The organism is Embleya sp. NPDC050154, assembly GCF_044460165.1.
GTDB lineage: Bacteria > Actinomycetota > Actinomycetes > Streptomycetales > Streptomycetaceae > Embleya.
Map to the genome: position 1 here is coordinate 340,256 of NZ_JBITJP010000001.1, position 56,129 is coordinate 396,384.

At 73.2% G+C, this 56,129-nt stretch carries 51 protein-coding genes and 3 pseudogenes (2 of these 54 running past the window's edge); 29 read left to right on the forward strand and 25 right to left on the reverse strand.

The features are described from left to right. The 8 genes from ACIBSV_RS01550 to ACIBSV_RS01585 all read right to left on the reverse strand — a co-directional run. Positions 1 to 3,230, reverse strand: partial view of a molybdopterin-dependent oxidoreductase gene (locus tag ACIBSV_RS01550; RefSeq protein WP_395858868.1) — the 5' portion only. Its footprint begins 1,009 nt before the window's first position; only the first 3,230 of its 4,239 coding nucleotides appear in the window; the start codon lies at positions 3,228 to 3,230; its stop codon lies off the left edge, out of view. Positions 3,231 to 4,189: 959 nt separating this feature from the next. After that, on the reverse strand, positions 4,190 to 4,933 hold the full coding sequence (locus ACIBSV_RS01555) for a Clp protease N-terminal domain-containing protein (protein ID WP_395858869.1): 744 nt from the start codon (positions 4,931 to 4,933) through the stop codon (positions 4,190 to 4,192). 67 nt (positions 4,934 to 5,000) lie between these two features. Further along, the gene (locus tag ACIBSV_RS01560; RefSeq protein WP_395858870.1) at positions 5,001 to 7,076 is read right to left on the reverse strand and encodes an FUSC family protein; all 2,076 of its coding nucleotides are present in this window, start codon (positions 7,074 to 7,076) and stop codon (positions 5,001 to 5,003) included. Between the two features lie 146 nt (positions 7,077 to 7,222). After that, on the reverse strand, positions 7,223 to 7,894 hold the full coding sequence (locus tag ACIBSV_RS01565; protein WP_395858871.1) for a class I SAM-dependent DNA methyltransferase: 672 nt from the start codon (positions 7,892 to 7,894) through the stop codon (positions 7,223 to 7,225). Between the two features lie 136 nt (positions 7,895 to 8,030). Next, positions 8,031 to 8,540 carry a DUF664 domain-containing protein gene (locus ACIBSV_RS01570; protein WP_395858872.1) on the reverse strand — a complete coding sequence of 170 codons (510 nt, stop codon included), beginning with the start codon at positions 8,538 to 8,540 and terminating at the stop codon, positions 8,031 to 8,033. Positions 8,541 to 8,661: 121 nt separating this feature from the next. Further along, positions 8,662 to 8,997, reverse strand: a complete 336-nt coding sequence (locus ACIBSV_RS01575) for a winged helix-turn-helix transcriptional regulator (protein ID WP_395859313.1) — start codon at positions 8,995 to 8,997, stop codon at positions 8,662 to 8,664. A gap of 128 nt (positions 8,998 to 9,125) precedes the next feature. Next, positions 9,126 to 10,103, reverse strand: coding sequence for a GlxA family transcriptional regulator (locus ACIBSV_RS01580; RefSeq protein WP_395858873.1), 978 nt, complete (start codon positions 10,101 to 10,103; stop codon positions 9,126 to 9,128). A 173-nt stretch (positions 10,104 to 10,276) separates the two neighbouring features. Beyond that, positions 10,277 to 11,116, reverse strand: a complete 840-nt coding sequence (locus ACIBSV_RS01585; protein WP_395858874.1) for a S1 family peptidase — start codon at positions 11,114 to 11,116, stop codon at positions 10,277 to 10,279. A 141-nt stretch (positions 11,117 to 11,257) separates the two neighbouring features. On the opposite strand from ACIBSV_RS01585, the gene ACIBSV_RS01590 reads away from it, so the two are divergent. Beyond that, positions 11,258 to 12,256: a GlxA family transcriptional regulator gene (locus ACIBSV_RS01590; protein WP_395858875.1), complete on the forward strand. Its 999-nt coding sequence runs from the start codon at positions 11,258 to 11,260 to the stop codon at positions 12,254 to 12,256. On the opposite strand, the gene ACIBSV_RS01595 is transcribed toward ACIBSV_RS01590, so the two are convergent. From ACIBSV_RS01595 to ACIBSV_RS01605, 3 genes and pseudogenes are all read right to left on the reverse strand, one after another. Continuing rightward, entirely contained in the window at positions 12,257 to 13,144 is an 888-nt protein-coding gene (locus tag ACIBSV_RS01595) for a TIGR03620 family F420-dependent LLM class oxidoreductase (RefSeq protein WP_395858877.1), read from the reverse strand. Between the two features lie 336 nt (positions 13,145 to 13,480). Next, positions 13,481 to 13,702: pseudogene (locus ACIBSV_RS01600) on the reverse strand (chorismate-binding protein); the annotation flags it as partial. A 24-nt stretch (positions 13,703 to 13,726) separates the two neighbouring features. Beyond that, entirely contained in the window at positions 13,727 to 15,421 is a 1,695-nt protein-coding gene (locus ACIBSV_RS01605) for a bifunctional 3'-5' exonuclease/DNA polymerase (RefSeq protein ID WP_395858878.1), read from the reverse strand. Positions 15,422 to 15,848: 427 nt separating this feature from the next. On the opposite strand from ACIBSV_RS01605, the gene ACIBSV_RS01610 reads away from it, so the two are divergent. Next, positions 15,849 to 16,151 carry a hypothetical protein gene (locus ACIBSV_RS01610; protein ID WP_395858879.1) on the forward strand — a complete coding sequence of 101 codons (303 nt, stop codon included), beginning with the start codon at positions 15,849 to 15,851 and terminating at the stop codon, positions 16,149 to 16,151. A 111-nt stretch (positions 16,152 to 16,262) separates the two neighbouring features. Here the strand turns inward: ACIBSV_RS01610 and ACIBSV_RS01615 are convergent, their stop codons facing one another. Together ACIBSV_RS01615 and ACIBSV_RS01620 are read right to left on the reverse strand one after the other, a co-directional pair. Next, positions 16,263 to 16,856, reverse strand: coding sequence for a sigma-70 family RNA polymerase sigma factor (locus ACIBSV_RS01615; protein ID WP_395858880.1), 594 nt, complete (start codon positions 16,854 to 16,856; stop codon positions 16,263 to 16,265). A 675-nt stretch (positions 16,857 to 17,531) separates the two neighbouring features. Then, the gene (locus ACIBSV_RS01620) at positions 17,532 to 18,329 is read right to left on the reverse strand and encodes a hypothetical protein (protein WP_395858881.1); all 798 of its coding nucleotides are present in this window, start codon (positions 18,327 to 18,329) and stop codon (positions 17,532 to 17,534) included. 356 nt (positions 18,330 to 18,685) lie between these two features. On the opposite strand from ACIBSV_RS01620, the gene ACIBSV_RS01625 reads away from it, so the two are divergent. The 6 genes from ACIBSV_RS01625 to ACIBSV_RS01650 all read left to right on the forward strand — a co-directional run bounded on the left by ACIBSV_RS01625 (position 18,686) and on the right by ACIBSV_RS01650 (position 26,200). After that, positions 18,686 to 19,030: a hypothetical protein gene (locus ACIBSV_RS01625; RefSeq protein WP_395858882.1), complete on the forward strand. Its 345-nt coding sequence runs from the start codon at positions 18,686 to 18,688 to the stop codon at positions 19,028 to 19,030. Between the two features lie 44 nt (positions 19,031 to 19,074). Then, positions 19,075 to 21,312, forward strand: coding sequence for a heavy metal translocating P-type ATPase (locus tag ACIBSV_RS01630; RefSeq protein WP_395859314.1), 2,238 nt, complete (start codon positions 19,075 to 19,077; stop codon positions 21,310 to 21,312). Then, positions 21,309 to 21,800 carry a copper chaperone PCu(A)C gene (locus ACIBSV_RS01635; RefSeq protein WP_395858883.1) on the forward strand — a complete coding sequence of 164 codons (492 nt, stop codon included), beginning with the start codon at positions 21,309 to 21,311 and terminating at the stop codon, positions 21,798 to 21,800. The genes ACIBSV_RS01630 and ACIBSV_RS01635 overlap by 4 nt, the downstream gene beginning before the upstream one ends. Before the next feature lie 211 nt (positions 21,801 to 22,011). After that, positions 22,012 to 22,737 carry a LysR substrate-binding domain-containing protein gene (locus ACIBSV_RS01640; RefSeq protein WP_395858884.1) on the forward strand — a complete coding sequence of 242 codons (726 nt, stop codon included), beginning with the start codon at positions 22,012 to 22,014 and terminating at the stop codon, positions 22,735 to 22,737. Between the two features lie 196 nt (positions 22,738 to 22,933). Next, positions 22,934 to 25,162: a UvrD-helicase domain-containing protein gene (locus tag ACIBSV_RS01645; protein ID WP_395858885.1), complete on the forward strand. Its 2,229-nt coding sequence runs from the start codon at positions 22,934 to 22,936 to the stop codon at positions 25,160 to 25,162. 174 nt (positions 25,163 to 25,336) lie between these two features. After that, on the forward strand, positions 25,337 to 26,200 hold the full coding sequence (locus ACIBSV_RS01650; RefSeq protein ID WP_395858886.1) for a pentapeptide repeat-containing protein: 864 nt from the start codon (positions 25,337 to 25,339) through the stop codon (positions 26,198 to 26,200). A gap of 157 nt (positions 26,201 to 26,357) precedes the next feature. On the opposite strand, the gene ACIBSV_RS01655 is transcribed toward ACIBSV_RS01650, so the two are convergent. Both ACIBSV_RS01655 and ACIBSV_RS01660 read right to left on the reverse strand, forming a co-directional pair. Continuing rightward, a complete protein-coding gene (locus ACIBSV_RS01655) occupies positions 26,358 to 27,155 on the reverse strand; it encodes a hypothetical protein (protein WP_395858887.1) in 798 nt (265 codons plus the stop codon). Positions 27,156 to 28,184: 1,029 nt separating this feature from the next. Then, complete coding sequence (locus ACIBSV_RS01660; RefSeq protein WP_395858888.1) at positions 28,185 to 29,597, reverse strand: oxygenase MpaB family protein; 1,413 nt, start codon at positions 29,595 to 29,597, stop codon at positions 28,185 to 28,187. A gap of 280 nt (positions 29,598 to 29,877) precedes the next feature. On the opposite strand from ACIBSV_RS01660, the gene ACIBSV_RS01665 reads away from it, so the two are divergent. After that, positions 29,878 to 30,480 (forward strand): dihydrofolate reductase family protein, encoded by a 603-nt coding sequence (locus ACIBSV_RS01665; RefSeq protein ID WP_395858889.1) that lies wholly within the window; start codon positions 29,878 to 29,880, stop codon positions 30,478 to 30,480. A gap of 49 nt (positions 30,481 to 30,529) precedes the next feature. Here the strand turns inward: ACIBSV_RS01665 and ACIBSV_RS01670 are convergent, their stop codons facing one another. Then, a complete protein-coding gene (locus tag ACIBSV_RS01670) occupies positions 30,530 to 31,948 on the reverse strand; it encodes a PLP-dependent aminotransferase family protein (protein WP_395858890.1) in 1,419 nt (472 codons plus the stop codon). Between the two features lie 102 nt (positions 31,949 to 32,050). Here ACIBSV_RS01670 and ACIBSV_RS01675 point away from each other — a divergent pair, with 102 nt between their 5' ends. The 4 genes from ACIBSV_RS01675 (at position 32,051) to ACIBSV_RS01690 (ending at position 35,359) form a co-directional block, all read left to right on the forward strand. Next, positions 32,051 to 32,806 (forward strand): metallophosphoesterase, encoded by a 756-nt coding sequence (locus ACIBSV_RS01675; protein ID WP_395858891.1) that lies wholly within the window; start codon positions 32,051 to 32,053, stop codon positions 32,804 to 32,806. Between the two features lie 51 nt (positions 32,807 to 32,857). Further along, on the forward strand, positions 32,858 to 33,727 hold the full coding sequence (locus ACIBSV_RS01680; protein ID WP_395858892.1) for a PP2C family protein-serine/threonine phosphatase: 870 nt from the start codon (positions 32,858 to 32,860) through the stop codon (positions 33,725 to 33,727). Between the two features lie 169 nt (positions 33,728 to 33,896). After that, the gene (locus ACIBSV_RS01685) at positions 33,897 to 34,517 is read left to right on the forward strand and encodes a cyclodeaminase/cyclohydrolase family protein (RefSeq protein WP_395858894.1); all 621 of its coding nucleotides are present in this window, start codon (positions 33,897 to 33,899) and stop codon (positions 34,515 to 34,517) included. Next, entirely contained in the window at positions 34,514 to 35,359 is an 846-nt protein-coding gene (locus tag ACIBSV_RS01690; protein WP_395858895.1) for a bifunctional 5,10-methylenetetrahydrofolate dehydrogenase/5,10-methenyltetrahydrofolate cyclohydrolase, read from the forward strand. The genes ACIBSV_RS01685 and ACIBSV_RS01690 overlap by 4 nt, the downstream gene beginning before the upstream one ends. A 123-nt stretch (positions 35,360 to 35,482) precedes the next feature. Here the strand turns inward: ACIBSV_RS01690 and ACIBSV_RS01695 are convergent, their stop codons facing one another. Beyond that, entirely contained in the window at positions 35,483 to 35,857 is a 375-nt protein-coding gene (locus ACIBSV_RS01695; protein ID WP_395858896.1) for a hypothetical protein, read from the reverse strand. Positions 35,858 to 36,036: 179 nt separating this feature from the next. Between ACIBSV_RS01695 and ACIBSV_RS01700 the strand changes: the two are divergent. From ACIBSV_RS01700 to ACIBSV_RS01715, 4 genes and pseudogenes are all read left to right on the forward strand, one after another. After that, positions 36,037 to 36,294: pseudogene (locus ACIBSV_RS01700) on the forward strand (DUF3099 domain-containing protein); the annotation flags it as partial. Positions 36,295 to 36,471: 177 nt separating this feature from the next. Continuing rightward, a complete protein-coding gene (locus ACIBSV_RS01705; protein WP_395858897.1) occupies positions 36,472 to 36,744 on the forward strand; it encodes a hypothetical protein in 273 nt (90 codons plus the stop codon). A 151-nt stretch (positions 36,745 to 36,895) separates the two neighbouring features. Further along, positions 36,896 to 37,765: an NAD(P)H-binding protein gene (locus ACIBSV_RS01710; protein ID WP_395858898.1), complete on the forward strand. Its 870-nt coding sequence runs from the start codon at positions 36,896 to 36,898 to the stop codon at positions 37,763 to 37,765. Positions 37,766 to 38,042: 277 nt separating this feature from the next. Beyond that, positions 38,043 to 38,240 (forward strand): hypothetical protein, encoded by a 198-nt coding sequence (locus ACIBSV_RS01715; protein WP_395858899.1) that lies wholly within the window; start codon positions 38,043 to 38,045, stop codon positions 38,238 to 38,240. Positions 38,241 to 38,335: 95 nt separating this feature from the next. Here ACIBSV_RS01715 and ACIBSV_RS01720 read toward each other — a convergent pair whose 3' ends face one another. Beyond that, on the reverse strand, positions 38,336 to 38,521 hold the full coding sequence (locus ACIBSV_RS01720) for a hypothetical protein (RefSeq protein ID WP_395858900.1): 186 nt from the start codon (positions 38,519 to 38,521) through the stop codon (positions 38,336 to 38,338). A 131-nt stretch (positions 38,522 to 38,652) separates the two neighbouring features. On the opposite strand from ACIBSV_RS01720, the gene ACIBSV_RS01725 reads away from it, so the two are divergent. After that, on the forward strand, positions 38,653 to 39,498 hold the full coding sequence (locus ACIBSV_RS01725; protein WP_395858901.1) for a hypothetical protein: 846 nt from the start codon (positions 38,653 to 38,655) through the stop codon (positions 39,496 to 39,498). A 214-nt stretch (positions 39,499 to 39,712) separates the two neighbouring features. Beyond that, positions 39,713 to 39,838, forward strand: coding sequence for a hypothetical protein (locus tag ACIBSV_RS01730; RefSeq protein ID WP_395858902.1), 126 nt, complete (start codon positions 39,713 to 39,715; stop codon positions 39,836 to 39,838). A 55-nt stretch (positions 39,839 to 39,893) separates the two neighbouring features. Here ACIBSV_RS01730 and ACIBSV_RS01735 read toward each other — a convergent pair whose 3' ends face one another. The 3 genes from ACIBSV_RS01735 to ACIBSV_RS01745 all read right to left on the reverse strand — a co-directional run bounded on the left by ACIBSV_RS01735 (position 39,894) and on the right by ACIBSV_RS01745 (position 43,824). Further along, complete coding sequence (locus ACIBSV_RS01735; protein WP_395858903.1) at positions 39,894 to 41,747, reverse strand: SpoIIE family protein phosphatase; 1,854 nt, start codon at positions 41,745 to 41,747, stop codon at positions 39,894 to 39,896. Positions 41,748 to 41,803: 56 nt separating this feature from the next. After that, positions 41,804 to 43,159, reverse strand: a complete 1,356-nt coding sequence (locus ACIBSV_RS01740) for a pyridoxal phosphate-dependent decarboxylase family protein (RefSeq protein ID WP_395858904.1) — start codon at positions 43,157 to 43,159, stop codon at positions 41,804 to 41,806. Positions 43,160 to 43,356: 197 nt separating this feature from the next. Then, complete coding sequence (locus ACIBSV_RS01745) at positions 43,357 to 43,824, reverse strand: Lrp/AsnC family transcriptional regulator (protein WP_331770984.1); 468 nt, start codon at positions 43,822 to 43,824, stop codon at positions 43,357 to 43,359. Positions 43,825 to 44,454: 630 nt separating this feature from the next. Here ACIBSV_RS01745 and ACIBSV_RS01750 point away from each other — a divergent pair. The 4 genes from ACIBSV_RS01750 (at position 44,455) to ACIBSV_RS01765 (ending at position 48,007) form a co-directional block, all read left to right on the forward strand. Further along, a complete protein-coding gene (locus ACIBSV_RS01750; protein ID WP_395858905.1) occupies positions 44,455 to 45,105 on the forward strand; it encodes a hypothetical protein in 651 nt (216 codons plus the stop codon). A gap of 137 nt (positions 45,106 to 45,242) precedes the next feature. Beyond that, positions 45,243 to 46,082, forward strand: a complete 840-nt coding sequence (locus ACIBSV_RS01755; protein ID WP_395859315.1) for a phosphotransferase family protein — start codon at positions 45,243 to 45,245, stop codon at positions 46,080 to 46,082. 278 nt (positions 46,083 to 46,360) lie between these two features. Beyond that, complete coding sequence (locus ACIBSV_RS01760) at positions 46,361 to 47,446, forward strand: polyprenyl synthetase family protein (protein WP_395858906.1); 1,086 nt, start codon at positions 46,361 to 46,363, stop codon at positions 47,444 to 47,446. 207 nt (positions 47,447 to 47,653) lie between these two features. After that, positions 47,654 to 48,007, forward strand: coding sequence for a helix-turn-helix transcriptional regulator (locus tag ACIBSV_RS01765; RefSeq protein WP_395858907.1), 354 nt, complete (start codon positions 47,654 to 47,656; stop codon positions 48,005 to 48,007). A 68-nt stretch (positions 48,008 to 48,075) separates the two neighbouring features. On the opposite strand, the gene ACIBSV_RS01770 is transcribed toward ACIBSV_RS01765, so the two are convergent. After that, positions 48,076 to 48,579, reverse strand: coding sequence for a methylglyoxal synthase (locus ACIBSV_RS01770; protein ID WP_395858908.1), 504 nt, complete (start codon positions 48,577 to 48,579; stop codon positions 48,076 to 48,078). A gap of 192 nt (positions 48,580 to 48,771) precedes the next feature. On the opposite strand from ACIBSV_RS01770, the gene ACIBSV_RS01775 reads away from it, so the two are divergent. Beyond that, positions 48,772 to 49,278: a GNAT family N-acetyltransferase gene (locus ACIBSV_RS01775; protein WP_395858909.1), complete on the forward strand. Its 507-nt coding sequence runs from the start codon at positions 48,772 to 48,774 to the stop codon at positions 49,276 to 49,278. Between the two features lie 151 nt (positions 49,279 to 49,429). On the opposite strand, the gene ACIBSV_RS01780 is transcribed toward ACIBSV_RS01775, so the two are convergent. Beyond that, positions 49,430 to 50,359, reverse strand: coding sequence for a hypothetical protein (locus ACIBSV_RS01780; protein WP_395858911.1), 930 nt, complete (start codon positions 50,357 to 50,359; stop codon positions 49,430 to 49,432). A gap of 565 nt (positions 50,360 to 50,924) precedes the next feature. On the opposite strand from ACIBSV_RS01780, the gene ACIBSV_RS01785 reads away from it, so the two are divergent. The 4 genes from ACIBSV_RS01785 (at position 50,925) to ACIBSV_RS01800 (ending at position 54,257) form a co-directional block, all read left to right on the forward strand. Next, positions 50,925 to 51,470: a hypothetical protein gene (locus ACIBSV_RS01785; protein WP_395858912.1), complete on the forward strand. Its 546-nt coding sequence runs from the start codon at positions 50,925 to 50,927 to the stop codon at positions 51,468 to 51,470. Positions 51,471 to 51,573: 103 nt separating this feature from the next. Next, on the forward strand, positions 51,574 to 52,410 hold the full coding sequence (locus ACIBSV_RS01790) for a DUF4097 family beta strand repeat-containing protein (RefSeq protein ID WP_395858913.1): 837 nt from the start codon (positions 51,574 to 51,576) through the stop codon (positions 52,408 to 52,410). 57 nt (positions 52,411 to 52,467) lie between these two features. Further along, positions 52,468 to 53,526 (forward strand): ATP-binding cassette domain-containing protein, encoded by a 1,059-nt coding sequence (locus tag ACIBSV_RS01795; RefSeq protein ID WP_395858914.1) that lies wholly within the window; start codon positions 52,468 to 52,470, stop codon positions 53,524 to 53,526. Between the two features lie 242 nt (positions 53,527 to 53,768). After that, the gene (locus ACIBSV_RS01800) at positions 53,769 to 54,257 is read left to right on the forward strand and encodes a hypothetical protein (RefSeq protein ID WP_395858915.1); all 489 of its coding nucleotides are present in this window, start codon (positions 53,769 to 53,771) and stop codon (positions 54,255 to 54,257) included. A gap of 25 nt (positions 54,258 to 54,282) precedes the next feature. Here ACIBSV_RS01800 and ACIBSV_RS01805 read toward each other — a convergent pair whose 3' ends face one another. Both ACIBSV_RS01805 and ACIBSV_RS01810 read right to left on the reverse strand, forming a co-directional pair. Beyond that, positions 54,283 to 54,723: an NUDIX domain-containing protein gene (locus ACIBSV_RS01805; RefSeq protein ID WP_395858916.1), complete on the reverse strand. Its 441-nt coding sequence runs from the start codon at positions 54,721 to 54,723 to the stop codon at positions 54,283 to 54,285. Between the two features lie 261 nt (positions 54,724 to 54,984). Then, positions 54,985 to 55,560, reverse strand: coding sequence for a TetR/AcrR family transcriptional regulator (locus tag ACIBSV_RS01810; RefSeq protein ID WP_395858917.1), 576 nt, complete (start codon positions 55,558 to 55,560; stop codon positions 54,985 to 54,987). A gap of 70 nt (positions 55,561 to 55,630) precedes the next feature. Here ACIBSV_RS01810 and ACIBSV_RS01815 point away from each other — a divergent pair. Then, positions 55,631 to 56,129: pseudogene (locus ACIBSV_RS01815) on the forward strand (dihydrofolate reductase family protein) (it continues 90 nt past the right edge of the window).

Genomic DNA, 56,129 nt, shown 5'->3' on the forward strand with positions numbered 1-56,129 from the left:
AGGGCGGCCTGCTCGCCGCCTCCGCGCGCGTCGAAGACGAACTCCCGCACCTCCTTGGCGGATCCGGGCAGCCCGAGCAGCCGATCGCCGATCAGTGGAGCGGGAAAGGGCGTCGCCTTCGAGTAGCCGAGGCCGGCGGGCGGCGCGGTGGGAGGTGCACTCGCGGGCGCGGGCGGCACGGCGGTGGTCGAGAGTGGGCCGGCCGCGTCCGCGGCCGGCGAGCCCGGTGCGCCATCGCCGGTCAGGGCCGCGACCACTCGCTCCAGCCACTGCGCGGCGGTCCGCTCGTAGTCGGGTTCGCAATCGGCGCGCGGGGTGATCCGGGTGCCGCCGAGTTCGGCGAACCGCTCGTCGAGCCGCCGCCCGTGCGCACAGAAGTCGCTGTAGCCGGAGTCGCCGAGGGCGAGCACGCCGTAGCGCAACCCGTCCAGCCGGGGCCGCCCGTCCACGGCGAGCGCGGCCCAGAACCCGGCCCCGCCGTCCGGTGCCTCACCGTCGCCGAAGGTGCTGGTGATCATCAGTACGGGCACGCCGATCGGCAGCGAATCGGGGGTGCGGTCGGCCATCTCCACCACGCTCGGCCGCAGGCCCGCCTCGGTCAGCCGGCGCGCGGTCGCGCCGGCGACGTCCTCGGCGTTGCCGGTCTGCGAGGCCCACAACACCAGCACGTCGTGGTCGTCATCCGCCGCCGCCGGTGCCGCCGGCCCGGGTTCGGTCGCCGGCTCCGGTCGGTGGGCGGGCTCGGGTCGGAGCGCCGGCTCGGCGTCCGCGCCGGAGAACATCCCGGCCAGATACCCGTTGACCCAGGTCACCCGCTCCGGCGCGATCGGGGAGCGCGCCGGCAGCACCGGGACGCGGGCGGCTCCGACCGTCGCCAGGGAGCGCGTCGCGCCGGCCATGAACCCGGCCAGGTAACGTCGTTCCTCGTCGGTGAACACGGGCGGCGCGAGGTCCACGAAATCGCCGAACCCGGCCGGTTCGCCGCCGCCCGGCGACGCCGCGGGCTGTTGCTCCGGTACCGGGTGCGCCTTTCCGGACTCGGTTCGGGACGGCCCGGCCACCTTGGTCAACGCCACCGCGCAGGCCTTGAATTCGGGCTGGAAGGAGATCGGGTCGACCGCGTCGTTGGTGACCGCGTTGATGCCGAGGTACTCGCCGAACCGGTCGTTCCAGTGGAACGGCGCGAAACAATCGCCGGGCCGGACGCGGTCGCTCACCTGAGCGGGCAGTACCGCGCGCCCGCGCCGGGAGGCCACCTCGACCCGATCGCCCGCCGCGACGCCCAGCGCGCGTGCGTCCTCCGGGTGGATCTCGACGAACGGACCGGGGTTGAGCCGATTGAGGGTGGCGATCGTGCCGGTCTTGGTCATGGTGTGCCACTGGTGCGGTAGTCGTCCGGTATTGAGCACCATCGGGTAGTCGTCGTCCGGCAGTTCGGCCGGCGGCAGGTGCGGCCGGGCGAAGAACGCCGCCCGACCGCCGGGCCTCGGAAAGCGCAACCGCGGCCGGCCGACCGCCGTCGGTGTGTCGTCTTGGACCAGGTAGCGGATCGGGTTCCGGTCCGGGCCGTCGGGAGCCGAACTCGGCCACTGCACGGGCGTATCGCGCAGTCGCCGGTAACCGACCCCGCGCAGGTCGTAGCCGGTGGTCGGGTTCCACGCCCGCTTCAGCTCCTCGAACACCTCCTCGGCGCTGTCGTAGTCGAAGGCGTCGGCGAACCCCATCTCGCTCGCCACCCGGGCGATGATCCGCCAGTCCGGCAGCGCCTCGCCGACCGGATCGGCGGCCTGCCGGGAAAGGGTGAGGTTGCGCTCGGAGTTGACCATGACACCCTCGGTCTCCGCCCACATCGCGGCCGGCAACACCACGTCGGCGTAGGCGTTGGTCTCGGTGTCCGCGAACACGTCCTGGACGACCACGAATTCGGCCGCCTCCAGACCCGCGATCACGGTCGCGCGGTTCGCCACCGAGGCGACCGGGTTGGTGCAGATGATCCAGCACGCCTTGATCTCGCCGGCGGCCATCCGGGTGAACATGTCCACCGTGCCCAGACCCGGTTCCGGCCGCAGCGTGCCCGGCGGCACACCCCACAGGTCCTCGACGAACTCCCGCTCCTCGGCCACCATGACCGAGCGCTGGCCGGGCAGTCCCGGCCCCATGTAGCCCATCTCCCGCCCGCCCATCGCGTTCGGCTGACCGGTCAGCGAGAGCGGGCCGCTGCCCGGTCGGCAGATCGCGCCGGTGGCGAGGTGCAGGTTGCACAGCGCGTTGGTGTTCCAGGTGCCGTGCGTGCTCTGGTTGAGCCCCATCGTCCAACAGCTCGTCCACTCCCCCGCCGCGCCGATCCAGCGCGCGGCCTGCCGGATGTCCGCCTCCGGGATGCCGGTGATCTCGGCGACCCGGGCGGGCGGATAGTCCCGCAGGAAGTCGGGCATCACCTCCCAGCCCTCGGTGAACTCGGCGATGAACGCGGGATCGGTGTCGCCGTTTTCCACCAGCAGGTGCAACAGACCGTTCAACAGCGCGAGGTCGGTGCCGGGCTTGATCCGCAGGAACAGATCGGCCTTGTCGGCGGTGGCGGTGCGGCGCGGGTCCACCACGATCAGCTTGGCGCCGGCCCGGACCCGATCCATCATCCGCAGGAACAGGATCGGGTGGCAGTCGGCCATGTTCGCGCCGATCACGAAGAACACGTCGGCGTGCTCGAAGTCCTGGTACGAGCCGGGCGGTCCGTCGGCGCCGAGGGAGAGCTTGTAGCCGCTGCCCGCGCTGGCCATGCACAGCCGGGAGTTCGACTCGATCAGGTTGGTCCCGACGAAGCCCTTGGCCAGCTTGTTGGCCAAGTATTGGGCCTCCAGGGTGAGTTGGCCGGAGACGTAGAAGGACAGCGCGTCCGGCCCGTGTGCGTCCAGGATCTCCCGCAGTCGCCGTGCGGTCGCGCCGATCGCGGCGTCCACGCCGGTCGGCACGGGCGGCGCGCCGCGGTCGTCCCGGACCAGGGCAGTGCCCAGTCGGCCCGGCGCGGCGAGCAGATCGGCGCTGGTGGCACCCTTCGTACACAACCGACCGCGGTTGGTCGGATGCTTGCTGTCACCACGGGCCTTGACCACGGTGCGGCGTCCGGTCGCGGTGTCGATGGTGACGTCGAGCAGCATGCCGCAGCCCACGCCGCAGTAGGAGCAGACGGTCCGCACGGTGGTGTCGGCTGCCTGGGGAACCGTTGCCGACACGGGCGTTCCTCCTCGTCGTTCGGGTTGTTCGGGTTGTTCGGGCCGTTCGGGCCGTTCGGGTTGTTCGGGTCGTTCGGGCCGTTCGGGCCGTTCGGGCCGTTCGGGCCGTTCGGGCCGTTCGGGCCTCAGAGGCTCGATATGCCGTTACGCGGAGCGCGCACGTGGTCTCGGCCCATGGCGGGGTGAAGCCCACGTTCCGGACGCTAGAGAGCGGTGGTTTCGGCGGCGTGACACACCTCGGCGTCGGGGGTTACGTCGATCGCACGGGCGCGATGGCCGGACGGTGAGGCGCGCCACGTACCCGGTGTGGCGATCCGCCGCGCGGGGGCGCTCCGTAACGCGTCGAGGACTCTCGGTCGATTCACGAGTTGTCGTGACGATACGGCGCATCGCCCGCGCCGGGAGCATGGCGCCGCAAACGCCGGCCCGGTTCGGTCGGCGGTGGGGACGGTGGGATGGGCTCGAAGGACGGGGCGCGGGATCCGGATCCGTCCGCGGCGGGCGCCGTACGGATCGGCCGCGGACGATACCGCTTCCCGTCCTCCGCCGCGATTGCCCGCGCGAGACGCCGGCGGATCGGACGAGGAATCGGCCCACGAGGACCCGCCGGACGGCGAGTACGCCGGCGCGCCGCGCCCTCCTCGCCGGCGGGTCGGCACGGTGTCCTCGACGCGGCGCCGGCGTTCGTCGACGGGTGCGACCGCGAGCGCGCCGGCCCGGCAGCCCCGCCACGTCCGGGCGCACGAGCACCTTCGCGAACCGCGATTCGTGGGTGATCGGCCACGGCGCCGGCCATTGCCGATCCGTCTCGGCCGCGTACGCACCGGCGAACTCGGCCCTTGTTCGCGCGTGTTCGATCCGGATGGACGCCCCGCTCCCCGGGCCGCGCCGGGGAGTTGGGGGCGATGCCTCGGCGGATCAACTCCGCGCGGGTCGAGACGCCGAGCTTGCGGCGAGCGTCAGGACTCCTGCCCCTGCTGCCCGGCGAGCAGCGCGGCGAGCGCCGCGACGATGTGCGCGTCGGTGGTGGCCTTGTCCACGCCCAGGCCGGCGAGCACGCCCGTGCCGTCCTCGAACTCCAGCAGGGCGAGCAGGAGGTGCTCGGTGCCGACGTAGTTGTGCCCGAGCCGCAGCGCCTCGCGGAAGGTCAACTCCAGTACCTTGCGCGCCGACGCGTCGTACGGAATCAGGTCCGGTACCCGCTCGGCGGTCGGCGGCAGCACGGCGACGACCGCCTCCCGAAGGGCCTCCGGGGTCACGCCCTGGGCGACCAGGGCCCGCCCGGCCAGGCCCGCCGGCTCGGCGAGCAGTCCCAGCACCAGGTGTGCCGGACCGATCTCGGAGTTGCCCGCCGCCCGGGCCTCGTTCTGCGCCGCCACCACCACGTTGCGGGCCCGGTCGGTGAACCGGCCGAAGCCCTGGCTCGGATCGAGGTCGGCCTCGCCGGACGCCTTCGCGACGAAGCGCTTCTGTGCCGCCTGCTTGGTGACGCCCATGCTCGTACCGATGTCCTTCCAGGACGCGCCCGATCGACGCGCCTGGTCCACGAAGTGCCCGATCAGATGGTCGGCCAACTCCCCGAGGTGGTCCGAGACGAGTACCGCGTCGGACAACTGCCGGAGGGCGTCGGGATGGGTCTGCTTGATGCTCTCGATGAGGTCGTCGAGCCGCACCGGATTCGTCATGCGCACAGGATTCTCCATGCGTCAACCATAGGTTGACGATCATGGTTCGTCAACCAACAGTTGACGCCTGATCCCATCCGCTCTCCTACCCGCTCTCCTCCCCCGATTCCGCCGCGCCCTTCCGCTCGCCCGCGCCCGTCCCGCCTCCCGCGTCCTTCCCGTCCCCCGCGCCTGCCGGCCCGTCCAGCATCGAGCGTGCCGAGCGGACCTCCCGGCGCACGTCGGTGAGCGCGTCGCGCGGGTCCTCGGCGGCGGCCGGCCGCGCCGCCCGATCGGGCGCGTCACCGCTGCGCATCGAGGCGGCCAGCGCGCGCAGTTCGGCGGCCATGTGCGCGGCCGCCTCGGGCGAGGGCGGCGGCGCGCCGTGCGCGGTGTGTACCGCCGCCGCCGTGCCGGTGTCGATCACCCGCTCGACCGCGACGATCAGCGGCCACCACGCCGCGGCCCGCGCGCCGGCCGGCGGCGGCTCGCCCAGCGCACGCTGGAACTCGGTACGCACGTCGGACAGATCGCGGTAGATCCGCCGCCGGGTCCGCGCCCGCGCGGCCTGATCGGTCTTCTCGTCGAACGCGCACTCGATGTACTGCGCGGTATCCTCGACCGCCGTGGCCAGTCGGGCGCCGACCCGGGTGTGCCAGCTCTCCGGCCACAACGCGTAGCCCGCCACCAACACGATCGCGCAGCCGATCAGACTGTCCACCAGGCGCGGCGCGAGCAGCCCGACGCCCTGATGCCCGAGCAGGTCGGACAGGATCAGGATCAGCGGGGTGATCACCGCGGTCTGATAGCCGTAGCCGCGTCGGGAGAGGATCGGCAACGCCGCCGCGAGCACGACCACGACCGGCACCTCCCACCAGCCACGCGGCACGAACTCCAGGATCACGCCCGCCACCACCAGCCCCGCCGCCGTGCCCAGCGCGCGCAGCAGGGCGCGGGAGAAGACCGAACCGAAATCCGGCTTGAGCACGAAGGTGACGGTCAGCGGCACCCAGTACGAGCGCGGTACGTCCACCACGGACACCAGCACCTGGGCCACCCCGATGCACAGGGTCAGCCGCAGGCCGTAGCGCCAGGACTCCGCCGACACCAGCAGGTTCCGCGCGCCGGCGGCCACCCGTTCGGGCAGCGTTCCGGGCCGGCCGACCCGGTCGGGGGTGCGGTACGCGCCGGACAACGTCTCGTGCGCGTGCTCGATGGCGGCGGCGACCGCACGGTCCGCGGGGTCGGTCGCGGCGCTGCGCGGAGCCGCGCCGGTGGGCACCGTGCCGCCGCAGACCGCCGCCGCGATCTCCCGTACCGTGTCCACGTCCGCCTCGCCCACCCGCCGGTCGTCGGCGTGTACCGCAGTGGCCGCCTCGACCAGCAGGCCGACCGAGTTCAGCAGCGCGACCAGGCGCGACATGCCGCGGCTGCGGCCGGGCGCCACCGCGCGGCGGCCGAGCAGCAGGTCGTACGCGTGGTTGAGGGTCGCCGTCACCTCGGCCCGGGCCGTCTCCCACTCGGCGGTACCCGCCGCGGCGAGCAGATTCGCGGTCGCGTCGTACGCGTCGGCGACGGCGGCCCGTTCGGGAACGCGCGAGCGCGCGGGCCAGGCGAGCAGCGCCATCACCAGGACCAGCCCGGCCCCGACCAGCGTCAACATCGGCGCCCGCCACCACGGCGAGGGCATCGGCAGGCCCGCCCCGATCACCGCCATCAACAGCAGGTTCAGCCCGGACGCGGAGGCCACCGCGCCGATCGTGCTGATCATCCCGGCGACCAGGGCGAGCACGGTCAGCATCGCGACGGCCGACCAGCCGTGGCCGAACTGCGCGCTGCCGAGCGCGAGTCCGATCGCGCCCACGATCTGCGGCACCGCGATGTTGAGGACGCGCAGCCGGTAGGCGTCCGCGGTGTCCCCGAACACCGCGCCGAGCGCGCCGATGGACACCAACGCGCCGGACGCGCTGTCGCCGACGGCCACCCCGACCGCGAGCGGCGCCGCGATGCCGATCGCGGCCCGTACCGCGGCGGCCTTGGGCATCGGACCGGGGGTGGCGCGCAGTGTCAGGGTGAGCCACTCGGGCGGCGCGAGCCGACCCGGGCGGGCCGCGCCGTCGGCGCTCTCCGTACCCTCGGCGCGCCGGTCACCGCTCGGATCCTCACGTTCGGTCATGGTCATCACAGGATCCCGAACGAGACGAGGCAAACGGACAAGGCGCGCGGCGCCGGACGAGTGCGGCATTCCGCTACGCGGACCACGGTACCGATCGCCTGCCGCGCGCCGACGACCGCCCCGCCCCGCCCGCGCGTCGCCCGGCCAAGCGCTCAGCCCGACGCGGACTTGCGCGCGTGAACGAAGAGTTGTTCCTCGGGCCCGGCCTCGGGGTGGTTCGGCCGGAAGACGGTGACCGCGTGGTGGACGATCTCCAGGCCGGTCGCGCGCAGCCGTACGAGCAGTTCGTCGGTGCCGTGGCTGGTCACCCGCGCCCGGTGACCCAGCCACAGGATCTCCACGCCGTCCGCCTCGGCCGGTACCGTCGCGAACGCGAGCAGCCCGCCGGGGGCCAGCCGCGCGCCGAGGCGGTCCAGTTGGGCGTCCAGATCGGCCCTGGGGAGTTGAAGGAACGGGAAGAACGCGCACACCGCGTCCCACGCGCCGTCGTCGTCGACCAGATCGCGCGCGTCCAGTTGCTCGAACGTCGCGCTCTCGACCTGGGTCCGGGCCAGGTCGACCATCGTCGCCGAGACATCGATCCCGGTCACCCGATGACCGGCCGCGGCCAGCCGTTCGGCGGTCGGCCGCCCGGTTCCGGAACCGATGTCGAGCACCTTCGAGCCGGGCGGGAGTTCGGCGATCAGCCAGTCCAGCGCGGCCAGTTGCTCGGGCAACCCGGCGAAGGCGGTCTCGTACGCGGCCCCGACGGCGTCGAACAGGGCGGCGGCCGGGGACTCGGCGCCGTGGGCCAGCGGCGAGTGCGAAGCAGGTTCGGGGCTCATGGGAGAGGGCGTCCTAATCCTTGAGTAAGTGGTCCCGATCTTCTCGCGCGAAACACGAGTCGATGATGCGGATACCGGGTCGGCGAGCGTCCGACCGCGCCGGCGCGGCTCCCGGGTCCGGCCGCGGGAGCACGGGCTATCGGCGCAGCAGGATGCCCCGGATGAACGCCGCCTGCCCCGCGTGCTGAAGGTCGTCGGCGATCACGCTGACCAGCCGCACGCCCAGGGTGACCGCCGGGGTCCACGCCTCGTCGACCACACGATCCAGGTCCGCGGCCGACAGACCGCGCACGAACCCGATGGTCTGCTCGTGCACCGCGTCGTAGTAGCCGGTGAGCAGTTCCGCCGAGTCGACCCGGACCGCGGCCACCGCCTCGGTGTCGTGGCCGTAGCCGATCGCCCGGACCGGGAAGGGCAGTTCGAATCGACCGTGCCAGTCCTTCGCCGTCCACACCTGTTCCAGGCCCGCGACGTCCGAGACGTGGTCGTCCTGGACCCGGGCCAGATGCCAGATCAGCCACGCGATCGAGTTGGCGTCGGCGTCCAGCCGCTCGGTCAACTGCTTCGCGGTCAGCCCGTCGACCGCCTCGTGCACCACCTCGCGCACCCGACCGAACCCGTCGACCAGTAGCTCCGCGCTGTTCATCGAACTCCTCGCTCCGTCCGTCCCACCCGATCCACCCGACCCGATCGATCCGATCCGACCCGATCGGCCCATCGAGCCCCGCCGCCGCGCTCCGGCGCGGTGCTCGACCCCGTCGACCCTGCTACTCCTGCCCAGCCTGCTCCCGGTCGTACACCTGCCGGGCCGCCTCGATGCTCGGCCCGTGCCGATCGGCCCAACGCACCAGGCCGCTGAGCGACACGGTCAGCTCGCGCGCCACGTCGGTGAGCGTGTACTCGACCCTCGGCGGCACGGTCGGATACACGGTGCGGATCAGCAGTCCGTCGCGCTCCAGCCGGCGCAGATTCAAGGTGAGGACCCGTCTGCTGATGCCCTCCAGCATGCGCTCGAGCTCGGTGAAGCGGATCGGGCCCTCGGCGACGGACACGAGAATGCCGATACTCCACTTGCCCGCGACGTGGTCGAGCGTGCCCACCACCCGACACGCGTTCGCCCAGGTGACCCGATCCGGGTCGGTGTCCGGGAGATCCCGGTCCTCCCGCCCCGGGCTTCGGGCCGCGGGACACTCGGTGACCTGGACGGGTTCGTCGATGTTGCTCCGGGACGTCAAAGTACCTCCTCGCACGAACCGCCATGGTCACACTCGCGGTGGGCCCGGCGGTAATCGCGGGGGGCGGTGCCGGTGAGGGCGCGGAAGTGTCGACGCAGGGCGGCGGGCGAGCCGAATCCGGTTCGGGCCGCGATGCGCTCGACGGGGACGTCCGTTTCGGTCAGCAGTCGCCGAGCCTCGTTCAGGCGGGCGCGGAGCAGGTATCGGAGCGGACTGAGACCGGTGTGGGCGTGAAAGCGGCGGGTGAGGCTGCTGACGCTGGTGCGCGCGTGGGCGGCGAGGTCGGGGACGGTCAGCGGGCGGTGCAGGTTGGCTTCCATCCAGCGCAGGGTGGGTTCCAGACCGACGCTTTCGGTGACCTCGCGGTCGATGGTGTCCCGGACGTCGTCGGCGTAGGTGTGCAGCGGTGTGATGAGTTCGCGGCTCGTCTCGACCGCCACCCGCCGGCCGTGGTCCCGGCGCAGTACGGACAGGCAGACGTCCAGGCCCCCGAAGATGCCCGCCGTCGTCAGGAACGGCCCGTCCTCGACCACGGTGCCCAGTGGGTCGACCTCGATCCGCGGATGCAGATCCGCCAGTTCCTCGGTGTGTCGCCACGCGGTCGTGGCGCGGCGGCCGTCGAGGAGTCCGGTCGCGGCGAGGGTGAACGTGCCGGTGCCGACGGCGGCGATCCGGCTGCCGCGCGCCGCCGCCGCGCGGAGCGCGGCCGTGACGCGGGCGGGTGGCTCGTCGCGATGGCCGTCGTGTCCGAGGACCAGTACGACGTCCGCGTCGGCGAGGCCGTCGAGGCCGAACGGCGTGTCGATCCGGAGCGAGCCCGGGGCGCCGGTGGTGCGCAGTCCGGGGGCCGCACAGAGCCGGACCTCGTACGCCACACCGGGATGTTCACGGCAGGCGGTCCCGAACACCAGTCCGGGAGTGGTGAGTTGAGACCCCGGAACCCCCTCCGAGGCCAGGACGGCGATCACTGACATACCTGGAATCTAGTCCGCGACCGGACGATTTCTCCTGTTCTCGGCCTCGACATCGGTCCCATCCGCATCCGCGCCGTTCGCGGGGACGGCGCGGATGCGGACGGGACCGGGTCGGCCCGCGCCGATGGCCCGGAACGGGGGCCACCGGCGCGGGCCGGGTCACGTCTTCGGGATCAGTGGTTGTGCCGGATCGTCTTGTTGATCCAGTCCTTGTAGACGGTCACGTTGGTGTACAGACCCGGGCCGGTCGCGCAGCCCTCCTTGCCGTCACCGTCGCCCGATGTGGTCCCGATCAGCTCCCAGCGGCCACCCTTGCCGCGCTGGATCTGCGGGCCGCCGGAGTCCCCGAAGCACGCCATGGCCCCGGGCTTTTGGCTGACCGTGCACAACCGGGTCGCATCGGCGCGGCCGAAGCACTCCGCCTCGGAGCCGCGGCGGGTGTCCAACTGCTGGAGCCGGTCGGGGAACACCGCGTGCTCGATGTCCTTGTCGACGGTGGTGCCGAAGCCGAGGATCCGGGTGGGCGTACCGACCGGTCCCGCCTTCTTGGCGATCTTGATCGGCTGCTGGGAGACCGGGCGGTCCAGCCGGATCAGCGCGAGGTCGTCCTTGTTGGGGTCGTCCAGTTTGTAGCCCGGGTGGGTCACGATCTTGTCGATGTTGCGGACCGTGCCTCCGGTGGCGCGGTCCGGGCTGCCGATTCGCACCTTCCCCTCCAGCACGATCGGCAGTTCGGGATCGACACAGTGCGCCGCGGTGAGGACCCACTGCCGGTCGATCAACGTCGCCCCGCACTGGGCGTCGATGCCTGCCGCGACCTCCGGGACCATCGCCATGAACGGGTAGCGCTGCGTCGAGTCCTGCCCGTTGACGATGGCGCCCGCGCTGCCGGCCATCGCCGTCGCGCCGAGCACGACCGCGGCGCCGACCGCCGCCATCGATTTCGCGAACAGGCCGCGCCGCCGGCGCTCGGGGCGGGCGTCGAGCGTGGGCCGAGAGTTCGAAGAGGGCATGTGGTGACCTTTCGAGAGGATGGTGGTGCTGCCGTACACGAGTCGGACGTCCCCCGCGTCCGTCCTCGTCCCACTCATCCTCCGTGGCGCGTCCCCGACGCAAACAGCCGTCTCGATGTCATCCTCGGCTAGATTCCGGACATGCCAGTGATCGCCGTCCTCGCTCTCGACGGGGTCCCCGGGCACCAGCTCACCGCGCCCGGACTCGCGTTCGGCACCGCCGCCCGGCATCACCCTCGGATCGGCTACGACCTGCGGATCTGCACCGCTCCGGGCTTCACGGCGACGGGCGGCCCCGCATCCTTCCACATCGAGACCCCCTGGGGTCTGGACACGTTGGCCGGGCTCGACGACGGCGACACCGTGCTGCTGCCGGGCCACGCGGGCTTTCGTGACGCGCCCCCGGACGACGTCGTCGACGCCCTTCGTGCCGTCGCCGCGCGCGGCTGCCGCATCGGCGCGGTCGGCACCGGTACGTTCACGCTCGCGGCGACCGGTCTGCTCGACGGCCGGCGCGCCGCGACCAGCCGCCGTGACACCGCTGAACTCGCCCGCCGGTACCCGCTGGTCGAGGTCGACCCGGAGGGCTCGGTGGTCGCGGACGGCCCCTTCCACAGTGCCGCCGGGGTGCTGGGAGGCATCGACCTGTGCCTGGATCTGATCACCCTGGACCACGGTGTGCCGGTGGCCATCGAGACGGAGCGGCAGGTCTTCCTGCACCTCCACGACCCGGCCGACGACCTCGCCCGCGGCGCCGCCGACGCGGGGTACAGCGCCTACACACCACCCGGCAGCACCGTCGCGGCGACCACCCGCTGGATGGAGGCCAACCTCCGGCTCCCGCTCACCCTCGACGACATCGCCGCGCACGCGGGGCTGGGCGTGCGCAACCTGACCCGTCGTTTCCGCGCCGAGACCGGGCTCACCCCGCTCCAGTACCTGCTGCGCACCCGGATCCAGCGGGCCCAATGGTTGCTCGAACGCACCGAGGACCCGGTGGAGCGGATCGCGACGCAGACCGGCCTGGGTACCCCGGCCAATCTGCGCCGCCACTTCCAACGTCTGACGGGCACCACCCCGAGCACCTACCGCACGGTCTTTCGCACCTTCGTCGCCGACCTCACCGGGTCGGGTGGGTGATCAGAGCTCGCGCAGCGCCGGGGCCAGCCGGGCCCACTCCGCGCGCGGCAGACCGGTGTGGCCGGGCTCGGTGGTGAGCACCTGGATGCCCACGTGGTCCGCGCCCGCGGCGAGGTGCTCGCCGACCCGGGCGGCGATGGTCTCCTCGTCGCCCCACACCACCAGGGTGTCGATCAGCCGGTCGCTGCCACCGTCGGCCAGGTCGGCTTCGGTGAAGCCGAGCCGGAGGAAGCTGCGCCGGTAGTTGTCCAGGCCGAGGTACAGCGCCGAGGCATCCCGGATCACCGCCCGCGCGACCGTCGGGTCGGTGCTCAGCACCACCTTCTGCTCCGGCGCCAGGAACACCCCCTCGCCCAACGTCTCGCGCGCCTCGCGGGTGTGCGCGGGCGTGGTGAAGTACGGGTGCGCGCCCTGCGCACGATCGCGGGACAGACGCAACATGCGCGGGCCGAGCGCGGCCAGCACGCGCGGGACCTCCGGGCCGTCGGCGTCCAGGGCGTCCAGGTACGCGTTCATCGCGGCCAGCGGCGGGGTGTACTCGATGCCGAGATGGTCGGTCAACTCGACGTGACTCACCCCCAGTCCGAGCAGGAACCGGCCGGGATGGGCCTTCTCGACCGCGGACACCTCGGCGATCGTGTCCGGGTGGGGGAAGGTTCGGATGTTGAGGATCCCGGACGCGACGCCGAGCCGGCGGGAGCCGCCGAGTAGTCGGTTCGTCACCGCGAACAGCCCGTCCACCGGCGCGCCGCCGATCCAGGCACCGGTGAAGCCGAGTTCCTCCAACTCGGCCGCGGCGCCCGCCGCGTCCGCGTCGGCGGCGTACCGGTCGTGGTGTTGCCAGACGCCGATCCGGCCGACTCGCTCGATTGCCCGTTGCGCGTCCATGAGTTCGGTCCTTCCGTCGGTCTTGCGTCGGTCCTCGGTCGGTTTCCGGGGACGGTGGTCGGGACCGCGGCCGCTCCACCGCCGGCGGTCCGGGGCCGGCCCTCCATCCGAAGTCCTCGGCGCGGCATTCTCTTCCCGATCCCGCAGGTCGAGCCGAATCACCACCCGACGGCCTCCGCGTATCGGGGCAAAACGGCCCGTTCGCACCCTATGCCGGTCGACCACGCGCATCGGGGAATGCCTGCAGCGTGGCGCATGCCTTCGGCGACATCTCGGCGTACTCGGCGACCGGTTCGGAGTCCGGCACGATCGCCCCGCCCGCGCCACGGTGACCGTTCCGTCCCGGATCACGGCGGTGCGGATCACCACGCTCAGGTCGGCCGCGCCGGACGCGGAGAAGCAGCCGAGCGCGCCCGAGTACACGCCACGCGGTCCGGATGCGAGCGCGTCGATGCCGTGCCCATCCGGCCGCCCGGCACGAGCGACACCGCGGCCCGGGCCGGGCCCACCTGCGGTTACGGGCCCGGCGCCGGTCCGACGAATCCCGGACGCTCGCAGGCGCGGTCACGCTCCTACTCGCTCCTACTTGGCCTCCGCGTACGTCCCCACCACCGCCGGCATCAGCGGCAACAACACCGGCGTGTCCCCGAACACCAGTGCCCGTGCCTCGGCGGCGGCCTCGGTGATCGCCGCGGCCACCGCCTCGGTGAGTTCGGCGGGGCTGTGCACGATGATCTCGTCGTGTTGGAAGAAGACCAGGTGCGGCCGCCCGGCCGGGGCCGAGTCGTAGCGGGCGAGTCGGCGGCGCAGCGCGGCAAGCAGGGACAGGGCCCAGTCGGCGGCGCTGGCCTGGATGACGAAGTTGCGGGTGAAGCGGCCACGGGCGCGGGCCGAGCGGGCGCCGGCGTCGTCGGTGCGGTCGGCGGCGGGCTCGCTCGTACCGCCCTCGGCGAGATCCAGCCATTCCGACGACGGCGGCGGGCAGGTCCGGCCCAGCCGAGAGCGCACGATGCCGCCCTCCTCGCCGGTGCGCGCGGCGGCCTCCACGTAGCCCATCGCGTCCGGGTACTGCCGGCGCAACGTGGCCAGGAGCGGCCCGATGTCGCCGCTGGTCTGGCCGTACATCGCGCCCAGCAGGCCGAGCTTGGCCTTGGCCCGGTCGCCCTGGAACGCGGCCTTGGCCAGCGCCTCGTACAGGTCGCCGGCGGCGGCGGACCGGGCCAGGCCCGCGTCCCGGGACATCGCGGCCAGGATGCGCGGTTCGAGCTGGGCCGCGTCGGCGACCACCAGCCGCCATCCCGGGTCGGCCACGACCGCGCCGCGCAGCACCCGCGGGATCTGCAGCGCGCCACCGCCGCGCCCGGCCCAGCGGCCGGTGACGACGCCGCCGACCACGTATTCGGGGCGGAACCGGCCGCCCCGGACCCAGGTGTCCTGCCAGGCCCATCCGTGCGCGGCGTGCAGGCGGGCGAGTTCCTTGTACTTGATCAGCAGGTCGGCTGCGGGGTGGCCGATGTCGCGTAGGTACCACGTGCGGGTCGAGGTGAGCCGGATGCCCTGCTCGGCGAAGGCCTTGATCACCTGGGTGTGCGAGTCGGGGTTGAACACCCGCCCGCCGAGCGCCTCGCGCAACCGCTCGGCCAGGTCGGCCAGTCGTTGTGGCGGTGCGCCGGACACGCGCGGGCGCGGGCCGAGCAGTTCGGTGAGCAGCGCGTCGTGCACCTCGACCCGCCAGGGCAGACCGTCGGCGGCCATCTCGGCCGCGACCAGTCCGCCCGCCGACTCGGCGGCGGCCAGCAGCCGGAATCGCGAGCGGCGGGCGGCGTCCTCGATCGCGTCGATCCGGCGCACCTGGTCGGCGTGTACCGCGACCACCGCTTCCAGCGCGTCGGCGCCGGCGGGCAACCGCTGCCGGTCGGGGACGAACAGGCTGTCCTGCGCGTCGGCGGCGCCGATCGGCAGGTCGTCCGGTACGGGCAGGCCCTTCAGGCGGGCCCAGGCCGCGCCCAGCGATCGCGGCTCGCCGAACCGGCCCTCGTGCGCGAGCAGCAACGACTCGACCAGCGCGAGGTCGTGGCAGCGCGCGACCCGGGTGGGCAGCAGCGGTGCGTACGCGCTCTCCGCCGACGCCCACACCCACCTGGGCGGCACCGGAGCGGCCTCGAGGTCGGTGATCGCCGCGACCAGGTCGCGGACCTGCTCGGCGGGCCCGATCGGCACACCGTCCTCGCGCAACGGCCGGAGCCGACCGCCGTGGCCGTACGCGTCGGGTGCCATCGCGACCCGAGGCGCGGCCGGCCTCACCACGCGCCCGGTCGCGGGCAGCCGACCGGCACGTCGCGCGTGCCGCATCCGACTCGCCGAAACCGTTCCAAGGCCGACCTCCTCCCGACGCATCCGATGCGGACGAATCACCCACAAGCGACAGACCCGCCGACCGCCGCACCCTACCCGCCCGCACCGACACCGATCTGCCCACCGGGCCCACGAAGGCGCGCATGGGGTGGGCGCGGGGTGGGCGCGGGGTCGCGGCAGCGCGCGGATTCGGGGGCGTTAGGTTCGTGAGGGCGCCGGTCGAGGCGCCCGGCGAGTGGCGTGTCGTACCGGAACCGATCGGGCGAGATCCTGTCGTCTCCGGTCGTCGCCCGTCGTCTCTCGTCGTCTCTCGTCGTCTCCCTTCGTCCATCCGAGGAGTGTGTTTCCCATGGCTCGTATCCCCACGGCCGCGGTCGCCGCCGGCGGGCTGGTCGGCGGCTATGCCGTCGCCCGCTATACGAAGAAGCGCCCGTTGGGTGGCGCGGTGCTCGCGGCGGCCGGGGCGTTCGCCGCCAAGGGGTGGCGGGAGCGGGCCGGGACGCCCACGGCCGCCGCGTTGACCGGGCTGTACACGGTCGGGTTCGGCGCCTCGCATCCCCTCGCGAAGAAGATCGGCGCGTGGCCCTCGGTGTTCGCGGTGGCCGGCACCGTCGCCGTCGCGTCGTACGCGCTCGCCGACCGCAAGGCGTAGGCCGACGGCGCAACCCACCCGACACCACCGAACCGCCCGCAGGGCCGGGTGGGATCGCGCGGGCGAGGGCACACCGGTCCCGCCGGCGGACCCTCGCCCCGAACAGCCGCGTCAGCAGGCTCGCCGATGGCTCACGGCATGCTCCTCCCCGGTCTCGAAGGCGACGCTCTCGGCCTCGCGCAGCAACGTGATCAGGTCGCTCCGCGCTCTGGCCACCCGGGATCGGACCGTGCCGATCGGGCAGCCCGCGATGGTCGCGGCCTCCGCGTAGCCGAAGTCCAGCACCTGGGTCAGCACGAACGCCTCCCGGCGGGCCGGGTGCAGCGCCCCGAACAGGTCGTCGAGGGCGAGGCCCTCCTCGAAGCCGGGCCGGGAGGTGTCCTGGCGGCGCTCGGCGACTTCGACCCAGTCCTCGACCGCGGCGGTCCTCGGCCGGGCGGCCGCCGCGCGGTAGCGGTCGACGACCGTGCGCCGGGCGATGGACAGCAGCCAGGTGCGCACCGAGGACGCCCCGGTGAAACGGGGAAGTGCCGTCCAGGCGCGCAGGTAGGTCTCCTGGGTGAGGTCGTCCGCGCTCTGTACGTCGGTCAGGTACGCGACGAAGCGCCATACGTCGCGATGCGTGCCCCGGACGAAGTCGTCCACGGCGTCCGGGTCTCCGGCGGCGCCCGCCAGGGCCCGCTCGGTCAGGTCGAGGTCATGCATCGCACACCCCGCCGACGCACGCGCGATGGCCGCGACGTCGATCGAGGGTCGGAGGTCGGCCGGCTCCGGGTCCGGGACGGCCGGGAGGGTGCAGGGAAGTCACGTTCCACGTCCTCGTCATGCGGGCGGCGATCGATCGGCCGGAAGCGGATCGACGCCGAGTTGGTGGGAGGCACGCCCGCCGGAGCCGAGTGCGGCGCGGGAGCCACGGGCCCGGTCTCGACGGCGGTGCGCGAAGCACCCGATGGCGCCCGGGCACACGGCCGGCCCGCTCGGCGCGCGGTGTCGGGTTCGGACACGGCGACCGGCGAGTCGGCGCGGCGGGCGCTACTCGGGTGGCGGGTACGCCCGGGTCCACCGACGGCGACGCAAACGCGTTCTCGGTCGGCGTCGCGGCCCGCGGTGTGGGTGGGTGCGTGCGATCACCGCGAACGTGCGCCGGTGCATGGGCAGCACGATCGCGGGCGCGTACTCGCCCTCACGGACGCCACGCGCCGACGCGGGCGCGGCGCCCCGTCGGGGCGCGGCCCCGCGACACGCGGCGACCACGGACGAATACGCGCGAACAGGCACTCACGAACACGCACTCGCCGAACGGCGTCGGAGGTGGTCGCCGCGCCGAAGCGGGGCGACCACGGCCGGGTCGTACGGACACACGCGGGTCGGGTGGACGGCTCAGGCGAAGAGCGCTGCGGGCGGCCCTCGGCCCGGCAGCGGGCGGCAGACCCACTTCGGTACGGCGCGTTCGCGACGGTGACCCGCGCGCGGCATGCCCGGCAGGCGGGTGGTGACCGGCGACGTCCAGGCGCCCACCAGTGCGAGAACCACGGTGCCCGCCATCGTCGCGAGCACGCGCAGCAGCCGGAAGACGGCCTTCTCACCGTGGCGCAGCCACACACCACAGCCGAGCGCGGCCAGCACGTGCGCGGCGACCATGCCGGTCCCGCCGTGGCCCAGGACGGCGCTCAACGCGCCGTCGTGGTTCATCCCGCCGCCCCCGGCGCCTGCCATGTGGTGTCCGCCGGAGGGCGGGCGGCCGAAACCGGCAGCCTCCGGGGACTGCCCGGCCAGGTTGGGGTCCAGCCGCATCCGGACCAGGAGTTCGGTGACCGACCGGGTCGGCGCGTCGCCGGGTCGGTCGTCGTTGCACAGCAGCACCTGGAGCCACTGGTCGCGGAAGCGGGCCGCGCCGGTCGGTTCGGGGGCCGGTTGGCGGGCCAGCGTGAACAACGTGTGCAGGCCGGCCTGGGCGGCCAGTACCGCGCCCGTGATCGCCCCGAGGCCGCGCTCGCGATCGGCCACGGCCCACGCCAGTACGGCGATCCCGACGCCGGCGCCGACCGGCGCGGCCCAGTGGACCGGCGCGTCGGACATCAACGTGTGCCCGAACAACGCGAGCAGCACGCAAATCACCGCGAACATCGCGGCGCGAACGGCTCGAAGCACTGACCGGGCAGGCATGGTGACGCTCATGCTCCCACCTGCCGGGTACGCGGGAGCCCTCGGGTGCCCGGCCGATTCCCGAACTTCTCCCGAACCCTGCTCGAACCGGACTCGAACGCTCTCGTACAGTGATCTCCCAAACCATGCCCAACCGCCTCGAACTCGACCTCGCGCGCGGTCGCACCTCTCACTCAGGAATCCGCACCTTCGGGGAACCACCGATCACCGCCGGCCGACTACCCGGATGCCCGTCCCCGGTGCCCGTGTCCGATGCCCCTCCTCGAAGGTTGTCCTCGATGTCCGTCCCCGGTGCCGCCGTTGTCGACCGCGGCGCCGCCCGCGCGCCGGAGCCGACCTCCCGCCGTTCGATCCCTGGAGCCCGATTCATGCCCGTGTTCGCCGGCGGACCCGACTCTCCTCGCCGCCGCCTCCGGCGCCTGCCCTTCCTCGCGAGGGCCGCGCATCCCGCCGCGGGTTGGTCCCCGGGGGCGACCCGGTCGACCTCGGCCGCCCGTACGGTGCTCGGCTTCGTCGGCCTCCTGTTGATCCTGTTCGTCGCCGCCTTCGCGGTCGGGCGCCAGGCCGGCCCGGTGGCCCCCGACCTGCACAAGCCCGGTCCGCCCGGTGCCCCGGTGCCGATGGGTGACGAGGGCGGCGGGCACGGCCGGATGGGACTGGGCGAACCGGCCGGTGCGGTGCCCGCCTTCCGGGCCGTCGGCGGTGCGCTGTGACCACCTCGCCCGAACTGGTCACCACCGACGTCACCGTGTCCGGGATGACCTGCGGGGCGTGCGTACATCGCGTCGAACGGCGGCTGGCCCGGTTGGACGGGGTCAGCGCGACGGTCAACCTGGCCACGGGGCGGGCGCGGGTGGTACACCCCGCGTCGGTGCCCGTGGTGAGCCTGCTGGCGGCGGTCACCGAAGCGGGCTACTCGGCGACCCTGACCGCCCCGACGCCCGACCCGACCCGGGCCCGACCGGCCGGCGCCGAGGAGCACGATCGCGGTCGGCGGGATCTGCTGCTGACCGCCGCGCTCGCACTTCCGGTCCTGGTCCTGTCGATGGTGCCCGCGTGGCAGTTCACCAACTGGCAGTGGTTGTGCCTGATGCTGGCCGCGCCGGTGGCGACCTGGGGCGCATGGCCCTTCCATCGACGGGCCCTGCACGGGCTGCGCTACGCGGGCGCGACCATGGACACCCTGGTCAGTCTGGGAGTGCTCGCCGCGTTCGGGTGGTCCCTGTGGGCGCTGTTCGTGGGCGACGCGGGTGAACCCGGGATGCGGATGACGGTCGACCTGCTCCCGTCCGCGGCCGGCGCCGAGGCCCACACCTACCTCGAAGTCGCGGTGGCCGTACCCCTGTTCGTCCTGTTCGGCCGCCGACTGGAGGAGCGGGCCCGGGTCCGCACCGGGTCGGCCGTACGGGAGTTGGCGGCGCTGGTCCCGGACGAGGCCGCCGTACTGCACCCGGGCCGGGGCGGCCGGGAGGTCGAGGTCACCGTGCCCACCGCGTCCTTGACGGTCGGTCAGGTGTTCGTGGTACGCCCGGGCGACCGGGTCCCGGCCGACGGGGTCGTGGTCGAGGGTCGATCCGCGCTCGACGTGTCCCACCTGACCGGGGAGAGCCGGCCGATGGAGGTCGGGCCGGACGACCCGGTGCCCGGCGGAAGTGTCAACGAGGGCGGCCGGTTCACCGCGCGTGCCACGGCGGTGGGCGCGGACACCCGGCTCGCCCGGATCGCCGCGTCGGTGGAGGAGGCCCAGGCCGGCAAGACCGACGCGCAACGCCTGGCCGACCGGATCGCGGGCGTGTTCGTGCCGTCCGTGCTCGCGACGGCGGTGACCGTGTTGGGCTTCTGGCTCGGCGCGGGCGGTGACCCGCAGGCCGCGGCCGGCGCGACGATGGCGGTCCTGGTGGTCGCCTGCCCGTGCGCGCTGGGCCTGGCCACCCCCACCGCGATCCTGGCCGCGACCGGGCGCGGCGCCCGGATGGGTGTATTGATCCGCGAACCTGCCGGGCTGGAACGGCTGCGCCGGGTCGGTGCCGTCGTGGTGGACAAGACCGGCACGCTGACCACGGGCGGCATGAGCCTGCTGCGGTACGAGCCCGCCCCGGGGGTCGATCCGGGCGAACTGCTGTCCCTGGTCGGCGCGGTCGAGGCCGCGTCCGGGCATCCGATCGGTCGGGCCGTGGCCCGGGCCGCGACCGAGCGGGTCGGACCGCTGCCGGCCGTCGCCGACTTCGCGGCCGAACCCGGCACGGGCGTCCGCGGGTTGGTCCAAGGGGCGCGGGTGGCGGTGCTGCGGCCGGGAGCCGAAGACGTGACGTCGTTGCCGGCGAACCTGCGCGCGGCGTTGTCCGCGGCGGACGCGGCCGGGGACACCGCCGTGCTCGCGACGGTGAACGGCGTGCCGTCCGGGGTGCTGGTGCTGGGCGACTCGGTACGCCCCGAGGCGGCCGGCGCGATCCGGGCGCTCGACCGGCTCGGCGTCACGGTGATCCTGGCCACCGGGGACCGTCCCGGGCCGGCGCGTGCGGTCGCCGACGCGGTGGGGATCGACGAGGTGCTGAGCGAGTTGGACCCGCACGACAAGGCCGAACTGGTCCGGGGCCTGCGGCAGGACCAGCCCGGACGGGCGATCGCGGTGGTCGGCGACGGCATCAACGACACCATCGCGCTGGGCGAGGCGGACCTGGGCATCGGCATGGGCGGTGGTACGGCCGCCGCGATCGGCGCCGCCGACGTCACGCTGGTCGGCGACGACCTGGCCGCGGTCGCCGACGCGATCCGGCTCTCCCGGCGGACGACCGGCACCATCCGGGCCAACCTCGGTTGGGCCTTCGGCTACAACGTGGTGCTGATCCCGGTCGCGGCGACCGGGCTGCTCAATCCGATGTTGGCCGCCGCGGCGATGTCGGTCAGTTCCCTGGCGGTGGTGAGCAACAGCCTGCGGCTGACCCGATTCCGCGCCGACCGCCGCCTCGACGACCCGAAACGGGATCCGAAGTGAAGCCTCTCGCCCTGCTCAAGACGGTCGCGGGCCCGCTCGTGGCGGCGGCCCTCGCACTGACCCTGCTCACCGCCTGGACGGCCGCGGGACAGGCGGGCACCGCACCGAGGTTGTCGATCAGCGACGGCCGCGTGCATCTGGCCACCAACGCCGACGCCACCTCCGCGTACTTCACCATCCGCAACTCCGGCGCCGCCAACGACGAACTCGTCGGCGTGAGCACACCGATCACCACCGACGTGGGCTTCAGCTTCCACACCTACACCGGCTACGCGGGCCGGATGTGGATGACCAAGTCCCTCCCGATCCCGGCCAAGGGCCTCCTCGGCATGACCGCGAGCGGCGCCAACATCATGCTCGGCACACCCCCCGAGCTGACCCCCGGCCAAACCATCCCCTTCACCCTCCACTTCCGCCACAGCCCGCCCATCCACACCACAGCCACGGTAATCCGCCCCGGCACCTGGACACCGGCAAAAACCACCTGACCAACACGGAACCCCGCGATCCGCAGAGACCTGAGGCGGGGCCGCAGCCAACCGGCGGAGGGGACGGCGGGGGCGTGGCGCGAAGCCGGCAACAGGCAGCGCCGAGCCTGTGGCAACATCGCCTGGCGCACGGCGAGTACGGCCGACGGCGGGCTGTGCGTTGGCGGCGGGGCGGGTGCGTGACGTGGGGCGTGGCGGGGTTGGATTCGCGGTGGGTGGCGAGGCCGGGCGTCTGCTCACCGAGTACGCGACGCTGATCGGCGCCCACGCCGCCGCCGCCGAGACCGCCCTGGCCGACCTTCGCGCCGGGCGCACCGGTCGGATCACCATCCACTACTTCGCCACCGTCGGAGCCGTGCTGGTGGCTCCCGCGCCGGCCGCGCTGCGCCGCGAACACCCCGGCGTGCAGGTCCGGTTGAAGCTGTCCGATCCGAGGCGTCCGCTGTCCGAGGTCCGGGACGGCCAGGCCGACATCGCGCTCGTGGTCCGCCCGGACGACCGCCCGTCCGTCGACGGGCTGCGCTTGGTACACCTGCTCGACGTCCGCTATCGCGCGGTGCTCCCGAAGGGTCACCGGCTGGCCGCGAAGCCCGTGCTGGAACTGTCCGACCTGGCCGAGGAACAGTGGGTCGCGAGCGAGTCGCCGGGCCCGTGCCTGGACGTCCTGCTCGACGCGTGCGGCGCGGCCGGCTTCAGCCCCGAGTTCGTGGTGGAGAGTCAGGACTACGCCACCGCCCAGGGCTTCGCCGCCGCCGGCCCGGGTATCGCGCTGGTCCCCGAATCAGCTCTGGAAACCCGTCGATCCGCGACCGTCGTCCGCCGGATCCGCAACCCCGAACCGATCCGCAGGATCTACGCGGCGGTCCGCGAGTCCGCGCCTCCGCAGCCCGCCCTGCGCGCCTTCCTCGCCGCATTGCACGACGCCGCGTCCCGCTGAGCCGACACCACGCCCGTCGACCAGACACCACGTCCACGGATCGACGCGCCGCCCCACCCCACGCGCACGCGGGACAGCCCCGCGTGATGCCCACAAATCCATGGGAATTCACCGCCGGAGCCGCCTATGACCACACGTCCCGATGGGGATGCTCATGGGTGGGCGCGACGGTGGGGGCGCGATGCAATCTGCAAACGTGGGCACGAACAGCAAGACGGGCACCGGCGCGGACACCGCCGCCCGCACCGCCCCCGGCGGGTCCCTCGCCCGGCTGGCGCGCGACGCGCGGGCGCGAGAACGGGAGTTGCGTCGCGAATGGGACCAGGCCCGCCGCGTGGCGATGCGATACGAGGCCGCGTCGCAGGCGGAACAGCGAGTCGTGGCACACCTGTTGATGCTGACCGGCTACGGCTGGCGGCCCGCCGTCGACCGCCGATGGCCGGGAACCCGCACGGCCAACGTGGACCTGCTGCTGGTCGGGCCCGCCGGGGTGTACGTCGTCGACGTCAAGAACTGGCGCGCCGCGCCGAACATCCGAAACGGCACCCTGTACGCGGGAGATCGGCCGCGGGCCGGCGAGACCGCGAAGCTGCTCGCGATCACCGCGATCGCCGAGGAGGCGATCGCCACGCTCGGCGTCTCGCCGGTGGCCGTCGTGCCGATGATGGTGTTCGCCGGCCATCGCGTCGACGCCGGCCTGGGCCGGATCCGACTGCTCGGCGAGACGCAGGCCGCGCCCGATCTGTTGGGGCGACCGGCCCGCCTGGACCCGGAATCGGTGACGGCGATCGCGCGGCACCTGGAGCGGGTGTTCCCGGCCTACGAGGACCCCACCGAACCCTCGACCACACCCGTGACCACGACCCCGCCCCCGTCGACGACGGCGGTCGCGCGTACGTCCCCACCCGGACCACTCGACGCGTCCTTCGATCCGAGGGAGTTCGCCGCCGCCACGCTGCGGGCCGCACGGCTCGGGCCGATCGAACGCTGGATGACCTACCTCGATCCCGGCCAGTGCGCGCTGGTTCGGGCCGACTGGCCCGGACCGGCCCGGATCACCGGCCCCGCGGGCACCGGGAAGACCGTGGTCGGCCTGCATCGCGCCGCCTACCTGGCCCAACACGGCACCGGCCGGGTGCTGTACGCGACCTTCACCGCCAACCTGCCCCGCGTACAACGCACGTTCCTGGCCACGATGGCGCCGGTCGCGGTGGACCGGGTGGACTTCAGCGGCATCCACGCCTGGGCGCTCGCGTTCCTGAACGGACGTGGCGGCCCGCCGCGTGAACTCGACCCGACCCGGGCCGCCGCCGCCTTCGACCGGGCCTGGGCGGAGGTCGGTCGGGGTGGACGCCTGTCCACGCTCGCGGCCTCGGCGGGCTACTGGCGCGACGAGATCGATCACGTGATCAAGGGCCGTGGGATCACCACGTTCGACCGGTACCGGCGGCTGCCCCGACCCGGGCGGCGGACCCGGTTGACCCGCGCGGGCGACCGCGAGGCGGTATGGCGGTTGTACGAGCGCTACGAACGGCTGCTGCGCACGGAGCAGGTGTGCGACTTCAACGACGTACTCGCCGCCGCGCTCCGCGAGGTGCTGCGGCGCGGGCGGCAGCCTGCCTACGCCTCGGTCATCGTGGACGAGGTGCAGGACCTCTCGCTGGTGGGCGTACGCCTGCTGCACGCGCTCGTCGGCGACGCCGCCAACGGCCTGTTGCTCATCGGGGACGGCCAACAGGCCGTGTATCCGGGCGGTTTCCGGCTCGCCGAGGCCGGTGTCACGATCCCCGAGGAGCGCACCCACGTCCTACGCCGCAACTATCGCAACGCGCCCGGCATCGTCCGCGCCGCACTCGCGGTGGTCGGCGCGGATGGCTTCGAGGACCTCGAACACGGCCGCGTCACCGGCCCCCGTCCCCTGGAACTCGACGGCGGCGCGGGCAACGCAGACGGGCCGGGCGAACCGGCGCGCGAGGTGGTCCGGGTGCATCGCGCGACGGTGGCCGCGCACGACGCGGCTCTTCTCGCCGCGTTACGGGCCGACCCCCGCGCGTGGCCGGACACCGCGGTGCTGTGCCGCTCCCGCGCCGAGGTCGGCCACTACACGGACCTGATCGAGCGGGCCGGGATCCCGGTATGTCTTCTGGCGCAGTACGAGGGTCGGCCGACGGCGGGAGTCAAGATCGGCGGCTACGTCCGCGCCAAGGGGTTGGACTTCAAGCACGTACTGCTGCCGAGGTACGACCCGGCGCGGCCCGGCGGCGCCCGGGGCGGCACCCGCGGCGGCGGCGACGCGGCCCGCGAGCGGGCGGAACTGGCCCGGCGCAGGGTGTTCGTCGCGATGGTCCGGGCCCGGGACACGCTGTGGCTCGGCCAGGTCGGCACACCCGCGCCGCGGACCCGCACGGCGACGCCCGGCCGCTGAGGTCCGACGCACCGAACGGCGGGACGTGCCGAAGCGGGCCACCCCCGCATCCCGCGCCACCCGGACCCGCCCTGCGATGAACTCCCACCCGATCGGGGACAATGAACGGATCATCCCGAGCGCGCGACGGAGCGGCGGCTCGCGGCAGCCCGATCCGGCAGGAGTCCCCACACCGTGTCCGACCAGCGCGAACCCGCCGTACCCGGCCGAGACCCGGGCCTCGTCGAGGAACGGGCCGACAGCCTCCGCGCGGACTGCGCGAACTGCTTCGCGCTGTGCTGCGTCGCGCCCGCCTTCGCCGCCTCCGCGGACTTCGCCATCGACAAGCCCGCCGGTCGGGCCTGCCCCAATCTCCGGGCGGGCGACTTCGGCTGCGGCGTGCACACGCGCCTGCGCGACATCGGCTTCTCGGGCTGCACCGTCTACGACTGCTTCGGCGCGGGACAAAAGGTCGCCCAGGTCACCTACGCGGGACGGGACTGGCGCCGGGCGCCGCACACCGCGCAGCAGATGTTCCGGGTGTTCCCGATCATGCGGGACCTGCACGAGTTGCTCCGATACCTGCACGAGGCGCGCTCGCTCCCGGCCGCGCGCCCGATCCACGGCGAGTTGCGCAGCGCGTACCAGGACACCGAGCGCCTCACCCTGGGCGAGCCCGCCGAGCTGCTCCACATCGATATCGGGGCGCTGCGGCAGCGCCTGAACCCGCTGCTCCTGCGGGCGAGCGAGTTGACCCGCGCGGGCGTCCCGGGCAAGAAGAAGGAGCGCCGCGGCGCCGACCTGATCGGTGCCAGGCTGCGCGGCGCGAACCTGCGCGGCGCGAACCTGCGTGGGGCGTACCTGATCGGCGCCGACCTGCGCGGTGCGGACCTGCGCCTCGCCGACCTGATCGGCGCCGATTTCCGCGACGCGGACCTGCGCGGCGCGGACCTCACGGACGCCCTGTACCTCGTCCAATCCCAACTCGACGCCGCCAAGGGCGACCCACACACCAAGCTCCCCGCAACCCTCACCCACCCCGCCCACTGGACCCCGTAACCTTTGCGCCGCCCTTGCCGTGGATCGTGTCCGCGTCGAGTTTCCCGGGCGTGCCGGTGTGTCGGTTGTACGGGGCCAGGTCGTGGGCCGTGCCCGACCGGCCACGAGCCGTCGGCGGTGGGCGGGGGCGGTGGGCCGTCGCCGGTGGATCCGCCCCTCAGCCGCCGTACGTCCGCCGCACCTGATACACCCCGGCCGCCACCCGATGGGAACGAGCCCGGAGCATCGGCGCGATGCGGGCCGGCCACACGGTCGTCCGGGACCACACCACGCCCGCGAGCGGGCCCGTGTCTACCAGGTCCAGTCGGGACAGATCCGCCCCTGACGCGTCGACCGCCTCGGCCCGGACCTCTTCCTCCATGGCGATCGCGAGCCGTACCGCCGCCGCGACGGCCTCCGGTACGGCGAGCGGATCACATCTCGCCGGACCGTCCGACCCGGGTATCTCGCGCAATCCGCCCTGGATCGCCTGCAACGCGCGCCCGCTCTCCGCCAGGGCCGTCCCGAGCGCGTCGACCAGCGCGATCACGCGTGGGGACACGGGAGGGGGCAGGTGGGTGAGCCGCCTGCTCAAGCAGCGTGCCTGCCCGGCGGCCAGGGACAGGGCGATCAACACCTCGAGCCGGCGCGCTCCCAACCCGTTCCGAGGCGACGCGTCGAGGATCCGGAAGGCGCGCCGCGCGGCCTCCCGGTGTGCCAGTGCCCGCTCGCGGATGTCCCGCGTTCGCGCGCGCAGCACGATCGCGGTCTCGACCGGGCCGCGACGCGGCACGACTTGCGGTTCCGGACCTGCCGAGACACCGCGTTCGAACTCGTACAGCGCGCGGCTCATCGCGTCGCCGAGCCGGATCCAGGCCCGCCCCTCGGTCCGCGGATCGACGGCATCGTCGGCACCCGACAGCGTCCACAAGTCGCGCTCGGTGAACGTGCGTCGCTCCTCGTCGGAAATGCTCATCGAGCCGCCTCCTGCTGTCGCATGTCTCGAACCGCAAGCCGAACCGCACGTCGAACCAGAGGGCCGAACAGAAAGAGGCCGCGCACAAGTCGAGCATGAACCGAACACGAATGCATACATCGAGCACGAAAAACGGCCAGGAGGCACCGGACGCTCGGCGCGAAGTCGCGGAACGACCGGCCCGGCCGGCGTGAAAGCGGGGATGACAAAGGCACTTTATGAGCAAAGCTGCATGCTTGGCCTCGTAGTTCACGGTATCAGCCGGTGGATGGTTTCCTCCATGCATACGACACCCACAGTTACCCGGCGAATCTCCCGCGTGACCTTTGCCCGCCGGGCGCACGCAGGGCGTACGTCGAGCGCGCTTCGAGCGCGAACCGCACAGCCGGGTCGTGAGGCGCCGGTCCCGGCTGCCTCGCGCCCGCACTACGGGCGCTGAACGTGCAGGCGCACCATCGGGGCCACCGGGCGCACGCGCTCGATCCGGCCGAGGCCGAGCGCGCGACCTCGACCGGCTACCCGCCGGGCAACGCGCCTTCGGGGTAGGCCAGTCGGCGGTCGCGGCGGCGGGCTGCGGGACCGTCAGGCCGCCCTGGTACACCTGCGCGAGGCCGCCCGGGCGCCGGCTCGCTCGGCGGGCGACGCGGCGGGCATCGGGCTCTACCACCACGCGACGCCGGCCCACCAGGAAGCCGATGCGCTCGCGGCGGTGGGCGATCGTACCGGAGCGATCCGGGCGCTCGTCCTGTCCCCGCGCCACCGCCCCTGCGGCGAGCACCCGCGCGGTCACCACCGCCCGGCCGGCCGAACTGCACCTGGATCAGGGTCAACGTGGAGCGCGGTTGCGCGACCTGGCGGGCGTTCGTGGACGACTATCCGCTGCTGCGCTCGGGCCGCACGAACGCCGCGCTGCGCCACACCTGGCGCCGTACCGGGGCAACACGATCACCCGCACCCTGTTGGAGCGGGCCGGCAGCGGGCCGGCAGCGCGCCGATCCGCCCCCGCCCGGCTTCACCGACCGGAGCCCCTCAGGCCCGGCCGAGCACGTAGTCCAGCGTGTCCGATCGGGCCCGCCCGAGCACGCTCTCCCGCAGCGCCTCGGCGAACTCCTCCACGGTGACCATACCGTCGCCGTCCGTGTCCACCGCGTGCAACCAGCCGATCCGGCGCGTCGACGCGAGGTCCGAGCCGATCAGACGCGCGTAGTCGGCCTGATCGATCCGACCGTCCCCGTCGCGGTCCACCGCGGTGGCCACCCGCACCATCAGCGCGGCCATCGCGGCCCCCGGCGCGGCCTCGGCGAGCACTCGATACTCGTCGGCGTCGACCACACCGTCGTGGTTCGCGTCCGCCGTCGCGCGCAGTTCGTCCCACCAGGCGTGGAAGGCCGCGTACATGACCTCCTCGTCCACCGCCGCCAGGTCGAGTCGATCGCTGAACACCCGTGCGAGGGCGGCCAGATCGGGCCAGGACAACACCCCGTCGCCGGTCTGGTCGAGAATGCGCACGAAGGCGTCCGCGAGCTGCGCCGCCGGGTCGGCCGAACGATCGCGCGCCCCGAACCGGCGCAACCCGCGCCCGGCTTCCCGCTTGGCCGCGATATAGGTCGCCGCGAGTGGCATGTACACCCACCTCGTCGGCAGCAGGTCGCCGGCCACCGCGGCCGTCCGGCAGGCGAGCGACAAGACGGCCTCGGTACCGAACGGCACCTTTCCCCGCTCGCCCAATCGCTCCCGATAGCTCGGCGGCAGCGTGGCGGCCACGAGCGCGCGGATCCCGGTGCCCAGCACGGAGCATGCGGCCGACCACACCGCGTCCGGTACGAAGGACAGTTGCGCGGGCGCGGGCAACCGCCCCAGCGCGTCCAGGAGTTGCTCGACCCCGTGCCCGGCCGTCAGCCGCTCGCGCACGGTCTCGTCGAAGTAGACGCGGTATTCCTCCAGCGTGGCCGGCATCTCGCTCGCCGGCACCCCCGACTGCCGTCCCACCAACAGCCATTCCGCGTACAACTCGGCCTGTCGCTCGTCGTCGAGCGGATCGCCGCCGAGCTCGCACATCAGTACCATCGCGTCGAACACGGTCAGGTGCACCCACGCCTGCGCCTGCGGGTCGAGCCCCGAGAACGCCTGGCCCTGCGCGTCGACCCCCTTGATGTGCCCGTGCAGTCGGCGCAGCCGGGCCGCCTCGCGCTCGCGGTCCGCCTCGTCCTGATAAAGCAGCCGTTGCAGACTGAGCAGGGTCTGCTCGATCCGACGCCACGGGTGCCGGCGGTACGTGGAGAACTCCACCACCCCGGCGCCGACGACCGGGTGCGCCGTCTCCAGCACGATCGCCCGACCGATGGTGGTCAGCAGCCGCCACTGTCCGCAGTAGCGCCAGGAGAGGGAGCCCGCGCCGGGGAAACGCTCGGTGTGATCCGACATCCGGGGTGCGTCCGACATGAGTGGCCTCTCTCGCGGATCGACATGGTAATCGTGACGATACAATCCGTCACCGTTTGTCGTGGGCGATCCGGAAAACCACAGGTTCCCCCGCGAAAAGCCGCCGATTGCGCCTGTGCGAGGCCCCCGGCTCCGCCGGCGAAAGCCCGGCTCCCGCCGCCGGAAGCCCGTGGGCACGGGTTTCGCAAGCGCTCGCGGTCCGCCTCACCGAGACTGGAAGGACCGACCCGGCCCGCGCCGTGGGCGCCGGCCGGGGCCTACGGCCGAGGAGGGCAGCCGGATGGCGATCGTGGTGGCGGAGAAGACGATGTCGCTGGACGGGTTCATCGCCGACCCGTCGGACGGCGTGGCGGAGCTGTTCGGTTGGTACTCGAACGGGAACGTGGAAACACCCGCACCGGGTGGGGCGATGACGTTCCGCACCTCCGAGGCGAGTGCCCGGCATCTGCGCGAGCTGCTGGTCAACGCGGGGGCGGTGGTGACCGGGCGCCGCCTGTTCGACCACACCGACGGGTGGGACGGCAGCCACCCGCTCGGTGTGCCGGTCTTCGTGGTGACCCACCACGTGCCCGGGGACTGGGTCACCGCGCACCCCCGGGCGCCGTTCACCTTCGTCACCGCCGGCGTGGAGAGCGCCGTCGCGCAGGCCCGGGCGGTCGCGGGCGACCTGACGGTGGGTGTCGGCGGCGCGGACATCGTGCGCCAGTGCCTGGACGCGGGCCTGATCGACGAGATCGTGGTCGACCTGGTCCCGGTCCTGCTCGGCGCGGGCATCCGGTTCTTCGACCAGCTCGCGAACACCCCGATCGAGTTGGAGGCGACCCGGGTGATCGAGGGCCGGCGGGTCACACATCTGTACTTCCGGGTGCTCCGGACGCCCTGAGCGCACGTGCAAGGAAGGATCCGGCCCCATCCGGCCGGCCACACCCGGCTCACCGCTCGCGCAGCACCGCCGCGAGCGCCTCGATCGTGCCCGTCCACGCGTGCGCCGCCGGTGCCGCGAAGCCGACCAGGATCCCCTGCTCCGGGGCCTCCCGGTGCCACAGCTCGCCCAGCCCGCGCAGCGCCATCCCGCGCTCGGCGGCGCGCGCGAGCACCCGCTCCTCGGTCGGTCCCTCCTTCGGCAGCGTCATCAGCACGTGCAACCCGGCCGGGACGCCCCACAACCGCAGTGCGCCGGCCCGCCGTTCCGCCTCGAACCGGCGTACCAGATACGCCCGCCGCCGCCGATAGCTCAGCCGCGCGGCCCGTACGTGCCGGTCGTAGTCGTGCCGGGCGAGCAGGTCCGCGAGGACGAGTTGGCTCAGCCCCTGGGTGTGCCAATCGGCCCGGTACTTGGCCCGCACCACCGGTTCGACCAGGTGGGCGGGCAGCGCCATCCAGGCCAGGCGCAGGCCGGGCCCCAGCGTCTTGGACACCGATCCGCAGTACGCGACGTGTTCGGGCGCCATCCCCTGGAGTGCGCCGACCGGCTGCCGGTCGTAGCGGAACTCGCCGTCGTAGTCGTCCTCCACGATCAGCCCGCCGCTCGCACGCGCCCACACGCACACCTCGTGCCGCCGCCCCGGTCGCAGCGGCACGCCCGTCGGGTATTGGTGCGCCGGTGTCAACACCACCGCGCCCAGCGCCGGATCGACCGGCCGGTCCAGGCGCGCGCCGTCGGCATCCACCGGCAGCGGCAGCACCACCCGTCCGGCGTGCCGGAACACGTCGCGGTAGACGTGGTGTCCGGGGTCCTCCATCCCCACCGCCGCCACCCCGGCCTCGGCCAGCACGCTCGCGAGCAGGCCGGCCGACTGGTAGAAGCCCGAGGTGATCACGATGCGATCGGGTGTGGTCGACACGCCGCGGGTGCGCCCGAGGTGCTCGGCCAGCACGGTGCGCAGTTCGATGCGGCCCTGCGGGTCGCCCGGGCCGTGCACGTCGGCGGGCGGCGCGGTGGTCAGCACCCGGCGGGTGGAGCGCAGCCACGCGGCGGTGGGGAACGCGGACACGTCCGGCAGGCCCGGTCGCAGGTCGAAGCGCGGTGCCTGTGGTGTCGATCCGGTGTCCGCCGCGTCCCGCGCGGGTGGGCGGGGCAGGTCCGCGACCCGGGTGGCGGCGCCTTGACGGGCGATCAGGTACCCCTCGGCGACCAGTTGGTCGTATGCCGCGGTCACCGTCCCGCGTGCGAACCCCAACTCGGCGGCCAGGCCGCGGGTGGACGGCAGCGGCGTGCCCGGTGCCAGCCGCCCGGCCCGCACCGCCGCGCGCAGCGCGCGCTCCAAACCGACGCGGCGACCGGCGGCGCTGTCGACCTCGACGTGCAGATCGAGCGCGTCGATCGGGGAACTGGTCCAATCCTCGAACATTTCACTGGATCTTAACCCTGGTCCGGTCATCCCCGTAGCGTCGGCGTCATCGCGGCCGACTACACCGGAACCACCGCTTCCCCTCCCCTCAAGGACGCCCGCATGATCGTGTTCGCGCACCTCAGTGACACCCACCTCGACGGCGGTCCGCGCGCGGCCGAGCGCACCCGGGCAACGATGGCCCATCTCGACGCGCTCCCGTACGACCTGGACGTGGTGCTGGTCACCGGCGACATCGTGGACAACGGCACGCCCGCCGAGTACGACCAGGCGCGTGCGCTGCTCGCGTCCCGGCACCCGGTGCTGATCCTGCCGGGCAACCACGACGTGCGCGGGCCCTTTCGTGCGGGGCTGTTCGGCGAACCCGCCGGCGACGAGCCGATCAACCGGGTGCACCACACGGCCGGCGGCGCGGTGTTCGCGCTGTGCGACTCGTCCGTCCCGGGCCGCGCGGACGGCCTGCTCGCCGACGAGACGCTCGCCTGGTTGACCGACGTGCTGGACGAAGTGCCCTCCTCCGCGCCGGTGTTCGTCGCCTTCCACCACCCGCCGGTGGAACTGGGCAGCCCGGAAATCGACCGGATCCGCCAGTTCGGCGCGGACCGCCTCGCCGCCGTGGTCGCGGACCGGCCCAACGTGATGGGTCTGCTGTGCGGGCACGCGCACACCCCGGCGGCCACCACGTTCGCGGGCAAGCCGCTGATCGTCGCCCCCGGGGTGGTGTCCACCATCAACCTGCCGTGGGAACGCGTCGACGACGACGCCCCGTTCGTGAACCCGGACATCCCCCCGGCGCTCGCGTTCCACCGGCTCGACGACGAGGGTCGATTGACCACACATTTCCGCACGGTGACCTGATCCCCCGATAGCGTTCCGCTGGTACGCCCAACGGAGCGAAGGGGGCCGCGGATGTTCGGACGACGCCGGGAGAAGACGGGGACGACGGCCGGGGCGGGCTTCGCGGTGGGTCCGGTGCGCGTACGCGCGGCCGCGGGCACGGTGGTGGGCAACAAGTACCAGGCCAACTTCGACGTGCCGGCCCTGGAGCCGGACCTGCGGCTCGCCGCCGTCGCCGACGGCATGGGCGACGGGCCCGGCAGCACGGCGGCCGGGCGGATCACGATGACCGAGTTCACCGCCTCGATCCGCCGATCCGCGTCCGCCGGGCACGGGACCGGCCCGGCCGACCTGCGAGCGAGCGTCGCCCGGATCCAGGACCTGGTGCTGGCGGAGGCCGCGGGCCTGCCCGGCTTCACCGGCTGCACACTCACCGCACTGGTCGCCGAGCCGGATCCGGACCCGAACCAGGCACCGCCACCGCCACCGGTCCGGACCGCCGAGGCGACGGCCTGGCTGGTCCAGATCGGCGACTCGCGCGCGTACCGGCTGCGGGCCGGTCGGTTGGACCTGCTGACGGTCGATCACACCGAGGCGTGGCTGGGCGCGCTGTACGGCTGGTACCCGAGCGAGTCGCCACAGGCCGCCGCCGCGCGCTACCGGCTCAGCCGCTACGTGGGACATCCCGACCGCCCCGAGCCGGACGTGCTCAACGTGAGCCTGCGGCCGGGCGACGTGTACCTGCTGTGCACCGACGGCGTCGCCGAGCAGATCGCCTACCACCCGCTGGCGGCGCTGCTGGCCGCACCCGACGCGCCGACCGAGATCGTCGCCCGGTTGCTGAAGGCGACCCTGGACGCGGGCGGCCACGACAACGCGACCGCGGTCGTGTGGTGCGTGGACCACCGCGAGGATCGGCCCGCCCAGGACGCGCCGGGCTGAGTCGTCGACGCCCGGGTCGGGCCTCCCACCTCCCGCTTTCCGGGCTTCGGCCGCGTCGTGCGAGGATTTCCGGACGTGCGCCGAGGCGTGTGTGCTCGATGCCCCGTCGTGGTGCCGGTCGGGGGATCCAGGACCGGTCTCGGCCCCACCGACCGAAGGACGGGCGCGCATGCGCGACGAGAAGATCAGCGAATACCTGAAGCACCTCGCCGACCGGGTGCCGGCGCCGGGTGGTGGTGCGGCCGCCGCGCTGCACGCCGCCCAGGCCGCGGCGCTGCTGGGGATGGTCGCGCGCTACACCACCGGTGACAAGTACGCCGAGCACGCCTCCTCGATCGCCCAGGTGATCGCGCTCACCGACGAACTGCGGAACGTGGCACTGCGGTTGGCCGGGGAGGACGCGGCCGCTTTCACCGCGGTGACGGAGGCCTACCGGCTGCCCGCGGACACCGACGAGGCCGTCGCCGAGCGCGCGGCGACGATCGCCGCCGCGCTGGTAGGCGCGGCCAAGCCGCCGGCGGAGGTGGTCGTGGTGGCCGCCGCGTGCGTCGAACTGGCCGAGAAACTCCTGCCGATCGGCAACCCCAACGTGGTCACCGACGTGGCCGCGGCGGCCGAGGCGGCCCGTGCGGCGGCCACCACGGCGCGGGTGAACATCGAGATCAACCTCCGCGGGATCAAGGACGAGACGGCCCGCGCCGAACTGCGCACGCAGGCCGGCCGGGTGGACGACATCGCGGTGCGCGCCGACCAGGTCACCGCGGCCGTCCGCAAGGAGGTCAACCGATGACCGCGAGCGTGCTCTCCGGCCGGGAACTGGCCGCCGCGATCCGCGCCGAGACCGCGACCCGGGCCGCGCTGCTCGCCGAGGCCGGCACCCCGGTCACGCTCGCGGTCGTGGTGGCCACGGCCGACGAGGCCGGCGCGTGGTACGTACGCTCGATCGCCGCGGCCGCGGCGAAGGTCGGCATCACCTGCGACGTGGTCGACCTCGGTCCGGACGCTGCCCCCGAGACGATTCGGGGCACGTTGGCGGCGCTGAGCGCGGACGACGCGGTGCACGGGATCATCCTGCAGACCCCCCTGCCGGACGGCGCGGTACCGGCGGACCTGGCCGGCGCGATCGCGTTCGGCAAGGACGTGGACGGCGCGAACCCGCTCTCGCTCGGCCGGCTCGCCGCCGGTCTGCCCGCCTTCGCGCCCGCCACGGCCGAGGCGGTGGTGGCGATCCTGGACCACCACGGCATCGAACTCCGCGGCCGGCGCGTCGCGGTGATCGGCCGCTCGACGGTGGTCGGCAAGCCCGCCGCGCACCTGCTGCTCGACCGCGACGCGACGGTGACCGTCTGCCATTCGCGAACCAAGGACCTGGCCGGGTCGACCTCGACCGCCGATGTGCTGGTCGCCGCCGTCGGTCGAGCCGGGCTGATCACCGCCGAACACGTCGCGCCCGGCGCGGTCGTGGTGGACGTGGGCACCAACCCCACCGCCGACGGCGGTCTGGTCGGCGACGTGGACGCGGCGTCCGTGGCGCCGGTGGCCGGCGCGCTCACCCCGGTACCGGGTGGTGTGGGGCCGGTGACGACGGCTCTGCTCCTGAACCACACGGTGCGCGCGGCGGCCTCCAGCTGACCGCGCGCGATCGCCCGGCTCCCGGGCCGCTCGGGATCACTCGGCCCGGGATCGCCCGCCCCCTGGTCGCGCGCAATCGCCCCGTCCGGGGAAGGAATCACCACCCGGCCACACGGCGGGAGGTCACCACCGGGCCACGCGGCGGCCGTCGCGCTGGTGCCAGCGGCCCGGAAGGTCGATGATCTCGGCGCCGGCGGCGCGGAACCGGTCGGCGGTGGCCCGGGCTCGCTCCGGGTCCAGGGCGAACACCCACAGGCCCGGTATCAGCACGGTGCGCACCGCGCCCGCGGCCACCTGGGCCAGCAGGTTCTCCAGTTCCGGCGCCTGTTCGCGCGAGGACACGCCGTTGTCCAGGCACACCACGGGCTGGTTCAGGCCGAGCCCCTGCGCGTACGCGGTCAGCGCGTTGCGATGCGCGGCCATCTCCCACGGGTCGCGTGGATAGCACCTGAGATAGGCGACGGGCGCGCCGGCGTACGGAGGGGAGACGGTCGTCATGGCGACTGATTCCTTTCCGGCGATCGGCACGGACCCACGGCCCCGCCTCGACGCCAGTCAACACCGTCCGACCCGAAAGGTCTATACCAATATTGTCATCCGGGCGTGACTCCCCGGGATGGCACGATCGCGCGTGCGGCGCGAGCCCGTCCGGCGGTGCGAAGTCGTACCGTGAACACATGAGCTCCAACGATCCGGGCGGTCCCGGTCGAGGGGGTGCCACTCCATCCGGGCCGGTCCCGTCCCAGCGGCGGCGCCGCAAGCGCTACTTCGTGATGATGGGCGTCTGCCTGCTGCTGTTCCTGCTGGCCGGCACGGTGGTCTACCGCTGGTCGGTGGCCGCGGCCGCGGGCATGACCGTCGTCGCGATGGCGATCCCGCCCTTCGCCGCGATCGTGGCCAACCGTCGCGAGCAGGGCGACCGCTGGTGGGACGAGTAGCCCCATCCGGTCGCGAAGTCGTCCGCGCGCCGCGCCCGCCGGCCCGGATCCGCCGCCGTCACGGATTGGTTCCGGCGCGGTGACAGCCCCGCATACGGCGAACCACGGCGACCACCCGGCCCGTCCCCACCGATGACCCGCGACCGCGCGGGCAGGGGGGAAGGGGGCCCGGATATGCCCATCGATCCGGGAATGCAGGCGGCACGGCAGGCACAGGCGTTCCAGGAGGGCGTCAACCGGCGCGTCTTCGCCGACCAGGCGGCAGCCGCCGACCGTCGGCGGCGCCGGCGCGGCGGCCGTTCGAGCGGTTCCGGTCTGCTTGTGCTGTTGTTGGTGATCGGCGCGGTGGTCCTGGCCGCGAAGTACCCCGACCAGGCCCACGATGTGGTCGACCGGACGCGTCCGCTGGTGGACCGGGTGCTCGGCACGATCCACGCCCCCCGCTGACTCGCGCGAGCACCGGCCGGCGCACCCGGTCCGGGCGGCAAGGGCACGCCGTGCGGGCGTGGTTCGGGGGATGTCGGACAACCGGGCAGTAGGGTCGGTGGCCGAGCGGCCGGGTGCTGTCGGGCCGTCCCCGTCGGGAGAGGACGTCGTCATGGGTCCAGTCATCGCGGTCACCGGAGCGAGCGGGCAGGTCGGCGGCCGGGTCGCCCGGCGGCTCGCCGAGGCCGGCGTAACGCAGCGCCTGCTGGGGCGGGACCCGTCCCGGTTGCCGGAGTTCGAGGGCGCGGTGAAGGCGCCGCCGGCGTCCTACGGCGACGACGCGGCGATGCGACGGGCCCTGGCGGGGGCGGACACGCTTTTCCTGGTGTCCGCGCGAGAGAGCGCCGATCGGGTCCGCGAGCACATCACCGCCGTGGACGCGGCGGTGGCGGCCGGTGTCGGGCGGATCGTGTACGTGTCCTTCCTGGGCGCGGCGCCGGACGCGACCTTCACATTCGCGCGCGACCACTGGCACACCGAGCAGCACATCCGGGCCACCGGGGTGCGGTACACGTTCCTGCGCGACAGTCTCTACCTGGCCGGGCTGCCGGCCATGGTCGGCGCGGACGGGGTCATCCGCGGTCCGGGCGGGGACGGGCGGGTCTCGGCGGTGGCCCACGACGACGTCGCCGACTCGGCGGCGGCCGTCCTGCTCGGCGGCAACGCGCACGACGGCCTCCGCTACGACCTGACCGGCCCCGACGCGCTCACGCTCGCCGAGGCGGCGGCCGAGCTGACCCGCTTCGCCGGGCGACCGATCCGCTACGTCGCGGAGACCCGGGATCAGGCGTACGCCTCGCGCGCGCACTACAACGCGCCGGCGTGGGAGATGGCCGGCTGGGTGACCTCGTACGAGGCGATCGCGACCGGCGAGATGAGCGAGGTGTCCACCGCGGTCCCGAACCTGACCGGCCGGCCGGCGCAGAACCTGGCCGGCTACCTGACCACCCACCCGCGAGCGTGGGAGCACCTGAAGGCATAGGCCCTGTCCGGCAGATCTTGGTGAATCGGGCCGCGTCGTGAGCGCAGCGAGGAGCCCGAAGGGCGGATGCCGTGCATCGGCGTGCCGGAGAAGCAGCCGCAAGGGGTTCCATTCGGCTGTTTCTCCGGTGCGGCGAGGCGCGGTGCCAGGCGGCGCGGACCCACCAGGATCCGCCGGACAGGACCCAGCCGGCGTCCCACGCACGGCCGGCTCGGTCGCTCCCCCGACCGGCCGTGCCCCGGGTGCGGCCGGGCCCGTCGGCGGGTCTGCTGGGGCTATGCACCCCAAACACCCGATCATCGAGCTGACCGAGCTGCTGATGCGCGAGACCGACCTGCCGCAGGATCGGGCAAGCGCCCTCGTGCAACGGATCTGGGACGCGGGGGTGGCCGAGGGCACCCGCCGGATGACGGACGACCTCGCCGCCGCCAACCGCGAGACCCAGGAGCTGCGCCGAGCCCTCGACGACGAGTGACCCGGGCTCGGGGTCCGCGCGGGTGCGGTGCCCAAGACGTGGTGTCCCCGTTCGGGGCCGGACCGGGACACCACGCCCGTCTGTGGTGCGGAGCCCTACAGCGGCAGGGTGTCCGCGACCTGCCTGACGTGGTGCAGGCTGTTGAGCCCGTCCGGATAGACCGCGGACGGGACACCGGCAACCTTGCCGGTGTTCGGCGTCGGCTCCTGCGCGTGGGCGGCGGACGCGGCGAAGGCCGCGAGTGCGGTGCCGGCCAGGGCGGCGGCTGCGATGCGCTTCATCATGTCCCGCCCAACGAGACCACGACCGCTTGGTCACCGCGGCATCCCAGGAGACGGCCCGGTTCACCTGTTCGGCGTTCGTGCGCCGCCCCCGACCGGGAACACGAGCACGAACGCGGAAAGGGGTACCGATGGCGCCGGAGCACCTGGACTCGGCCGACTGGTGGCACGACACGATGATCCACGACGGCCGGTTGCCGATGACCCTGGCGTTCGCGTCGCTGCTGATCACCTTCCTGGTGACGCGGACGATCACCCGGCTGATCCGGGCCGGCCGGGGGCCGTTCCACAACATCGGCGGCGGCGGTGTGCACATCCACCACGTGGTGCCCGGCATCGTGCTCGCCCTGCTCGGCGGCTTCCTCGCGGTCGGCGCCGGCGAGTACCTGGTCGCCCGGTCGGTCGCGGGGGTGTTGCTCGGGATCGGCGCGGGGCTGGTGCTGGACGAGTTCGGGATGGTCGTACATCTGGCCGACGTGTACTGGACCGAGCAGGGCCGGATCTCGATCGAGGCCACCGTGCTGGCCACCGCCGCGGCCGGCCTGGCGGCGAGTGGGTTCGTGCCCTTCGAAGCGACCCCCGAGGGGGACACCGTCGACGATCGGGTGGCGTGGGTGATCGTGCTGCTGCTCGACGTGGCGATGGCGGCGATCACGTTCGCCAAGGGCAAGGTCGGCACCGGGGTGATCGGCATCTTCGTCCCGTTCGTCAACGTCGTCGCGGCGATCCGGCTGGCCCGGCCGGGGTCGCCGTGGGCCAGGCGGCGCTACCACGACAAGCCGCACAAGCTGCGTCGCGCCACCGCCCGCGCCGCACGCCACGACGCCCGCTGGCGCCCGATCCGCCGCCGCCTCGAGGACACCATCGCCGGCACTCTGGTCTCGGCGCCGCCGGCACCGGCACCGCCCCCACACCCGCGTCCCCGAGTCGTCGGCACCCGCCACACCCTGAGCCGGCCGACCCCGCACACCGACTGACGAAACCGCACCGAGCGCCCGCCGACGCGCCCGACCGGCAGGTTTCACGTCCCGCGCCGTCTGGCGACGCCCGCTCGCGCCCCCCGATCCGGGAACGGTGAGCCGATGACGTACCGCGTCGAATCCCTGTCCCAGCCGTAGAGTTGGCTGCGCGGCGCGGGCCCCACGTGCAGAGCGCCTACTCCGACACGGTGAACCGATTGCGCGCCGATCCGTGGCGAGTCGGCGAGCCGCGCACAAGGCGCCGGACACCCGCAGCTACGCGTTCTGCGTCGAGGGCACCGCAACCTTCGTGATCGAGGACCGCTGCGTCACGGTGACCATCGTCGAGATCCGCTGAGCCTCCGTCACCCGACCCCGGCGCCCCTCGTGCCGCGCCGAATCGAGCGCCCGGGTCACCGGCCCGCGACCGGTCCCGCCGCTTCGCCGGGCGGGTGTTGGCGGGCGGCCAGGACCGCGATGTCGTCCTCCGGCTTGTCGGTGATCATCCGCGCGATCAGCGTGTCCACCAGGCGCACCAGCGGTGTCTCGGCGTTCAGTCCCACGTGGGTCAGCCGCTGGAGCGATTCGCCGATGTCCTCGCCCCGCCGCTCGACCAGGCCGTCGGTGTACATCACCAGGACCCGCTCCGGCTGGCTGCGCCGGCGCACCGAGGTGTAACCGCCGAACCCGGTGCCCAGCGGTGGTCCGACCGGGACGTCCACGAGTTCGGCCGCGTCGCCGGGCCCGACCAGGAGCGGCGGCAGGTGGCCGGCGCTGGCGAAGGTGACCGTGCCCGCGTCCGGGTCCACCAGGACCAGCAGGCAACTGGCCACCCGCTCGATGCCCGCCTTGGTGCTGGTGCGGTCCACCGCCGCCAGGATCTCGTGCGGCTCCAGGTCGGAGCGTGCCTGCACCCGCAGCAGGGCCCGGAACTGGCTCATCTCCACGGCGGCCTGCACGCCGTGGCCCATCACGTCGCCGACCGCGAGCAGGGTGCGTCCGCCGCTGAGCGCGACCGCGTCGTACCAGTCGCCGCCCACCTCCACGCTGCTGCCCGCCGGGCGATAGCGCGAGGCCAGTTCGATGTCCGGGTGCGGTGCGTCCGGCGCGGCCAGCAGCGCGTGCTGGAGGGCCAGCGCGATGTCGTGCTCGTGCGCGTAGCGGCGCGCGTTGTCCACGCTGATCGCCCCGCGCCGGGCCAGGTCCCGGGCCAGCACCACGTCCTCGGTGGAGAAGGCCGGTACGGCGCCGTGCCGGGCGAGGGTGACCATGCCGATCGCGCTGCCCCGGGCGACCAGGGGCAGCGCGACCACCGAGTGCAGGCCGACCGAGCGGAACACCGCGAGCCGGTCCGGGCTGGAGACCTCGCGGGCCAGTTCCTCGTCGCTCGCCCGATTGACCACCACGGGGCTGCGCTCGCTCAGTGCGCGCGGCACCATCGAGCCCTGTTGGTAGTCCACGTTCTCGCCGGGCCGGCGCAGGATCGCGGCCTGTTCGGCCATCCCCGGCCGGTGCGACAGCGCGGCCCGCCACATCCGAACCATGTCCTCCGGCGCGTGCGGTGTGCCGTTGGCACCCTCGACCGCGAACACGTCCACCGCGGCCACGTCGCCCAGTTCGGCGACGAACAGTTCGGCCAGTTCCTCGCAGGTTTCCACCAGGTCCAGGGTGGTGCCGACCCGGGTCGCGGCGGCGTCCAGGAACGCCAGCCGGCGGCGGGCCGCGTCCAGTTCCATCTGGGTGCGGCGGGACTCGGAGACCTCGAGTATCACGCCGGCCAGGCCGACCACCACGCCCTCGTGCTCCAGGCGGTGGTAGGCGCCGTGCCACCAGCGGCGCCCGGGCGGGCCCGCGTGCGTGATCCCGGTGGAGGTGGCCTCGCGGGCCACGCCGTCGCTGAGCACCGCCCGCAGGATGTCGTCCTTGGCGTCCACCTCCGGAAGCACCTCGCCGATGCTCCGGCCCAGGTGCTCCTCGGCCGAGACGCCGTTCATCCGGGCCAGCGCCGGATTGACGTACAGATAGCGAAGGCTCGGGCTCATCACCGCGACCGCGGCGGGCGTGCCGTCGAGCAGACCCTGCAGGACCGTGTACGCGCCGGCCTCGCGCACGTCGTCGCCCTCGACCCCGACCAGGCGCGCGACAGCGCCGGTCACGGCGTCGACCTCCGGCACCATCATCGGCGGGTCCGCGTACTCGTCCAGCGCCACGCCTGTCCTCTCCAGCCCCGGGTCCCGTGAGGCGCCCGGCCCCCGGAAGCCGTCCATCGGGTTCCAGTTTGGGCCACGGCGACCCGAACGCGCGAGCGGCAGGCCGTAGGGCGTTACACCATCGTGGCCATGATCTCCTCGACCATCGCCATCGTCGTACCCGGATGCAGGAAGGCGAAGCGGGCCACCGTCTCACCCTCCCAACCGGTCGGTGTGACGAAACCCACCTGGCCGGCCAGCAGCCGGTGCGACCACTCCAGGTAGTCGGCCGCACTCCAGCCGACCCGCCGGAAGAGCACCGCGGACAGCTCGGGGTCGCGGATCAGTTCCAGGTGCGGGGTGGCCCGGATCAGCTCGGCGGTGTCCCGGGCCAGCGTGAGCGCGGTCTCGATCGCCTCGGTGTAGGCGTCGGTCCCGTGCACGGCGAGCGAGAACCACAGCGGCAGGCCGCGGGCACGGCGGGTGAGGTGGTACGCGTAGTCGGTCGGGTTCCACTCCTCGGGCGCGTCGGTGTGCAGGACGTCCAGGTAGGACGCGTCCTGGGTGTGCACACCGCGGGCCAGGGCCGGGTCGCGGTACACCAGCGCGGCGCAGTCGAACGGCGCGAACAGCCACTTGTGCGGGTCGACCACGAACGAGTCGGCCAGCTCGATCCCGTCGTAGCGGGCGCGCACGCTGGGCGCGAGCAGGCCGGCGCCGCCGTAGGCGCCGTCCACGTGGAACCACAGGTCGCGCTCGCGGGCGACCGCGCCGATCCCGGCCAGGTCGTCGATGATCCCCGCGTTGGTGGTGCCGGCGGTGGCGACCACGCCCACCACGTCCGCCACGTCCGGGTCGGCGTCCAGCGCGGCGCGCAGCGCCTCGCCGGTCAGGCGGTGGTCGGTGGTCTTCACCACGAGCGCGTCCATGCCGATGATGCGCAGCGTATTGCCGATCGAGGAGTGCGCCTGGTCGCTGACCGCGATCCGCAGGCGGTCCCGGGCGGTGGCGCCGGTACGCAGCCGGCCCATGTCCCGGGCGACCACGAGCGCGGACAGGTTGCCGGCCGAGCCGCCGCTGACGAAGCAACCGCCGGCGCTCGCGGGCAGCCCGGCCAGGTCCGCGATCAACCGCAGCACCTGGTTCTCGGCGGCCACCGCACCCGCCGCCTCCAGCCACGAGATGCCCTGGAGGGACGCGCACGAGACGACCATGTCGAACAGCAGCGCGGCCTTGGTCGGCGCGGCCGGAATGAAGGAGAGGAAGCGCGGGCTGTCGCAGGAGATGACCGCCGGCGCGAGCTGGTCGGCGTAGATCGCCAGCACGTCGCCCGGGTCGTTGCCCTGCGCGCCGATCAGGCCGTCGAGCGCGCGGTCGAGCTTGTCCTTGCGCCCGGGGTTGTCCAGCGGGACCGGATCCAGTGCGAGCCGCTCGCGCATGTAGTCGAAGACCAGGTCGGCGAGGGCGGGATCGTACCGGTGCATGCGCATGGCGGGGCTCGACAATCTCTCGGCGCGTTCGGGCGGCGTTTCCCGCGCAGGGTGGGTTTCCCGCGGTGGCGTATCCCGCGCGGGTCGGTGTTCCGGCGAAAACCGTGGGGCGCCGGGTTGGTCCGCACCGGCACCTCAAACCCTACGTACGGGTGTGCGACCGGGCCAAGAGGTCGATCTTGCGCGTCGACGCCGATCTATTGCGTCTCCACTCCCTGCCAACTCGTTCCATTGCGCCTGACCAGCCGGGAAAGCACGACAGAGCTCTTGGTGCGGACCACGAACGGCTCCGCGTTGATGCGCTCCAGGATGCGTTCGAAGTGCTGTACGTCCTCGGCGAGCAGGTGGATCACCGCGTCCGCGTCGCCGGTGACGGTGCTCGCCGAGACCACCTCGGGGAACTTCGCCAGCGCCCGTCCGATCGCGCTCGGCGAGGTGCGCCCGACGCAGTACAACTCGACGAACGCCTCGGTGCTCCACCCCAGCGCGGCCGGCTCCACGGACGCGGAGAACCCGGTGATCACACCGGCGGCCAGCAGCCGGTCCACCCGACGTTTGACGGCGGACGCGGACAGACCGACCCGGGCGCCGATCTCGGCGTAGGTCGAACGCGCGTCGTCGATGAGCGCGGTGATGATCCGGCTGTCCAGCGGGTCCAGCGCCATCGGTCGGGTCTCCTGGGTACGGGTCGGGCGGGGTGGCGACGGGGGCGGGGGCTTGGGGCGAGGCGGCTCGGGTGGGCGGCTCGGGTGGGCGGTTCCGGTGAGCGGGGCACAGTGACGGTAGCCCACCGGGGCTTCGGTACCCGATTCACGCGCGCTCGCCTCGGGCGCCGAGGTCACGTCCGGCGGTGGCGGGCGGATGTGTCGGTGTCCGGGCGGCGCGGTTGTCCGACGGTAAGTACCTTCCGTTCCCCGGAAGTTCACTTCGAGGACGCGGGGGTGCGCATTAATCGAGGCCGGACTCGGGGCCGGCGACCGGTCACACGGGAAACGGCCGATTCGGGGTCGTCCGGGCGGTTGTGCCGCGTTCCCGCGGGGTGCGGCGCGTGGGGGCGGAGTGCGCCCCGCGCGGGGCGGTGGCCGCACCGCGATCCGGGCGCCGATGTCGGTGCGGCCTGGTATCGACTGCCACTACCGACTCGTTCGACCACCATCGACCGCCGGCCGGCGCGCGGAGTCCTCTTCGTGGCGCGTACGGCCATCTCCGGGAAGGCGGTCCGCGCCTAGCGTGAGGATGTCCCGGATTCGGGGAGGGCGGCCGCGCGCCGCAGGATCGGCAAAGGAGACGGCAACATGACGATCAAGGTCACAGTGGTCTACCACGACACCGTCGAGTGTGTTCGGGCGCTGGCCGACGCGGTGGCGGCGGTCGCCTGGAACACCGGCGCCGACGTCCGGTTGCGCCGGCTGCCGGAGGCCGAGCCGGACCTGAAACCGGCGGACCCGAGAGCGGATCCACCCGCGACCGCGCGCGATCTGAGCTGGGCCGACGTCGTCGTGCTCGGCGCTCCGGCGCGGGACCGCGACGTGGTCGCGTTGTTGCGCCGACTCTCGAACTCCGCGACCGCGCCCGCCACCGCGTCGGCCGCGCGCGAGATGCGGGGCGCGTGGGTACGTCGCACCGAGGAGCAGGTGTTCGGCGTGTTCGTGACGACGCCGGCCCCCGGCACGCTGCATGGCGGGCTGATGCGCAGCTTCGGCATCGTCCACCGACCCGCGCCCGGCCGCTGCGCGCGCGAGCCGGAGCGTTCGGTGGCCATACTCCCCCTGCGCCGGACCTCGAGGGCGGCACCGGCGACCCGACCCTCATGTCCCTGGACCTGGTCCGCATCCAGACCCGACGCTGCGTCGAGATCGCGGCGGCGCTGCGCGCGGAACGCGCTGTGGCGGTCTGAGCGCCGCGCCGGGAGTCGGCGGCGTCTCCGCGCGGTCACGCGGTCGTGAGCGCCGGCCGGCACCGCCGCCGTGTCGGGCCGAGGCAGCCTGCGGGTGGCCCGTGCGCGTCGTTCGGCAGCTGCCGGCATGATCGCGAAGTGACCACTGAACGCACGCGGTCCGGTCCACCGGACGCCGACGAGGACGTGCTCACCCGGCACGCCGGGTTGCTCGCCCGACTCCTGCCCACCGACGATCCCGCCGCGCTGACGGTATGTCGGGGTCAGTTCCACGATGTCGTGCTCGGAGCGACGCGGGTGGTGTGCTTTGCGCGCACCGACGCGGCCGAACGCCGACTGCCGCGTCGAGCCGCGCAACTGCGGCTGCTCGCCGGGTTGTCGCTCGGCGTGCGCACCCCCGAACCGCTCGGAGCGGGACACGATCCCGGATATCTCCTGCTGGACCGGCTCCCGGGCGAGCCGTTGGATCCGGACGCGCCCGTCCCGGCGGAAGCGGCGGCGCGGTACGCCGAGTTGCTGACCGCCCTGGCCGGCGCCGCGGCCGACCCCGACGTGCGTGCCGGGCTGCGCCGCGTGGACCCGGGCGCCGGGGGCGCGTGGACCGGGTTCGCCCACGACGTGCGTGCGGAGCTGTACCCGCTCATGTCGGCGGCCGGCCGCCGCCGCGCCGATCTCGAACTGGCGGCCGTACTGGCCCTGTCGCCCGTCGCGACGGCCGTGGTGCACGGCGATCTGGGCGGTGCGAACGTGTTGTGGACCACCGTCGACGGCGTGCCCCGGTTGAGTGGCGTGCTGGACTGGGACGACGTCTCGCTCGGCGATCCGGCGGAGGATCTGGCGGCGATCGCCGCGACCCACGGTGACGACCTGCTCGACGAGGTACTCGATCTGATGGGCATACCCGAGGCCGCCGGCCGCGAGCGCGTCGCCGCGATCCGCGGCACGTTCGCGCTGCAGCAGGCGTTGGCCGCGCTCCGGGACGGCGACCGCGCGGAGTTGGCGGACGGGCTGAGCGGCTACCACTGACGATCGCGGCCCGCCCGGGGACATCGACCCGTCCGCCGGCAGGGTCCACGATCCGGGTGCCCCGGCGCGAAACCACGCGATGGTGGGGTGTGGAGGCGCGGATTCCCGTTCGGGTGAGCGTACGCCGGAGCGATGCTTCCGTACCCGGCTGTCGCCGAACCCCCGCGGTCTGTTGGGTTGATCCGGGCGCCGGCGAGCGTCCGCATCATGCGTCGCCCCCATGCGCTCCGGCGCGGCGGGGGCCGCGCTCAGGGGGCGACACAGGGGGTTCGCAAGCCGTGACCGAGACACCGCAGGTTTCCTCGACGGCGCACAAACGTCGATCGACCAAGCGGGCGCGCGCGACGGTCGCGCCCACCCCGTACGAGTTGTGCGATCGGCCGATCGTGGACGTACCGACCGTCCTTGCCGCCGAGTTCGCCCGCCGCTGGCCGCAGGACGCCCAGGGCATGGACGCGGTGCACCGTTACGCGCTCCTGCCGACCGGCAAGCTGCTGCGACCCGCGTTGGTGATGTACGCGGCGCTCGCGGTCGGCGGCGAGGTCGAGCACGCGCTGCCGGCCGCCGTCGGGATGGAGTGCGTGCACACCGGGAGCCTGCTCCACGACGACATCATCGACGCCGACGAGGAGCGGCGCGGCAGACCGGCGGTCCACATCGCCTACGGCCCCGAGCGCGCCATCATCGCGGGCAGCAGCCTGTACTTCGCGTGGTTCGGCGCGCTCGCGGAGTGTGCGCGCCACGGGGTGCCCGGCGAGCGGATCGCGCGGGCGATGGCCGCCCAGGCCGAGGGCGGATACGCGATGTGCCAGGGGGTGTTCGACGAACTGGGCTTCGCCGGGGATCTGGACTGCCCGGTCGAGGACTACCTCGCGATGGCCACTCGCAAGACCGGCGCGCTGTTGTCCGCGTCCTGCCGGGTCGGGGCGATCCTGGGCGGCGGCAACGACGCGGCGGTGGAGGCACTCGGAGCGTTCGGACGGCACGTGGGCCTGGCCTTCCAGATCCGCGACGACCTGCTCCCGTACGACGACGCGTCGGCCGCCACGATGGGCAAGCCCGCCGACAGTGACGTGTGCAACCATCGGCCGACCCTGCCGGTACTGCTCGCCCACGAACGCGGCGGCACCGAGCAGCGCGCCGCGATCCGACACGCGCTCCTGCACGAGACCAACCCGGAGACCGCGCTCGCCCGGATGCGCGGCCTGGTCGAGACCACCGGCGCCCTGGTCGAGGCCCGGGCCTTGGCCGAGAGCTACGAGCGCAGCGCCCGGGACGCGATCTCGTGGCTCGCCGCCAACCCGTACACCGAGGTCCTCACCCACTGGTCGGACCCCGCGCCGACGCCGCCGGCCGGCGGCTGAGCCGGCCACATCCGCCCGGGATCCTCGGTCGACGAAAACGCCGACGGAGGATCCCGGGCGCCGGCGGTGCGGCGGTCGGGAAGGCGACGTCGGCCCCGGTAGGTTGTACGGCGCGAGGCGGGGTACGGAACGGCCCTAATACCCAGAACTCGCCGAAACACGGCCCGAATCACCGCGTAGGCCACAGTGCTCGAAAGGTTGACCGACGTGACGGACGGGCCCGAGCCGACAGCGCACCCGAAGCCGGCCGCGACACTGCGACCGCGTATCCCGCATCCGACTATCGCCACGCCCAAAGCCGCCTCGGCCGAATCGACGGAGTCGGCGGAATCGACGCGGCCCGTGCCGCGCGCCGCGCATCCCGATCGGCTCACCGATCGCGAGGTGGAGGTACTGAGGCTGATCGTCGACGGGCTGACCAACGCCGGCATCGCCGCCGCCCTGTCGATCGGCGAGGCGACCGTCAAGACGCACATCAACAACGCCTTCGCCAAGATCAACGCGCGCAATCGGGCGGACGCGGTGCGCTACGCCGACAGCCGGGGTCTGACCCGCCCCTGAGCGCGGCGGCGGCCGTACCCGCCCGCTGCACGCCCCGTCGGCGTGCACGCGCTGTACGCCCGGGCGCGCTACGCCGCCAGCGGCTCGAAGACCGGCGAGCCGGGGCGGTCCGGATCGTCGGCCGTCGCCGACAGCGGCGAGGTGATCACGAAGTCGGCGGTCGCCCGGTTGCAGGCCACCGGGATGTTCGCCAGGACCGCGAGCCGCAGCAGCGCGCGCACGTCGGGTTCGTGCGGCTGGGGGCTCAGCGGGTCCCAGAAGAACACCAGCAGGTCCACGTCGCCCTCGGCGATCCGTGATCCGATCTGCTGGTCGCCGCCGAGCGGGCCGCTACGGAACCGGGTGACCCGCAGGTCGAGTTCGTCGGCGATGATGCCGCCGGTGGTCCCGGTCGCGTACAGGCGGTGGGCGGCCAGGATCTCGCGGTGGATCCGGGCCCAGGCAAGCATCTCCGGCTTGTATCGGTCGTGCGCGACGAGCGCGATGCCGCGCTCGCGTCCCTGGTGGTGCTTCGGGTCGAGCAGGTCGTTCGGTGGGGTCACAGGCATCTCCGGTGTGCTGAACTTTCGCATGCCCACAGTCTCGCCGTCCCGTGTTGCGCCGGTATGGCCACGACATGACACCCACAAGAAGTCGAACGGATCGTGCCGCGGGCCCGAGTGCGCGGCACGGTCGACCGCGGCGTCCGTCCGGCCCAACCGGATGCCCTGTCGACCCCGGAGCACGACGCGACGGACGTATCGGGGCGGCGATAGCCTGCGTCGATGGGGAAGACCGTGATGTACCTGGAGATGACCTCGGCCGACGAGCTTCGGCCCTCCCGTTCCGTCCCGAACCTCGCGTTGCACCGCTTCGACCCGATCACGCCCGAGGTGTACGCGCTCCAGGCTCGGGTCGGCGCCCCCTACGGCTGGCGCAGCGCGTCCCGAACCGAGCGTGACTGGGCGGAACTTCGGGCCGCGCACCCGCTGCGGCAAACCTGGCTGATCACGCACGCGGGCGAGCGGGCGGGCATCGGCAACCTGGAGCCGCAGCCCGACGGGAACGTGGAGGTGGTCACGTTCGGCCTGCTCCCCGAGTTCGTCGGCAAGGGCCTGGGCGGCTGTGCGCTGACCCTGCTGCTCCGTCAGGCGTGGCGCACCTCCACCTGTGCGCCGACCGAACCGGTCCGCCGGGTATGGCTGCACACATCCTCCGAGGACCACCCCAACGCCCTGCTCAACTACCGCAGTCGCGGCCTGCGCCCCTACGGCATCGAGGCCCACGCGTAACGCGCCCCCACGGCGGCACACCGGGTCGGGCCGGGAACGCGGGCCGCGAAACGGATCGGGTCGAGGGGCGCGCCGCGAGGCGCGTCGGACCGAGCCGGCACGCCACGACGCAGATCCGGCCGAGGGGCACGCCGCCGAGCGGCCCGGGCGGTCAGCAGGAGAACGGGTCGGTCGGGTCCGTCGCGTCGCTGGGGTGGGCCGGGTTGCTCGGGCCGGACGGCGGAGCCGACGGAGCGGACGTGGTGCCCGGCGCGCTGCCGATGGCCGCCGGCTCGGTGGGCGGGACGACATCCGCGGCCTGCTCACGCTGGGCGCGCAGCCGCGCGGAGACCGCGTCGGTGCGGGCGCGCAGGACGCGGGTACGCTCGGCCGCCGCCGCGTCGTCGGCGCCGCCCTCGGGGACGGCCGCGACCACCTCGACGCCGTGCGCTCGGGCGGTGGCCACCAGGCTGTCCGCGACCGCGGTCTGTCGGGCCAGCAGCGCGGTGGCGAACAGGCTCGCGCGCAGCGTCTTCTCGCGGCCGAGCAGGCCGCGGTAGGTGATCTCGCAGGCCACCGCCGCGCTGTCCAGTCGTCGGTCGTCGGCCTGTTCCAGTGACGCGAGCACGACCGTGAGCAGACCCTCCACCACCTTGGTGACCGCCCACTTGCGGCCGGGCAGCGGCGGCAACACCTCACGGACGCGGTCGACCTCGGTGTCGAGCGCGGCCGTGGTCATCGACGCGAACGCGTCGTGCACGGTCAGCCGGATCACCTTCTCCCACGGGATGTCCTCCCCGTCGAAGCCGACGCTCTCCGGGCCGAACCGCACCGCGCCCAGCCCGTCGAGCAGCCGCAGCGGTCGCGCGGTGATCGCCGGGACCTTCGGGTGCCGACACACCAGCGCGCCCAGTGAGAATTCCCAGGCCACGGTGGCGGGTGCGGCCGGCGCGGGCAGCGCGTCCAGCGTCCCGCGCACCCAGTCCCCCGACGCGACCCGGGCCCGACCGGCCCCGATCCGATTCCCCACCGCCGCGCGTCCCGACGCCGCCGCGGAGCCCACCGCCCCGCCGATGCCCCGCAGTTGATCCCGTATCGCCACGTCTTCAGGCCCCCTCGCCAACCGTGCCTCGCCACCCCTGCATGATCACTTTACGACCCCGCGAATCCCCCGGTCGGCCCCATCGCGGCGGCACCGCCGGGCGGAACGAGGCGACCGGATGCGGAAGTCGGTTGGCCGCGATGGTGGTTGCGGCCCAGGCGGGCCGGACGACTCGGCACACGCGGTGGTCCCGTGACGCACCGGTGCCGCCTCCACCGCGATGCGCGCTCGTCGTCGCCGGTTTCGCCATCGTGCGCCGTCGCCCGTTCGCCGTCGTGCGCCCGCCGTCGTGAGTGTGCCGCCGGAGGCATCGGCCACGGCTCTGGTCTTCGACGGCGGCACGGTGCATACTGCCGGTCCGCTTCGGTATCGTGGCACCACCGAGGGCCACGGGCCAATGCCGCACGTCGGCAAGAAATAGCCTCCCGACCTGGGTGTTTACACCACGGATCCGGTTTTCACAGGCTGTCACCACAAAGTCTTGCGCCACAAATGACCCCCTAATCATCGAGAAATGATGTCACAATGACTCGTCATGGCGCCATCTTCGTGCCATGATGGCGTTATGGACCTCACGCCATACGTCGACAGTCTCCGCAACGAACTCGCGGTCGCTGCGAACGTGGGTGGCGCCGAAGCCCGAGGCCTTGCCGAGCGCCTCACCGCCCCGCTGGACTCGGCCACCCGACTCGTTCTGCTCGGCGCGCTGTCCGCCGCGATGGCCGAGGTCACCCGCGAACTGGCGCCGGGCTCGGTGGACATACGACTGCGCGGTCTCGACCCCGAGTTCGTGGTGACGGCGCCGTCGGCGCGGGAGGCGTACGCGGATGCCCGGGCACCCGAGCGCAAGCCGAGCGGAGCAGCCGCGGCACCGACGGCCCCGGCCCGCGGCGAGGACGGCGGCATGGCGCGGATCAACTTCCGCCTGCCCGCCGACCTCAAATCCCGGGTCGAGGAAACCGCCGCGTACGAGGGCCTGTCGGTCAACGCCTGGCTGGTCCGCGCCGCCGCCGGCTCGCTCGAACCCGAGGCGACCCGCGACGGCGCACCAGGCGGCCCCACCGGAGATCGGGGCCGACGGCGCTACACCGGCTGGGTCCGCCGGCCGTAGGGCGCCCGCACCCGCGCACGCGCCGACCACCCGACGTCGCTCCACTCTTCTCCCGCCCCGCCCCACCGGCGGGAACACCACCAGCCACGAGGAGAGCACCGCCATGCCCAGGTTCGACACCCCCGAGCCGATCTCCGTCGACCTCGAATTCGACGTCGGCTCGGTCCGGATCACCGCGAGCAAGCGCACCGATACGGTCGTCGAGGTGTTACCCGGCGATGGCGCGGACGAACTCGACGTACGAGCCGCGCAGCAGATCTCGGTCACCTGCACCGGCGGTCGGCTGGTGGTCAAGGGGCCCGGGAGACATTCACCGCTCGGCAAGAGCGGTTCGGTGGAGATAGCCATCGAGTTGCCGGCCGGCTCCGAGGTCCAAGCCAGCACGCCGCTGGCGGACTTCACCTGCCTGGGCCCGCTCGGCGGCTGCCGGCTCGAGACCTCGGTCGGCACGATCCGCGTCGACGAGGCGCGGACCATGTACGCCCGGACCGGCTACGGCGACATCCGGGTGGGCCACGTGATCGGGGACGCCGAGATCGTCGCGGCGGGCCGGATCGCGATCGGCACCGTCACCGGCGCGGCGACGATCACGAACGCCGCCGGCGAGAGCACCATCGGCGAGGTCGGCGGCGATCTGCGGGTCTGTTCGTCCGACGGCCGGATCGCGATCGGCGTCGCGCACGCCGACGTGGACGCCACGTGTGCCAACGGCGCGATCCGGATCGAGGAGGTGGCGCGCGGCCGGGTACGCCTGCGGACCGGCACCGGCAATCTGGAGGTCGGCATCCGCGAGTCCACCGCGGCCCGGCTCGACGTACGGACCCGGGTGGGCGACGTGCGCAACTCGCTCGGCCCGGCCGGGAGCCCCGACGCCTCCAAGCAGACCGTCGAGGTCCGTGCCCGCACGGACCTCGGCCACATCGTGATCCACCGCGCCTGATCCCGGCGCGCGACCGGGACGAGACCACAGAGCCACGATTCGGGGAATGCGACTGCCATGACCACGACTTCCGCGCCCCTCGTCCACGCACCGGCGATCAGCGCCGTCGGCCTGGCCAAGTCCTACGGCGACAAGGTGGTGCTGGACGGCATCGACCTGCACATCCCCGAGGGCACCGTCTTCGCACTGCTCGGCCCCGACGGCGCGGGCAAGACCACGACCGTACGAATCCTGTCCACACTCATCGGCGCGGACGCCGGCCGCATTCGAGTGGCGGGCCACGACCTCGCCCGGGACGCCGACAAGGTGCGCCGCGCGATCGGCGTCGCCGGTCGGTTCACCGCCGCGGACAACCTGCTCACCGCTCGGGAGAACCTGATCCTGATGGCGAACCTGCACCGCCTGGGCCGGGCCGAGGGTCACCGACGGGCCGACGAATTCCTCGCCCGGTTCGACCTCGCCGGGGATGCCCACGCACCAGCGCGCACCCTGTCCCGGAGCACACGCCGCAGGCTCGACCTGGCGATGGCGATGGTCGGCGAACCGCGCGTGATCCTTCTCGACGAACCCACCACCGGCCTGGATCCGCGCAGCCGCCGGATCGTCTGGGACGTCGTCCGCGGCCTGGTCGCCGACCACGGCGTGACCATCCTGCTGACCACGCGATACCTGGAGGAGGCCGCCCGACTCGCCGACCGGGTCGCCGTCCTGGACTACGGCAGGCTGGTCGCCGAGGGCACCGCCGAGGAGATCAAACGCCGCACCCCCGGCGCCCACATCCGGATCCGGTTCGCCGACCAGGACCGACTCGACGCCGCCGCCGATCTCTTCCGCGCCACCACCCGCGACGGCGAGACCCTCATTGTGAGCGTCCCCGGCGACGACACCGCCGCGGCCCTGCGCACCGTCCTCGACGCCCTCGACGACGCGGCCATCCGGACCGAGGCACTGACCGTGCACACCCCCGACCTCGACGACGTCTTCCGCCCCCTCACCGGCAGGACGCACTCCGACCGCACGCGGAGCCCCGGGGGGAGAACCCGCGACGAGTACTCCGATCAACGCGGTTGCCGACGGGTGCTTCGGCATGAGCAAGGCCATCATGGGAAGGCGTGAAAAGGCGTCTGACCTGGTACTTGCATGGGGAGCTGCATGGCAGATTGCATGGTGAGTCGCATGGTGAAGTGCATGGGAACGTGCATGGGAATCCGCGCGCGGGAGTCGACAACCGAACCCCGCAATGGATCTCGCGCACCCGGCCGCTCCTGGCCGCGGACGGACGCGGACGGACGCGGACGGACGCGGACGGACTTCGGTCGGGTCGCCGTCCGTCGGCGCCACCCCTAAGGTCCCGACGTGTGAGTGATCTCTACGAGTTGACCCTGGCCTTGGCGATCCGCGGGCCGCTCTCCGGCGGCGAGGTCGCCGAGTTGCGGTGGCATGCCGGTCTCGGCGGCGGGGTTCTTCCCGCGTCGGGTGCCCGCGCCATCGTGACCGAGTTTCCGGTGGTCGTGGTGGACGACTTCGGCGTGCCGACGGTGGAGGACGATCCGCGTCCCGTGCTGGGTCGTACCGGGATGGCATTGAGGGTCGGTGGCGAGTCGACGGCCGACGTGACGCCGACCACCGGCGGGTGGGTCGTGAGCGTACGTCAGGAGTTGCATCCGGACGAGTTCGACGCGGTCGGCGTCCTGTTGACCTGGCTGGCCGCCCGGGCCGATGACGCGCACACGAGCCCGGATGGGTCGGTCGTACTCGGGCGGTTGCGCTTCCTGGAGGACACCGAGCCCGTACCGCTGGTGTTCCGGGACGGGCGGGTGATCTGGCCCGACCGCGAGGCGGGATAGCCCACCCGCGCGGTCGGCGGGACGGTCAGGCCCAGCGGACCGGAGTGTTGCCGCGGTGCCACGCGGTGACCGCCGTCGCGTCCGTGGACTCGACGTCGGCCGGGAGGTCGGCCGGATCGAGCCAGGCCAGCCGGGCACACTGGTCGGGTTCGGCGTTGCTCGGGACGCCCGACCAGGCGGTGGTGTGGAAGTACCAACCGATCACCGGAACACCGGTCTCGCCGAGGACCTGGGACACGTACGCCGTGCGCAGATCAGCCGTGGCCACGTCGGTGGCGATCTCCTCCTTGGTCTCCCGGGCACACGCCTCGATGAGGAGTTCGCCCGGGTCGGCCAGGCCACCCGGCAGGGCGAGCAGGCCGTCGGCGAAGCCGGTGTCCTTGCGCTCCATGAACAACACGGCCCCGTCGGATCGTTCGAGGATGATGGCGGCGTAGGCGATGGCGTTGTGGCGGTGGTCGCTCAAGTGTCGCTCTCCCCAGATCGATCCGGGAGCTTCGGGTGTCGCCCCCGGTACGCGGCGGTGTCCGCGACCGCACACCGGGCACTGGGACCCGACCCGCGCGCCGGGACGCACACCTCCGCCCGGACCAACGACCGGCAGCGGAGGGACGTCACGCCCGAACCCGGCCCGGACGGCGGTCGGGCGCACTGCGGCCGCACCCCGACCGCCGGCTCCGTGCCGCCGAACGGCCGCCCCGGCACGGTCGCACCGCCCGGGGGTCGGTCAGGGGTTCACGATGCGGTCGACCGCCGCGGTGACGAGGTGTTCGCGCTCGGCTTCCGAGAACACCCCCGGCAGCGTGAGCTGTTCGACGATGAGCCAGTTGAACGCCAGGTAGAGCAGGCGGACCGCGGTCGCGTCGCCGGGCAGCCCGGACTCCTCGTGATAGGCGATGTTGGCGGCCACGTCGGCGCGGACCCGCTCGGTGAGCACCGAGCGCAACTCCGGCCGCCGGGTGGCCTCCAAGCGCAGTTCCAGCAAGGCCAGATAGCCGGTCCGGAAGGCACTGACCCGTCCGACCACCTCCCGCATCAGCACTGTGTACGCCTCCTTGTCCGGCGTACTCGCCCGCTGCCGCGCGATCAGCGCCTCGTCGGGCTGAAGTCGTTCGTAGACCCGGGCGCCTGCCTGGGTGAGCAGCTCGTCGCGGCTGGCGAAGTAGTTGGAGGCCGTGCCCGTCGGCACCCCTGCCTCGACGTCCACTGCCCGAAAGGTCAGCCCGCGGGCGCCTTCCTTCGCCAGCACCTCGATGGCGGCGTCGACGAGCGCCGCCCGACGCTCGGCGTTCCTGCGAACCATTGACACCACTCCAAACGTAGTACTACGTTCTGACCACTTCAAAAAGAGTACTACGTCTGGAGTTATTTGCATGCGAAAGCTGGTCTACTACATCGGAGTCTCCATCGACGGCTACATCGCCGGCCCTGCGGGGCAGGTCGACTTCTACCCCGTCGGCGACGAACGACAGGCCACCGACTACGCCGCGTGGGTCAACGCGCGGTATCCGGAGACCGTACCCACCGCCGTGCGCGCGGGCGGGCCTCGCGGACACGCCGAATCTGCGCTTCGACACGGTCGTGCTGGGCCACGGCACCTATCGCCCCGCACTCGAACACGGTCTGTCGAGCCCGTACGCGCACCTGCGCCAGTACGTGGTCGCCCGCAGCCTCGGGCAGTCCCCCGACCCGGCCGTCACCGTGGTCGACGGCGACCCGCTCGCACTGGTCCGCGAGCTCAAGCGCGAGGCCGGCCGGGACATCTGGCTGTGCGGCGGGGGCCGGCTCGCGGGCACGCTGTTGCCCGAGCTCGACGAGCTGATCATCAAGAGCTACCCCGTCGTGGCGGGAGGCGGAACCCCGCTGTTCGAC

Bases quoted from the DNA above. Each gene is read 5' to 3' on its own strand.
- ACIBSV_RS01605 (WP_395858878.1), bottom strand. From the start codon at position 15,421: ATGGCACCCGACGCGTACGGCCACGGCGGTCGGCTCCGGCCGTTGCGC.
- ACIBSV_RS01715 (WP_395858899.1), top strand. From the start codon at position 38,043: ATGCACCCCAAACACCCGATCATCGAGCTGACCGAGCTGCTGATGCGC.
- ACIBSV_RS01710 (WP_395858898.1), top strand. From the start codon at position 36,896: ATGGGTCCAGTCATCGCGGTCACCGGAGCGAGCGGGCAGGTCGGCGGC.
- ACIBSV_RS01610 (WP_395858879.1), top strand. From the start codon at position 15,849: ATGGCTCGTATCCCCACGGCCGCGGTCGCCGCCGGCGGGCTGGTCGGC.
- ACIBSV_RS01565 (WP_395858871.1), bottom strand. From the start codon at position 7,894: ATGAGCCCCGAACCTGCTTCGCACTCGCCGCTGGCCCACGGCGCCGAG.
- ACIBSV_RS01585 (WP_395858874.1), bottom strand. From the start codon at position 11,116: ATGCCCTCTTCGAACTCTCGGCCCACGCTCGACGCCCGCCCCGAGCGC.
- ACIBSV_RS01750 (WP_395858905.1), top strand. From the start codon at position 44,455: ATGACGATCAAGGTCACAGTGGTCTACCACGACACCGTCGAGTGTGTT.
- ACIBSV_RS01795 (WP_395858914.1), top strand. From the start codon at position 52,468: ATGACCACGACTTCCGCGCCCCTCGTCCACGCACCGGCGATCAGCGCC.
- ACIBSV_RS01655 (WP_395858887.1), bottom strand. From the start codon at position 27,155: ATGAGCATTTCCGACGAGGAGCGACGCACGTTCACCGAGCGCGACTTG.
- ACIBSV_RS01705 (WP_395858897.1), top strand. From the start codon at position 36,472: ATGCCCATCGATCCGGGAATGCAGGCGGCACGGCAGGCACAGGCGTTC.
- ACIBSV_RS01670 (WP_395858890.1), bottom strand. From the start codon at position 31,948: ATGTTCGAGGATTGGACCAGTTCCCCGATCGACGCGCTCGATCTGCAC.
- ACIBSV_RS01745 (WP_331770984.1), bottom strand. From the start codon at position 43,824: ATGGCGCTGGACCCGCTGGACAGCCGGATCATCACCGCGCTCATCGAC.
- ACIBSV_RS01615 (WP_395858880.1), bottom strand. From the start codon at position 16,856: ATGCATGACCTCGACCTGACCGAGCGGGCCCTGGCGGGCGCCGCCGGA.
- ACIBSV_RS01685 (WP_395858894.1), top strand. From the start codon at position 33,897: ATGCGCGACGAGAAGATCAGCGAATACCTGAAGCACCTCGCCGACCGG.
- ACIBSV_RS01775 (WP_395858909.1), top strand. From the start codon at position 48,772: ATGGGGAAGACCGTGATGTACCTGGAGATGACCTCGGCCGACGAGCTT.
- ACIBSV_RS01790 (WP_395858913.1), top strand. From the start codon at position 51,574: ATGCCCAGGTTCGACACCCCCGAGCCGATCTCCGTCGACCTCGAATTC.
- ACIBSV_RS01620 (WP_395858881.1), bottom strand. From the start codon at position 18,329: ATGAGCGTCACCATGCCTGCCCGGTCAGTGCTTCGAGCCGTTCGCGCC.
- ACIBSV_RS01555 (WP_395858869.1), bottom strand. From the start codon at position 4,933: ATGGAGAATCCTGTGCGCATGACGAATCCGGTGCGGCTCGACGACCTC.
- ACIBSV_RS01660 (WP_395858888.1), bottom strand. From the start codon at position 29,597: ATGTCGGACGCACCCCGGATGTCGGATCACACCGAGCGTTTCCCCGGC.
- ACIBSV_RS01695 (WP_395858896.1), bottom strand. From the start codon at position 35,857: ATGACGACCGTCTCCCCTCCGTACGCCGGCGCGCCCGTCGCCTATCTC.
- ACIBSV_RS01680 (WP_395858892.1), top strand. From the start codon at position 32,858: ATGTTCGGACGACGCCGGGAGAAGACGGGGACGACGGCCGGGGCGGGC.
- ACIBSV_RS01690 (WP_395858895.1), top strand. From the start codon at position 34,514: ATGACCGCGAGCGTGCTCTCCGGCCGGGAACTGGCCGCCGCGATCCGC.
- ACIBSV_RS01625 (WP_395858882.1), top strand. From the start codon at position 18,686: ATGCCCGTGTTCGCCGGCGGACCCGACTCTCCTCGCCGCCGCCTCCGG.
- ACIBSV_RS01720 (WP_395858900.1), bottom strand. From the start codon at position 38,521: ATGAAGCGCATCGCAGCCGCCGCCCTGGCCGGCACCGCACTCGCGGCC.
- ACIBSV_RS01570 (WP_395858872.1), bottom strand. From the start codon at position 8,540: ATGAACAGCGCGGAGCTACTGGTCGACGGGTTCGGTCGGGTGCGCGAG.
- ACIBSV_RS01580 (WP_395858873.1), bottom strand. From the start codon at position 10,103: ATGTCAGTGATCGCCGTCCTGGCCTCGGAGGGGGTTCCGGGGTCTCAA.
- ACIBSV_RS01735 (WP_395858903.1), bottom strand. From the start codon at position 41,747: ATGGACGGCTTCCGGGGGCCGGGCGCCTCACGGGACCCGGGGCTGGAG.
- ACIBSV_RS01665 (WP_395858889.1), top strand. From the start codon at position 29,878: ATGGCGATCGTGGTGGCGGAGAAGACGATGTCGCTGGACGGGTTCATC.
- ACIBSV_RS01630 (WP_395859314.1), top strand. From the start codon at position 19,075: ATGACCTGCGGGGCGTGCGTACATCGCGTCGAACGGCGGCTGGCCCGG.
- ACIBSV_RS01810 (WP_395858917.1), bottom strand. From the start codon at position 55,560: ATGGTTCGCAGGAACGCCGAGCGTCGGGCGGCGCTCGTCGACGCCGCC.
- ACIBSV_RS01740 (WP_395858904.1), bottom strand. From the start codon at position 43,159: ATGCGCATGCACCGGTACGATCCCGCCCTCGCCGACCTGGTCTTCGAC.
- ACIBSV_RS01785 (WP_395858912.1), top strand. From the start codon at position 50,925: ATGGACCTCACGCCATACGTCGACAGTCTCCGCAACGAACTCGCGGTC.
- ACIBSV_RS01725 (WP_395858901.1), top strand. From the start codon at position 38,653: ATGGCGCCGGAGCACCTGGACTCGGCCGACTGGTGGCACGACACGATG.
- ACIBSV_RS01560 (WP_395858870.1), bottom strand. From the start codon at position 7,076: ATGACCATGACCGAACGTGAGGATCCGAGCGGTGACCGGCGCGCCGAG.
- ACIBSV_RS01595 (WP_395858877.1), bottom strand. From the start codon at position 13,144: ATGGACGCGCAACGGGCAATCGAGCGAGTCGGCCGGATCGGCGTCTGG.
- ACIBSV_RS01770 (WP_395858908.1), bottom strand. From the start codon at position 48,579: ATGCGAAAGTTCAGCACACCGGAGATGCCTGTGACCCCACCGAACGAC.
- ACIBSV_RS01590 (WP_395858875.1), top strand. From the start codon at position 11,258: ATGCCAGTGATCGCCGTCCTCGCTCTCGACGGGGTCCCCGGGCACCAG.
- ACIBSV_RS01675 (WP_395858891.1), top strand. From the start codon at position 32,051: ATGATCGTGTTCGCGCACCTCAGTGACACCCACCTCGACGGCGGTCCG.